Below are 57,671 nucleotides of genomic sequence, written 5' to 3'. Positions count from 1 at the left end.
GGCCGGTGCGCAAGCCTTGGCCGGACGACATCGAACGCGAGCGGGTCGTCATTGAGGCGCCAACGAGCTGCGCCTGCTGCGGCGGATCGCGCCTGGCGAAGCTGGGCGAGGATGTGACCGAGACGTTGGAGGAGATCCCGCGCCGGTTCAAGCTGATCGAGACGGTGCGGGAAAAGTTCACCTGCCGCGATTGTGAGAAGATCAGCCAGCCGCCCGCGCCGTTCCATGCCACACCGCGTGGCTTCATCGGTCCGCAACTGCTGGCGACAATCCTGTTCGACAAGTTCGGCATGCATATCCCGCTCAACCGTCAGAGCGTGCGCTTTAAGGCCGAGAGGATCGATCTGCCGCTGTCGACGCTGGCCGACCAGGTCGGCCACGGAACCTTCGCCGTTATGCCGCTGTTCCAGCTGATCGAGCACCATGTGCTCGCGGCCGAGCGCCTACATGGCGACGACACCACCATCCGCATCCTGGCGAAGGGCAAGTGCACGACTGGGCGGATCTGGACGTATGTGCGGGATGACCAGCCGTTCGCCGGGCCTGCGCCGCCGGCGGCGGTCTATTACGCCTCGAGCGACCGACGGGGCGAACATCCCCAGAAGCATCTGGCCGCCTTCGCCGGTATCTTGCAGGCGGATTGCTATAGCGGCTTCGAGCCGTTGTTCGATCCGAAAAGAAAAGCGATGCCGATCACGCCCGCATTTTGCCTGGCCCATGCGCGGCGGGGATTCTTCGAGCTGGCCGACATCGAGAAAACGGCCAGGGAAGGCCGCAAGGGCAAACCGGTCTCCCCGATCGCGCTGGAGGCGGTCAGGCGTCTTGACGCTCTGTTCGAGATCGAGCGCGCCATCAACGGCCGCAATGCCGACGAGCGGCGTGCCGTACGCCAGGAGAGGAGCAAGCCGCTTCTCGATGACTTGCACGACTGGCTGCTCCGCGAGCGAGAAGCCCTGTCGCGCTCCTCCGAGGTCCTGAAGCCCATGAACTACATGCTCAGGCGCTGGGACGACTTCTCCCGCTTCCTCGATGATGGCAGGATCTGCCTCAGCAATAATGCCGCTGAAAGAGCGTTGCGCGGCATCGCGTTGGGCAGGCGCAACTGGACCTTCGCCGGCAGCCTGCGCGGCGCCGACCGCGCTGCCATCATGCTGACGATGATCACGACCTGCCGCCTGAACAACGTCGATCCCAAAGCCTGGCTCGCCGACGTCCTCGCCCGGATCGCCGATCTTCCCACTTCGCGTCTGCGCGAACTGCTGCCCTGGGAATGGAAGCTCCTGCGGCAAGCCAACAACCCCACCGATCAGCAGAGCTGGCGCCGGTTGTTTGGACAGCGCCCCGCGGGATTTAAGTGGATTCCTGCCGGGTTATGCTGAACGCGGGGCCTTTCGATTTTGTCGTTGCGTCGGGAGGGCGTAGCCCGACCAGAGCGACGACAAAATCGTCGGCGACGGTCATGCGGCCATCACCATAGCTTGCGTGCCGAAGTAAGCCTCGTCGGGCGTGCGCCCGTCAAGGCTCGAGTGAGGGCGTCCCTGATTGTAGAAGGCCAGATACTTGGCAATTGACGCTCGCGCCTCGGACACGCTGTCGTAGGCGCGGAGATAAACTTCTTCGTATTTGACCGTGCGCCAGAGCCGCTCGACAAACACGTTGTCGCGCCAGGCGCCCTTGCCGTCCATGCTGATGGCGATCTTCGCGTCCAGCAGCACATCGGTGAACTCGAGGCTGGTGAACTGGCTGCCCTGGTCCGTGTTGAAAATCTCGGGCCTGCCGTGCTTCGCCAACGCCTCCTGGACCGCTTCGACGCAGAAGGCCGCCTCCATTGTGATCGAGACGCGATGGGCCAGGACCCGTCGGCTGAACACATCGACGACCGCCGCGAGATAGACGAAGCCACGCCGCATCGGAATGTAGGTGATGTCCATTGCCCACGCCTGGTCGGGCCGCTCGATCTTCAATCCGCGCAACAGGTACGGGTAGATCTTGTGACCCGGTGCCGGCTTACTCGTGTTCGGGCGACGATAGACCGCCTCGATCCCCATGCGCTTCATCAGCGTCGCGATGTGGCGGCGACCGGCGTATACGCCCTCCCGCCGCAGCAACGATCGCTGCATACGCGCTCCCGCGAAGGGATAATCGAGATGCAGCTCATCGAGCCGACGCATCAAGGCAAGGTCCTCGGCCGAAACTGGCCGAGGTTCATAGTAGACCGTGCTGCGAGCCAGCTTCAGGACCTTCGCCTGGCGCACGATAGAAAGATCATGACCGCGGTCGATCATCGCTTTGCGCTCAGCAGGCCCGCCTTGGTGAGCGCGCCGGACAAAAAATCGTTTTCCAACGCCAGCTCGCCGATCTTGGCATGTAACGCCTTCAAATCGACCGGCGTCTCGGCCGACGCCTTGTCATGCCCAAACACGCCGGCGGCGCCTTCCAGGAGCTGGTTTTTCCAGATCGTGATCTGGTTCGGATGAACATCAAACAGTTGCGCCAGCTCCGCCAGCGTCTTGTCGCCTTTGACCGCAGCCAAAGCAACCTTCGCCTTGAATGCCGGAGAATGCATCCGGCGGCTCTTCTTCGTCATCTTCGCTCCTGATTCGCGGCAAGAATCCTCGCCGCTGTCAGGCAGAAAATCCACTCAAGCTACTGTCCGAATTTGCGGAGCCAGCTCTCAGCAGGCCGCCTGACCTTCACCCAACGCTATCTTACAGATCGCCACGCCCACGCGCATGCGTCAATCAGGCGGCCTTCGTCGTATGCGTACCGAGGAAGTCGCCGTCCCAGTTGTCCATTTCGACGATGCGCCAACGGCCAGCAAAGGCCTTGGCGAAGCCGGGCACCTTGGCCATCAGCCGGCCTCCGCGATCAGCTTTGGCAGCCGCACCAGATTGTAGGCGGCGGCAGCGAAGGTAAAGGCCCATCCGACGCGTTCATGGCCACGGAAGCGGGTCTTCTCTTGCCCGGCGACCGTCTTGATCCAGCCGAATGCCTCCTCGATCCGCTTGCGGATGCGCTGGCTGGCGGCATAGCCGCCGTGCCGGGTCGTTCGCCCGTCGATCGCAGAGCTGCAGCCGCTGGTGTTCTGCGCAACATGCGGCGTCACGTTCATCGAGCGCAGCTCGTTGACGAAGTCTTCTGCGTCGTAGGCTTTGTCGGCGCCAAGCGTGATCGCTGTCGGCCGGTCGGCACGCGGTTCGATCAGGTGCAGCGCGGCCACCCGTTCGGCATGCCCGTCGGCCCGCGTCAGGCAGGCGTCGACCAGCAGGCCGTGGCGGTTCTCCATCAGCCCATGCCCGATGAAGCACAGCTTCGTTTCCTTGTCCTTTCCCTTGCGGTAAAGCCTGGCATCCCGATCGGTGGTCGAAGCATGGGTGTCGTTCGAGCGCTTCTGGCCATGGAAGTCCGCTTCGGCATTGCACCCGCCGCCTTGCGCCGGCGGCGCGCCAGAGCCTCTTCACGCTCTTCATCGAGGCCCAGGCCTCGATCAGCGTACCATCGACCGAGAAGTGATCGCTCGACAGCAGCTTCTTCACCTTGGGCTGCGCCAGCACCGCCGCGAGGAACTCGGCCGCGATGTCGCCTTCCAGCAACCGGTCGCGGTTTTTCGAGAACACCAAATGGTCCCAGGCTCCGTCGTCGACGCCAATTCCGACGAACCAGCGGAACAGCAGGTCGTATTCCAGCCGTTCGATCAAAAGCCGCTCCGAGCGGATCGAATAAACGCTTGCAACAGCATCGCCCGCAGCAGCTTCTCCGGCGGGATCGACGGCCGCCCAATCGGCGAATAGAGCGCGGCAAACTCGCGCTCCAGCGTCGACAGCGCCTCGTTCACGATCGTCCGGATCGCTCGCAGCGGATGGTCACGCCGCACCCGCGCCTCCAGATCGACGTAGCTGAACAGCTCGCCCGTTCGATTGTCGCCGCCGCGCACGCACCATCTCCGAATCTCGTCAGAGCCAATGAATCACGGTCGCTGGTCGGCGGCGAGCACCTTTTTCAACAGCCTGCTAGTCTGACTGAGTCACAAAACCGCCGGCCAGAATCAGCGATGGATGAAGCACGGACCATCAGTCGAGAGGCCGACATGAGCGGGCGTGGCACCAAGACGAGCGAGAAGCGATTTGCGACGTATTTGGAAGGGCTTGCCAGTGTCATCGGTCATGCTGATCGGAAGGCGCCGCTGCGCGACTATTGCGTCGGCCTGATGGCCTGTGGCGGTCGCAAGAGCGTGGAGTCGATGGCGGCGGTGACAGCTCCGGAACGGACGGCCGCCCAGCATCAATCGCTGCTGCATTTCGTCGGCAGCGGCGCCTGGTCGGATGAGAAGGTGCTGGGCAAGGTACGTGAGATGGTCCTGCCGGCGATTGAACGCCAGGGCCCCATCGAAGCCTGGATCATCGACGATACCGGATTTCCCAAGCAGGGCCGACATTCAGTTGGAGTTGCACGGCAATATTGCGGGCAGCTCGGCAAGCAGGATAATTGTCAGGTGGCGGTGTCACTGTCGATTGCCAACCACCACGCCAGCCTGCCTGTCGCTTATCGCCTTTATCTTCCGAAGGAATGGACTGAGGACTGCGATCGGCGGCGCAAGGTGGGCATTCCTGCCGAAGTTGGCTTCCGGACCAAGCCGGAGATCGCGCTGGAGCAGTTGCGGTGGGCCTGCGCGAGCGGCCTTCCACGCGGTGTCGTACTGATGGACGCGGGCTATGGCAATAACAGCGACCTGCGCACGGAGATCACGGCGCTGGGATTGACCTATGTGGCGGGTCTTCTGTCGAGCACAACGGTATGGGCGCCCGGTACGGTCCCTTGCCGCCGAAGCCATGGTCGGGCCGCGGCCGTCCACCGAAACTGATGCGCCGCAACCGTCAGCATCAGCCGGCCGCCGTCAAGGCGCTCGCGATCGGCCTGCCGGCCAAAGCTTGGCGCACCATCACGTGGCGGCAAGGAACGAACGAAAAGCTGACCTCGCGCTTTGCCCGCGTGCGGGTCCGTGCCGCGCATCGTGATTATTGGCAAACCACCCGGCGATTGGAGGAATGGTTGCTGATCGAATGGCCAAAAGGCGAGGACCAGCCTACCAAATACTGGCTCTCGACATTGCCGGAGGATGTGGCATTCCGGACTCTCGTTGAGACGGCTAAATTGCGCTGGCGCATCGAACGCGACTATCAGGAACTCAAGCAGGAGGTCGGGCTCGGCCACTTCGAGGGACGCGGCTGGCGCGGCTTTCATCATCACGCAACAATGTGCATCGCAGCCTACGGATTCCTGATCTCCGAGCGGGAGACGATTCCCCCCTCAGGCACTCGGCACGCCCGGCCGATCCTGCTCGATCGCATTCCCGCAGATTACAGACCCCGCGGATTTGCCGCTGCGGACCCAACGTCACATTCCAAATTCGATCGCGACGATGCGACGGCGCCTCGAACATGGGCTCGTCCGAACGCTGTCGAGATGTCCTTGTTGTGCGATCAAGTTCGACCACTAGACAGATCATCGTTTGTGACGCAGTAGGACTAGAGGCCTTGACCGCGAGGGCCGGCCGTCAAGCAGTCGACGCGAGTGATCCTTCCAGCGAAGCCATCACCGAACGCGTACAGAACGTCCGCGACATTTCATCAGGGGCTGGTGCGGCGGGAATGTGTCCATTACGGCCGCGAGCGAGCGGTAAGCGCAAGCTAAGGCCGTCAGCCAGCGTGGCTCATTGGCATAAGCGCAGCTCACCTTGCCGCCCGCACACGGATCTTCACTTCGAGGTCACAGACCAGTTGTTGAAATTGAAGTTCTTTCCCCCCGGGGACGAGGTAATCTCGACGCCGTATTGGACGCTACCGACGTTTATGTCGCCAAAGTACCCCTTCGACTTGATCCACTGCAGGATACTCTTGATGTCCACTGTCCCGCTGTTGGTCTTCGAAGTGCGCAGCAATGAGATGACCTTGTGACCATGGGGGCCTTCACCTTCAAACACGTTCCAAGTCGCTCCGCCTACATTGACATTGCTGTAGACCGGAATCGCCGCACCGGAAGGGGCATAATGATATGAAATGGGCTTAACGTTGCCGCTCCCGTCCGAGTTTCCGGTGTAGTTTGTCCAGAGCATTACCTCATGCTGGTTTGAGCTGTCCCAGATATCGTAGGCGACATCCCAGGCGCCGCCAGTAGGAACCTCCTGATTGAAGCTCGAGCTCAGAGTGTTGATTGAACTGAGCGGTTTCCCGATACTAAAAGCCTCGTGCGGATAGCTCTTGATGCCCGGCGTATTAGGCTGGTTCGACCATACGCTCCACCGGTTGACGCCACTCACCGAAATCGTCTGAGGCCCAGGGCGCGGACCCCATACGTCGTTGTTCCAAGAGTAGCCTTCGCGTGAAAAGCTTCCGTATGGAGCGCTCGAACTCCAAATCGGAGCCTGCGCCGTTACAAGCGCGGCAGATGATAATGACCCGGCTTCATTCGCGGCCTGCCTAAATAGATCATGATCCTCCTGTGTCCGGACGTACCCCGGTGGGGACCCTTGCGCGCCGCCACCGTTTATCCGATTGGAATCCATAAAGCTCTCCTTTCGATTATGATAACAAAGTCTCCTGCAGATTCGCCCAGCGGGTAGCCTAGTTCAGCATAGGCGGCATTGGCATCTAGAGACCGGGTTCGAATGCTAGGAAGGTTGGCTTTCGAGAAGCTGACGAGCTCGAGGAGAAAGGTGGAGCCGCGCCCGGGTTTGCCGTCTTTCGGATGACAACAGCCTGCTGAGACAGTGGCAACGATCCACTGGATGACTAGCCTAGTTCGAACATACTTAGAGCGAACGTCCAACAAAGAGTGTGGCGCTCTCGTTCGACTTACCGAAGTTCGCAAATTTATGGGTAATGCCGTGACTCCTTCTAAAGGTCGGATTCGTCTGGCTCGTTCATGGGGGGACTCTTATATCTCATAGCCAGACGGTCTAACCAGCGCTGGCGCGCAGTCAGTTGTTCGTCCGTGGTGGGCGACGGCTTTCGTCCACTGAGCTGCTGCCGGTTTGATGGACACCGAGATTAGGTGTTTCATGAAGCCGGAGGTGGCGATGAAAAGACGGAAGTTCAGCCGCGAGTTCAAGGTCGAGGCGGTCAAGCTGGTGCGGGAACGTGGGGTGTCGGTGGCGCAAGCTGGCCGTGACCTGGATGTTCATGAGAATGTTCTCCGCAAATGGGTGAAGGAGTTGGGCTCCGACCCGGCGCAAGCCTTTCCCGGCCACGGGCAGATGAAGCCGGAGCAGCAGGAGATCGAGCGGCTGCGCCGTGAGGTCGCCAAGCTGAAGGCCGAGCGGGATATCCTAAAAAAGGCCGCAGCCTACTTCGCGAAGGAAGCGACATGAAGTTCGCCTTCGTCGCGAAGCACCGGACGATCTGGCCGGTGGCATGGCTATGCGATGCGCTGGGAGTGTCGCGGTCGGGCTTCCATGCCTGGCTGAACCGCTCTCCCAGCGCCAGATCCCGCAGCGACGAGGAGCTCGGCGGCAAGGTCAAGGCCAGCTTCGCCGCCAGCGACCGCACCTATGGCGCACGCCGGGTGTGGCGTGACCTGCTCGCCGACGGGGCGGATTGCGGCCTGCACCGGATTGAGCGGCTGATGCGCCTGCAAGGCTTGCGGGCGCGGCCGCGACGTCGGCGCTTACCGAAGGACAGCGGCGATCGACAGCTCGAGACCGTACCGGCGAACCTCCTTGACCGGCAGTTCGCCGCCGAGCGGCCGAACCAGAAGTGGATCGCCGACTTCACCTATCTCTGGACGGCCGAAGGCTGGCTCTATGTCGCAGCGGTGATCGACCTGTTCTCACGCCGCGTGGTGGGCTGGTCGATGAGTGCCTCCATGACGGCACAGCTCGTGACGGACGCATTGTTGATGGCCGTCTGGCGGCGCGGCAAGCCGGATGCGCTGTTGCATCACTCCGACCAGGGCAGCCAGTACACCAGCGAGCAGTTCCAGCGCCTGATGGCCGACCACGGCATCGTTTGCAGCATGAGCCGCTCCGGCAACGTCTGGGACAACGCGGCGATGGAGAGCTTCTTCTCCTCGCTCAAGACCGAGCGTACGGCCAACAAGATTTATCAAACCAGAGATGAGGCACGCGCCGATGTGTTCGACTACATCGAACGATTTTACAACACGACCCGCAGGCACTCGACCATCGGCTATCTCAGCCCGGTTGAGTTCGAGCGCAAGGTGGGATTAGCTTAAGCGGGTGTCCATCAAACCGGCAGCAGCTCACACGCATGCCTCTACCCTCAATGCGAACTGACCGAAAGTAAGCGGCAAGGTGAGGCCGTAAGGCGGCCGCGTTCCATGGCATAAGCGCATCGATTTCGCTGCTCGGCCAGCCGTTGGCGAGCGCACGGTCGAACGGATCTGAGCCGGCATCGCGCACAAGCGCAACAAGGCCATGGATACCCTTGCGGAAGTCGACTGGATGGCTGGCGAGGAACACCTTCACACCAGAGGGGATCATGCCGAACGGGCCGCGCGGATCACCCGCTGCAAGTGCGCTTCGTCGATATCCACGCCGGCACGCACGACTACCTCGCCCTTGGCAATCTCGATCACTGCGCCTTCCACAGACGCCACCACAACCTCGCAACTCGAGTGCCGTGAGCGATAATGCCGCTCGGCCCGAGCATCAAGGCGCCAGGCGAACAGCTGCGGCGGGTGAATGCCAATCCGATGGGCGATCGCCGATACGCTCGCGCCGGGCTCCAGCGCTTCTGTCACAACTTGTGCCTCGAACTCGTCCGACCAGCGTCGGCGAAGCTGACGCGGCGCTCCCTCAAGACTGTCGGCGACCGCTTCGATCATATGGAAGGTTCTAGTTCCAGAATTAGGCGCAGACATAGAAGCCTTATCGGCTCACAAACTCAGCAGCCGATAGCCGATCGCTCACACCCTCCGCCAGATGGGGTCTCTTAGGCGCTTACGCGAGACGCTTGATGCGAACCATTCATGGATAAAGATGACCGAGGTTTAGCTCATGCGCGGTGACATCGTCATGGCGCGTACGCGTCACTCAAACAATCGCTCAACCTCGGCACGATGAGCGACCCGCATCACATGGAGCAACGTTTGCGTCATGCCGGGCCGTGTCCAATTGACCATCGCGATGTCGGAAATGCGACACCGCGCAACGCTGATTTGCGGAGTAGCCTGCTTGCTGCTCGCTTTTACGCCGGATCTGCTCAGGTAAACCCGTAAGTGGCACGTCGATTGCCGAGGCGAGGACTGGTGTAGCCAGAGCACTCGCAGCGGGTCTGGTGCTCGGGAGCTCCCATGAATTTCGTGCCTTGACTTGGTCAAAGCGGTGGCATCACGATTCCTTGGGAATGCACAGTCGTAAACATCACAAGCTGAAAGTTGTCGCAGAACTGAGGTACGGATTTAAGCTTCAGTGAAGGAAGGCAGGATGATTAAGAGGTTTCGTTACCTTGGCGGTCAAAGGAGGGGGCAACGTGGACCGTAGCTCTTATCTGCCGATGACCTCCGGCGAAAATAGCTGACTTGCCGATTGAGCCGATGCGACGGGGCGCCATTCTTATCCACGCATTGTTTGCCGTCAGGGCGTGTGAGACAAATTGAAGGATTTTGCGGAGGGAGGATTTCTGGTTCATCGTAGCCACCAGGAGCGAAGATGAAGCAGAAATCCGGACCGGGCAAAGCGCCGGCAGAACAGGTACTAAGGGACATTCGGCGCCAGACCCGCCGGCAGTATTCGGCGGAAGAGAAGATCCGCATCGTGCTGGAAGGACTGCGGGGCGAGGAGAACATCTCCGAGCTCTGCCGGCGTGAGGGCATTGCCGCCTCAATGTATTACGGCTGGTCGAAGGAGTTCCTCGAAGCCGGTAAGCGCCGCCTGGCGGGCGATACGGCGCGTGCGGCGACTTCCGGCGAGGTGACGGATCTCCGTCGTGAGACGGCCGCATTGAAGGAAGTCGTGGCCGACCTCACCCTTGAGAACCGCCTGCTCAAAAAAAGCATGAACGGGGATGGGGAGGACGAGGTATGAGATATCCTGCGTCCGAGAAGGCCGAGATCATCCAGTTGGTCGAGCAGTCGCACCTGCCGGCCAAGCGCACGCTGGACAAGCTCGGGATCCCACGCGCCACGTTTTATAGATGGTATGATCGCTATCGTGATGGCGGCGTCGAGGCGCTGGCTGACCACCGGTCTCGACCTGACCGGATATGGAATCGCATCCCCGACGATGTGCGGGGCCAGATCATCGACCTGGCGCTGGAGCTGCCCGAGCTGTCGCCGCGCGAGCTGGCCGTGCGGTTCACCGACGAACGGAAGTATTTTGTCTCCGAGGCATCGGTCTATCGGCTGCTGAAGGCGCATGACCTCATCACCAGCCCCGCCTATGTGGTGATCAAGGCGGCGAACGAGTTCAAGGACAAGACCACCGCCATCAACCAGCTCTGGCAGACCGACTTTACCTACCTCAAGATCACCGGCTGGGGCTGGTACTACCTGTCGACCGTGCTCGATGACTTCTCGCGTTACATCGTCGCCTGGAGGCTTGGTCCCACGATGTGTGCCTCCGACGTCACGGCCACACTCGACCAGGCACTCGCGGCCTCCGGCCTTGACCACATCACCGTCGCGCACCGGCCGAGGCTTCTCAGCGACAATGGTTCGAGTTACGTCGCGGACGATCTGGCCAGGTGGCTCGAACACAAGGGCATGCAGCACGTGCGCGGCGCTCCGTATCATCCCCAAACCCAGGGAAAGATCGAGCGCTGGCATCAGACCCTGAAGAACCGCATTCTGCTCGAGAACTATTATCTACCTCACCACCTCGAACGGCAGATCGGCGCCTTCGTCGAGCATTACAACCACGTCCGCTATCATGAGAGCATCAAAAACCTGACCCCGGCTGACGTCTACTTCGGCAGAGCCGAGACCATCCTAACCGAACGACAGCGCATCAAGCGTGAGACCATCGCAAACCGCCGCTTGCAGCACCAACTGCAGGCCGCTTAAACTCCAACAACAGATGAGCCAGAGCCTCCCTTCTCGAAAAGCCTGATTAGTCTCAAATTATCTGACGACGGACACCACGCATGTGATGCCAGAACATTGCAGTGTTCGCGAGAACAGCATCATATCGGAACATAATGCGGCACTTTTGGCGCCGGAGGTGAGTCCGATGACTGACTACAGGGAATGCAGTGGGCTTGGTGCTTTGCTGTGGCGTTCCATCGGCTTCCTGACAGGATCGGTATGGCCGGCGCGCTGGAGCGATTGGCACAAGTGGAAAGTCAATGCCGAGAAAATTGCATGTTGATTGCTCGCTGAATGGAAAGTCTGACAGCGAGCACAATATGGTAAATAACGCCGGGATGCTACGCGCCATGGCAAGGGACGTACAAGTATTCGCTGTGCGTTCTGAGCTCGAGGCGACAACGGCCAAGCCCCTCGGGCATTGCCGTTTCGCCTCGGATCGTCGAGCACTGGGTATATCGCGTCCGCATCGAAAGGCGCGAGCATCACAATCGCGAGTGCCATGATCGTTCGAGATAAGAAGCGAGCCGCCGTGATCAGCGTGGTGCTCCCGTTCGTGTTGGAGCATTGGGTAAGGCAGCCCCTCCGTGTCACGATTATCCTTGTCGGTTTTCTCGGCGCAACGGTGGCCGACCTGTTCATGCCCGTGTACTCCGGGCACCTAGAGCATTTTCCGATCACGTTGCGTCGTAACCAGCCGCGACGAGATAATTTTGGCATTCCTCGGGTGAGAAGCGCTTGAGAGCGTTGGCGATTGCTTGCCAGAGATCGGGCATGGTGCGCGCTGCGGCGGCCCGCAACAGGGCTTTCAGTTTAGAGAAGGCCATTTCGATCGGGTTGAAGTCTGGACTGTAGGGCGGAAGATAGAGCAGGCTTGCTCCGACCGCCCGGATGGCCTCTCGAACGCCATGGACCTTGTGAGCGGGCAAGTTGTCCATGATAACGGTATTGCCCGGCCGCAGCGATGGGGCGAGCAATTGCTCGACGTAGGCCAGGAAAGCGTCGCCATCCATTGGACCGTCCAGAACAAGCGGCGCGATCAGACCGTCGGAGCGCAATCCAGCGGTGAATGTCGTCGTCTTCCAATGTCCGTGTGGGATAGCTGCACGACATCGCTCGCCGCGTGGCGAGCGGCCGTAAAGCCGCGCCATTTTGGTGTTGGCGCTGGTTTCGTCGATGAAGACGAGACGCTCAGGGTCAAGATCGATTTGCCCTTCGAACCACTCCTCACGCGCGGCATTTATATCGCCGCGCCGTTGCTCGGCGGCGTGCGCTGTCTTTTTTTAAGTGTGATCTTTCTGCGCTGGAAAAAACGCCAGAGCGACGCGATGCCAGTCGATATTCCACGACGTTTCAACAGTTCTCGCAACTCGGCGAGCGTGATATCCGGCTTCGCTGTCACTGCCTCCAGAATCAATTGCGAATGCGCTTCGATGCGCTGCGATTTGCGGTCACCGCCCTGGCGTTTAGGAACGATGTCGCCAACTTCCTTGAGGCGACCGCGCCAGCGGATCGCACTGGCCGCGCTGACACCAAAGCGCTCAGCAGCCTGTCGACAGGACATGCCACCGTCAATCGCGGCTATCACCCTTTGACGAAGATCAACCGAAAGCGCCCTGGCCATACATGCTGGCCTCCCTCGCCAGCATGCAGCTTGAATCTGACTCGCGCCGTTTTGGGAATCCCCACCCGATTCATTCCGGTCGGAAAATGCTCTAGTCGATACGCTGACATTGGGCCCCTCCGACCCTGCGGCGCAACGCGCGGCGACGGTTTCGTTCGGCTGCATCGTCTTGCTCGGCCTGCTATCGGTTATACTGCGACTTGCAGGCTTGCAGGCGATCGTGCCGTTCACGCTTAAGACGATGTCAGATTTTGCGCGCGAGGGCTTCATGCGGACGCAGCGACTCTCGACTGACTGGCACGCCAACTCGTTCGCGGGTTCCACTGTGCGCAAGATCACGCGGGGCATGTGGGCGCTTGATCTGCTCAACAATACGGTGCTGGCCGCATTGTTGCCGTCGCTGGTGGTGCTCGTCGGCTCGATGATCCTGCTGGGGGTGCATTGGTCCGTGCTCGGCGGGGTTGTCGGCTTGGGGGCGTTATTCTATGTGGCTGTCACCATTGGCTTCACGATGATATGCATCGCGCCAGCCGCACGTCTCTCCAATGCGTGGGACACCAAGGTCGGCGGCACGCTGGCCGACGCCTTGGCCTGCAACGCGGTGGTGAAGTCGTTCGGCGCCGAGACGCGCGAGGACATCCGGCTCGACGGCGTCATCAGCCGCTGGCGCCGCCGGGTGCGGCGGACCTGGCTCCGCTACAACCACACCTCGATACGGCGCAGCTCCTGGTGCTGCTGTGCTTCCGCGCCTCGGTGATCGGCGGTGCCATCCTGCTGTGGGCGCATGGCGCCGCCACGCCGGGCGACGTCACCTATGTCTTGACCAGCTACTACATCATTCACGCCTACTTGCGGGATGTCGGCATGCACATCAACGACTTGCAGCGTTCGGTGAACGACATGGAGGAACTGGTGCAGATCCATGGCGAGCCGCTCGGCATTGTCGATGCCGATGATGCGAGGCCGATCGGCATCCAGGGCGGTCGCATCGTGCTCGACGACGTTACCTTCCACTCTGTCGGTCGACATAGATGCGAGCGAGCGTGTCGGCCTGGTCGGACGCTCCGGCTCCGGCAAGACGCCCTTCGTCAGTAAGCGGCAAAGAAACCCCGTCTGGCGGAGTGGTAAGCGATCGGCTATCGGCTGCTGAGTTTGTGAGCCGATGTGAGCTTCTATGTTTGCGCCTAGTTCTGGAACTAGAACCTTCCATATGATCGAAGCGGTCGCCGACCGTCTTGAGGGAGCGCCGCGGCAGCTTCGCCGACGCTGGTCGGACGAGTTCAAGGCGCAAATTGTGACAGAGGCGCTGGAGCCTGGCGCGAGCGTCTCGGCGATCGCCCGCCGGATCGGCATTCACCCGTCGCAGCTGTTCGCTTGGCGCCGTGATGCTCGGGCCGAGCGGCATTATCGCTCGCGGCACTCGAGTTGCGAGGGCGTGGTGGCGTCTGTGGCAGGCACAGTGATTGAGATTGCCATTGGCGAGGTCGTCGTGCGTGCCGGCGTGGACGTCGACGAGGCGCACTTGCAGCGAGTGATCCGGGCGGTGCGTTCGGCATGATTCCCTCGGGCGTGAAGGTGTTCCTCGCCAGCCATCCAGTCGACTTCCGCAAGGGTATCGATGGCCTGGTTGCGCTTGTGCGCGATGCGGGCTCAGATCCGTTCGACGGTGCGCTTTATGTCTTCCGGGCCAAAAGAGCCGACAGAATAAAGATCGTATGGTGGGATGGCTCCGGCGTGTGCCTCTATTTAAAACGTCTCGAAAAGGCGAAGTTCTGCTGGCCGCGGATCGGGCATCATCGGGTGCAGATGAATCCTGCGCAGTTGATGGCACTGGTGGATGGAATGGACTGGAAGCGGGTCCGGACCGTGGCGGTCAAGCCGCCGGAGATTGTTGGGTAAAAGCGCTGCGGCGAAGTGAATCAGTGAGCTGAAAAGGCAAGAGAACCGGGGCAAAATGTGCTCTGGTCGGGCCAATGACGCCGCCCGATCTCAACCTCCCGAATGACGTAGAGACGCTGAGAGCCATGGTGCTTGCCCTGGCCGAGAGGGCGGCCCGCGCCGATGCTCTGGAGAGCGAAGTCGCCGATCTCAGGGTGCGCAACGCCGATGCCGATGCGCGTATCGAGCGGCTGACGCAGATCCTGAAGGCCTTCGACCGCGCCCGGTTCGGCCGACGATCGGAAAAGCTCGGCTCTGCGAACGGCGACGATGAACAGCAGGCCTTTGTCTTCGAGGAAATTGAGACCGGCATCGCTGCAATCAAGGCCCAGGTCAGCAAGGGCCGTGAGCAAGCGGATGGCAAGCGTGCACCGCGTCGGCGCAAGGGCTTTGCGCCCCATCTGGAACGGATCGAAACCGTCATTGAGCCGGAAGACCTTGCTGAGCATGCCGGCAAGCAGAAGGTGGTGATCGGCGAGGACGTGTCGGAGCGTCTGGATGTGGTGCCAGCGAAGTTCCGTGTGATCGTCACGCGCCGTCCCAAGTATGCCTTCAAGAACGCGGACGGCGTAATCCAGGCGCCGGCTCCGGCCCATATCATTGAAGGAGGCATTCCGACGGAAGCGCTTCTGGCCAGATCGCGGTCGCCAAATACGCCGATGGCATGCCGCTCTACCGGCAGGAGGCGATCTACGCGCGCGATCATGTCGAGCTCGACCGCCAGCTGATGGCGCAATGGATGGGCAAGCTCGGCTTCGAGCTCGAGATCATGGCCGACTACATCTTCAGCGAGGTCAAGAAGGCCGAACGGGTCTTTGCCGACGAAACCACCCTGCCGACGCTCGCTCCCGGCTCCGGATCGACGAAAACGGCCTACTTATGGGCCTATGCCAGAGATGACCGCACCTTTGGCCGCAGCGGTCCCCCGATGGTGGCTTATCGCTTCGAAGACAGCCGCTCCGGCGAATGCGCGGTCCGCCATCTCAATGGTTATCGGGGCATCCTGCAAGTGGATGGCTATGCCGCCTATAACAAGTTGGCGCGCGCCGATCGCGGCAATGATGGCATCACATTGGCTGGCTGCTGGTCACACAGCAGACGCAAGTTCTACGAGCTGCATGTTGCAGGAAGCTCGAAAGTGGCAACGACGACGGTCGAGCGGATGGCAAAGCTCTGGCAGGTCGAGAAGACCGTGCGCGGTCAAAGTCCCCACGCACGCGTTGCCGCGCGTCAGCAAGCCTCCGCGGCGGTCGTCGCAGATCTCTTTGATCTCTGGCAGCAGACCTTGCGGCGGATCTCCGGCAAATCAAAACTGGCCGAGGCAATCCGCTATGCCGTCTCGCGCCGTGCCATCTTCGAGCGCTTCCTGACCGACGGCCGCATTGAGCTCGACTCCAACATCGTCGAACGCGCCATCAGGCCACAAACAATTACGAGAAAGAATAGCCTCTTCGCTGGCAGCGACGGCGGCGGACGAACCTGGGCGACCATCGCGACACTGCTGCAGACAGCGAAGATGAACAACGTCGATCCGTTCGCCTGGCTCACCCTCACGCTTCAGCGCATCGCCAACGGCTGGCCGAGCAGCCAGATCGAGGCGCTTATGCCATGGAACCACGCCGCGTGAACGGCCTCAGCTTGCCGCTTACCTTCGTCAAGCTGGTCCAGCGGCTCTACGACGTCTCCGGCGGCAAAATCCTGATCGATGGTCAGGACATCGCCAAGGCGACGCAGCAATCGCTGCGCAGCCAGATCGCGATCGTGCAGCAGGAGCCGATCCTGTTTCACCGCACGCTGGCGGAGAACATCGCCTATGGCCGGCCGGGCGCCGGCTTGGAGGCGATCGAGCAGGCGGCGCGGCTTGCCAATGCGCACGGCTTCATCATGCGGCTGCCGAAGGGGTACGGCACGCTGGTGGGCGAGCGCGGCGTCGAGCTGTCGGGCGGCGAGCGGCAGCGCGTGGCACTGGCGCGCGCCTTCCTGGCGGATGCGCCGATCCTGATTCTGGACGAGGCGACCTCCAGCCTCGATTCGGAGTCTGAGGCGATGATCCAGCCGGCGATGGAGCGGCTGATGAAGGGCCGCACCTCGATCGTGATCGCGCACCGGCTGTCGACCGTGCGCAGCATGGATCGCATCCTGGTGTTCGATCGCGGCGAGCTCGTCGAGCAGGGCACGCATGAGATGCTTACCGCGCGCCCGGGCGGCATCTACCGTGGCCTGTTCGAACGTCAGGCGCCCGAGTTCGTTCGGAGGCCCGCGCGCGCCAAGTCCCAATCCAAAGTTACGCAATCTGAAGAGGTCGGTCTAACGGGAGGGCGGGCCGGCTGATGGTTCGACATGCAGGCTGCCCTGTGAACGACAGTGAATGAAGTCAGACTGGCCGATCATTGGCTCACTGAGCTTGCGTTTCGAAGACGCGAGCATGGGTACTCGCGTAGGGACGTTTGGATGAAGCGATCGGCTTTGCCGATGTTGTTGATCTTTATGCGCAGCCTTGGATTCAGCGACGACGTCGCCGAGGAAGCCGATGGCGCTCTCTCCTTCTCGCCGGGTCGGATCTGAGAGAAGAAGGCCGGGCGCGATGCTTCGTTGATCAGGACGCGGACGAACTTGTGATCCGCGCTGCGGCTTCCAGCTTCCAGCGATCGCCGGTGATATGGTGGCCAGGCCCGGCGATTCTATTGCGTTTGTTGATATCGGGATCGCCCGGGTGCTCGCGAAGCAGGTCCAAATTAGGATGAATGGCTGGTTTAGGAGATGCCGTTGTAATCTCGATCAAACATCGTCAATAAGTGGTGCTGCAGATTGTGGACCGTGGGCCTATCGCGTGCAATCACGATGCATTCCACCGTGCCTGCCTCTTGATCGGCAGCGAGCGGGATCACGCCTTGTTTGCTTGTGCCGTCGAACAGAACTCCGTCCTTGAGAAACGATCACACGCCGCCTGGAGAGAACTTGATCGCACGTTTCTCACGGATAGAATGACGTAGCACTTCAAATACTCGGCGCCGAGCAACCGGACCGCAATGCTGTGTAACACCGAGCCTCCGCCCCAGCGGCCGTTCGTCTCATTGAACAGCAACCGCCCGCCACTCGCGAGAATGGCGTCGATATTGATCATCCCGCGGTACCCCAGAGTGCGCGCAAGATCCACAAATCGATAAGAGTGTGCTTGGGCGGCCAAACATTGCTCAGCTCAGGTCGCTTGGAAGCTCCAGCCCTGTCCAGATGAGAGCCCGCTCAGACGGATCTTTGCTTCGGCGTAGACGTATATTCCCGCTGTTGACGAAAACGATTGAACCATCCTCCGCGATCTCGTACTCGAGAAAGAACAGAGACTGAGCTGGGTGGTAAGATTCCACGACCAGAGTCTTACATGACGCTGTTGTGATCTCGGACCAGAGTGCGTCGGGATCAAACGACGCCAAGAAATCCGCTGCGTATCTCTTGCCCCAGGTAGTGGACTGCTCTCCTCGCCGGTCAAGATGACATTTCCAACCCCACCGGCTCCATTGTCCAACTTAACAATTACGCTGCCGGTCTCAGAGCTCAGGGAGGTGACCGCTCTGAATAGTTCGTCTGGGTTCGTCGTGACGCGTCCGTTAGGCAACAGAAGGCCAACACTCGTCGCCAATTGTCGGAAGTGACTCTTGCGATTCAATAGATCAGGACCGCGCTGCAGAGCGAAGTCATCTCCCGGTTGCGCGACACAGAGCACATCCGCCAAGCGTGCAACACCTTCACTGAAGTAGCAGGGATAGATTCTCCAAGACGATTTCTGACGAATATGGAGTTGCTGATTCGCTTTACGAGCGCTTCGGACAGCAGAGTGCAATCATCAAGGACCGGTGCTTTGCGAGCGCCTCCAGGCACAAGCTGCGACAGGCTCGAGGCGTCGATATTGAGCGTCGCGCCGATGAAGGATAGCAGATCGGCTGGGATAGCTACCGGGGAAACTATGAGGTCTCCCTCCTGAGCAAACCACGCTGAACGGCAAGCCGAGTTGGCGGCGAGCGAAAGTTGAGCTGCTGTCAGATCAGCGCCCGACATTTGAGCCGTACCGGCATTCATGATTAGGATCCGAGGCACCAACGTTCTTCCGGCCGGAGATGGTCAGTTCTTCTTGCGGTCATGGACTTAAAAACCATCTAATCTGCCTCGCGGCGTCTAATGTCACCGGTGCGATCAAACAACTGGATAGAGCCACGCACGTCGCTTGTTGATCGGCTCATTAATTTGCAGACGAGGTGCATCTCTGTGTGGTTCGGTCAGCGCATGCGCGTGTCCCGATGCAGTTCAGTGGGAGGTCGGAAACGTCTAACCCTCGATGACATGCTTCGCGTGGCCTTTGCGGGTATGATCATACGGACTCAGCAGGACAACGCTATTCTCGATGGTTGTCATGGAGTGGGAACAATGGATATTGCCTGAGAGATCTCAGGCACGCGATCACCTGCTCGGTTCTGCTCGACAGCGCTCGCGTGCATCTGGCGGTGGTGATAGGCGCACCACGATGACGGTTTCCTGCCCGGTCTTTGGTATACGGGCTCGCCGCACATAAAGGCCGCTCTAGGAGCTTGTCTGGATAGTCGCTGTTCAAATCTGGTCGGGTCTGATTCAACATTGGGCGATGAGCAAGTATTTTCGGCCTTGGAACATCGATCAGACGCTGCTTCTGCCGCCGAATGTGCAGGACTTCGTGCCGAAAGGCCATGTCTCGCGGTTTATGGTTGATCTGGTGCGGGAGAGCCTCGATCTCAGGGAGATCATGGGCAGCTATGTGAGCGGGCTTGGGCAGCCGCCGTTTGATCCGCGGATGATGGTGGCGCTGCTGCTGCATAGCTATGCGAGTGGGCTGTATTCGTCGCGTCGGATTGCCAAGGCCTGCCGGGAGCGGAACGATTTTGTGATGATCGTGGCGCTGGATGCGCCGGATTTTCGGACGATCAGCGACTTTCGCAAGCGACATTTGAAGGCGCTCGGCGCGCTATTCGTGCAGGTTCTGAAGTTGTGCGAGACGGCCGGGCTGGTCAAGCTCGGTCATGTCGCGCTGGATGGTACGAAGATCAAGGCGAACGCGTCGAAACACAAGGCGATGAGTTATGAGCGCATGAAGAAGCGCGAGGCGGAATTGAAGGCCGAGGTCGCTCGCATGCTGGCGGCCGCCGAGGCGGCGGATGCCTCGGAGGATGAGACTTTCGGCAACAGCGACGAACTGCCGGACTGGACCGTCGACAAGCAGAAACGGCTGGCGAAGATCCAGCAAGCGATGGCGGCGCTGGAAGCGGACGCCAAACTGGCGGCGGAGGAAGAGCGCCGCATCGAGGCCGAAAAGGAACAGCAGCGCCAGGCCGAAGGCCGCAAGAAGCCGGGCAAACCGGCGGCGCTGCCATCGGAGGAACCCAATCCCAAGGCGCAACGCAACTTCACCGATCCGGAAAGCCGCATCATGAAGTCGAAGGATGGCTTCGTTCAGGCCTATAATGCCCAGGCGGCCGTCGATGCACATGCCCAGATCATTGTCGCGCAAGAACTGACCCAGCACGGCAGCGATCAGGGCCAGTTGGTGCCCCTGATCGAGGCCATCGAGAGCAATCTTGGCCGCAAGCCGCGGCAGGCCTCAGCGGATTCCGGCTACTGCAGCGAAGCCAATCTCGAAGCGCTCGACACACGCAGCATCGATGGCTATGTCGCGCCCGGACGCGCCAAGCACCCGACAGTAGCGAACGGAAAAGTCGGCGGCCCGCTGACACAGGCCATGCGAAAGAAGATCGACGATGGCGGCTTCGAAACACCCTACCGATTGCGAAAGCAAGTGGTGGAGCCGGTGTTCGGGCAGATCAAACAGGCAAGAGGCTTCCGCCAGTTCCTGTTGCGGGGCATCGAGAAAGTGCGCGCCGAGTGGACAATGATCTGCACCGTCCATAACCTCCTCAAGCTGTTCAACCTCGCAAACGCAGCCTGAGCCTGCTACTCTACAACAAATGCCCGTCACGAAAACATATCTGGACGGGCTCCTAGGCCGTGTCATGTTCCGCTTGGACGCACTGGGGGGGATCGCGCGCGAGAAGGTCCAATCGCTCCGCACGGGCGACACCATCAACGACGTCGACGAAATCGAGGTCTACCTTGCCTATCAGGCCAAGCTGCGCGAGCGGCTGGGGCTGCAGCATATCGCCCCGGACATGAACTACTTCTACGACTCTTACCTCACCGAGGAAGACATTGACAGGGCTGAGACGTCTGTGCGGAGCAAGGAGGCGACGGGGTTCGCCGACTATTTGGCGACGGACTGGAAACCTTGGGACGATGTGGTGCTCCGCATTGAACCCGAACACCATGCCACGATGGAGAAACAGCTCGCCCATGCCTTGGAGGAGGAGTTCCAAGGCCGACTGAAGCAAAAGCTCGTTGAAGCCGGACTGATCGGCGCTGATGTCGTTGCGGATGCCGAGCGGGAGTTCGGACACCAGGTCAGCAAGGACATCGCTCGCGAGATCAAGGGGGCTCTGAGGGACACGGTGTTCAACAAACGCGGCCTCAGTCTGTGAAGCGGCGTCTGCTGCTTGACCACGCGGTCCTTTCCAGATCGAAGGATCAAGCAACTGCCTGAGCGAGGTATTGGTTCAACCGCAGCGCGCGGAAACTGAAAACTGCGACGGTTGATCAGCCATTATGCTGTGAAGCGTTAGTAGTGCTTTGCTTCCGATGGCGAATGGAAGGAGGGCACAGCTGACTGTGCTGCTCACTCTCGAAGCCAGCAGGCCCGGCGGTGCGAGTTACCGTCTCGGCTTTGGGTGCACTATGCCCCTGGCTTGGATTGTGGCCGTGCTCTCGCGACTGTTCTGACGAGAAGGGCACCTCGGGAAACCAGGGTGCTCTTTGTCGTTTAGGGGATTAGCTGGGCTTCGGTAACGATCGCGAGTTGCCGCCCGTGTTCGATGATTAGGTAGTCGCCCGTTAAGAAGCTTCCAGGCGACTGATCTGGAATCGTAATTTGGCTGGAATGACGTTCTGAGATTGCAAGGTTTTGGTGTTTTGTGCATCGGAAGCTTGCAATTTCGTTTTCGAGATTCCCTCGACGGGCGAAGCATGATTCCCTGTCCGCATCGGAGGGCACGATGCGGCCGAAGAAGCACAAAACGACGGGAGCGAACGATTTTTTCCGGGCGCGGCTCGACCAGATCATCAATCTGAAGCACGAGCTGGTCCGGCTCACCGGCAAGATCGATTGGGACTGGATCGACGGCGAGATCGCGCCGCTCTACAGCGAGAACGGCCGGCCGGGGATTGAGACCCGCTTCGTGATCGGGCTGTTGTTGCTCAAGCACATTTACGGGCTGTCCGATGAGGGGGTATGCGAACGCTGGGTCCACGACCCGTATTTCCAGTACTTCACTGGCGAAGAGTTCTTCCAGCACGCATTCCCGCACGAGCGCTCGGACCTGAGCCATTGGCGCAAGCGGCTCGGCGACAGACTGGAACTGCTATTGGCCGAGAGCCTGCGGGTGGCGCACGACGTCGGCGCGTTACGCGGCAAGGACCTTGAGCGGGTCACGGTCGACACCACGGTGCAGCCGAAGGCCATCACCTTTCCGACCGATGCCAAGCTGCTGCATGCGGCGATCCAGGGGCTCAACCGCCTAGCGAGGAAGCACGGAGTGCGGCTGCGGCAATCCTATTCTCGGATCGCCAAGGCCACCGCGATGATGGCGGGACGCTACGCCCATGCCAAACAGTTCAAGCGGCACCAGCGGCAGTTGCGCATCCTGCGCAGCCGCCTGGGCCGGATCATCCGCGACATCCGCCGCAAGATCGAAGGCCAGGATGCGCTCGAAGAGGCGTTCGCACTCCCGTTGAGCCGGGCCACGCAGATCCGCTCGCAGCAGCAGCGCCAGCGCGGCTGGAAGCTGTATTCCTTCCATGCCCCCGAGGTGGAGTGCATCGGCAAGGGCAAGGCCAGCGCGCCTTACGAGTTCGGCGTGAAGGCTTCCATCGTCACCAACAACCGGCCTGCTCCCGGCGGCCAGTTCGTGCTGCACGCCAAGGCGCTGCCCGATAACCCTTACGACGGTCACACCCTGCGGGACGTCATCGACCGAACCGAGACACTCACCGGCTGCGCGATCCAGTGCGCCTTTGTCGACAAGGGATACCGCGGCCATGACGCACAGAACCCGCGCCGCGTCTTCATCTCCGGCCAGAAGCGCGGCGTCTTCGGCACTATCAAGCGCCAGCTGCGGCGCCGCTCCGCTATCGAGCCCGTGATCGGCCATTTGAAGGCTGACGGACACCGCGGCCGCTGCTACCTCAAAGGCCGCGCCGGCGATGCCGCCAACGTCATCCTCTCCGCCGTCGGTTACAACTTCCGCCGCATCCTCGCCTGGCTAAGGGCTCTTTGGTACCTCTTCCTGGCTGCCTTCTTCTCAGTCACCAGCCACCGCACACCACTCAAATCGGCTTCTTAACCGACGACTAGGTAGTTAGCCCCTGGGCGTAACAACCGGGAGCGCGGATTTCGAATCCAATAGCATAGTCGTTGGGCCTATTTATCATCTCAAGGGGGACGTTGATCCCCAATGCTGGCATGAGTGTTGGCTGCTCTTTAAAAATTGGCATCGCTTTATTCGGGAGAAAGGCCAACCGGTACGGAACGACCCGAAAGCCGTTAATTCCAGAATGCCGGCGGGTTAACGTAGCCGTTAAGGGAACGTTGAGCGCGCGCGGCGTCCGCGAAGTGCTCGGCGCCGTCCATCGTCGGCGCGTGCGCGTGGGAACTGAAGCCGAAACCTTTCGGCCAAAACGAAACCGCGCCGGCCGGATCAGTGAAGCGGATAACGTGGGGCATTTGCGTTCCTTTCGCGTTGCGCACAATCGCGCGTGTTCAGAAATCGAGCGGCGACGAGCGAAAACGCCCAATTGCAACCCTTCTCCACTGTAGCAGGTGTTCTGACGCGTGATCGTTTATGATGGCGCAATCAACAGAGTTGTCGAACGAAACGTTCTGCCCATAAAAAACGTGCCAAGGTGCTCGTTGCGGAAAATTCGTGTGTTGTTATCACCCTGTTCAAGAGTGCTATGACAGCCTCTTGCGAAACCAAGCCGAAGTCGGCCAAGGCGCAAGAAGCAAGCTGTGATGAAATTATGTCCGCACGAGCCGCAATCGCCTTTGGCAGCACAAGCGCGAAAGTCTCCTTTGCGTAACCGCGTGGAAATACGTCAGAGCCCAAGCGCTCACGCAAGTAAGAACGGAGGAGCTCCTTGCCCGAGCGAAGTGCAAACGGAAGCTTCGCTCCAAAATTGATCAATCTCGGATCGCCGAATGGGCGGACGGGCCAAAGTCCTCGCGTCGCGAGTGGGCGAGCATGACAAAGACTTGCGAGCAGAGTTGTGGATAGAGTGGCGCTGATGGGGGCGCTAAAAAGGAAGGATGAACGAGCGGCGTCAAGCCCGCGTTTCGTCAATAGGTCTTCCGCAAGCCCAAGCGCGATATCCAGGTGGGGTGAAGACGGAGATCTGGGTTCATCCTCGTCGTTGGTGAAGCGAGCGCAAAGCTCGTCTCCTCCTATGCCGGTCCAGATTATTTCGCAGCCATCACCGCGGAACCGATCCCAGAGTGACCCGAACGCCTCAAGGTAATACTCTGAAATGAGTGGCAGACGTCCTTTCAGGTCAAGATCTAGATCAATCGCCGGCATGTGGGCGTGCATGTCAACTTTGTGATCGCGGCAATCCAGTGCGCTCAAAATGCTCGCTCGGCGGTCAATCTGCTTGGGGCTACTCCCGTCGCCCAATAGTATCCCGCCACATGCTAGCGATGCTACGCTCTCGCCAACAGCAATTGCGACGGAAGCGGAGTCCATTCCTCCGCTCAGCTCCACAGCGCTTGCGCAGAAGGCCGTCGGCCGCGAACGAACAACCGCCCGAAGAGTATCAGAAAACTCAAGGACATGATTGCTCTCCTCTCGTCCAGAGAGCTCAGGGGTTGATGAAGTTGTCGCGCCGTACACAAATGACGTTTCCGATCTGTCGACGTACAAGGTGGAGCAAGCAGTCAGCAGGTTAACGCCAACGCAGGCCTGTCGCGCAGAGTAGAACGTTCTCATAGATAGATGATGGGCTATGATTTCTGCATCAATCGTTCCCGAGTTATCCAGAAGATCGACGAAATCCCAGGAGAGCGTAACCGTACGAGTGCGCTCCTCCACGTGGAAGTAAATTGGGAGGCTACCTATATGGCCTGCTCGTACACGCAACCGAGGACCCCGGCGAGCGGCCTCGATCACGATAAAATCGAGCGGCCAGTACATGCATTTCTGGTAGTGCTGACGAAACTGATCCGTAGACGCATGGGCTATTACGACCGAATGAACGCCAGCCCCGTCCGCCGCTACTTGACGCTCACGTATGACGAAGAACCATTGCTCAGTGTTCTTCACTAACGAACTCTCAAGACTCTTATGTTGGAACGGCCGGATGCAGCTTTCACCAAACTGTATCGAACTGCCTTTGGCAACAGGGTCGTAGTTTTCCAAGTCGGCTATTTTCAGAGTGGCCTTGAGCATTTGTTCCTTAAACGTTACCGCCTCTCGTGGGAGAGACGGTAACGGAGTTAAGAATGATCTTAAAGGTAGCCGAAGTTACTGCTGTCGTTAGGGAAGGGGCCCTTCTCTCCCTGAATAGTGGGAGGTGGCAGCACCGGTAAGGGGAGGTCAGTTGTATCGGGCCGCGATGGCCGCTTAGACGTGTCTGCAGTTGCGCTCTTCATGTCTGTTCCTATTGATAGATCGAGCTTCTTGATAGCGTGATCGAGCTTCTCGTCGTGTGGCGCGGCAGCGTGTCGAGCCACACTATAACGTCTCTCATGTGAGAAGCCGGGCGACAACCTACCAAGATTTGGCGGGTTGGATGACGGTGCTGGACAAAACTGGGTTGGAGTCTAGTAACGGTAAACGGCAGCAAATTCCGCAGAGCCGCATCTTTACGTGAGATCGTATGGAATCCAGATCGCAAGGCCATGTCGGCTCTCTCAGTGTAAGCAAAGCCCCATTCCCTGGATCCACCGCAGATCAGGTCAACGACAGCGCATTGTCGCCGGTTTCCGAAATTCTGCATGCGTACTGGCGATCCGATCGGCGCTTGCTTCTCATCGTTGCCACAGTGGTGCTGATCTCCAGCGCGAGCAGCGTCGCAGCCCCCTATGTATTTTCGAGTCTCATTGATCGTCTCCCGCGGGAGGAAGGCATGTCGGCGCTTGCCTGGGGATTCGCCGGCTATGCGGTCCTGCTCGGCATAGCCTCCGCATTGCAGCGCATGCTGCAGTATCTTTCCTTCATGACAGCCGAGAACCTGGGCTTCATCGCTGCAACTCGCTTTTTCGATCGCATCCTGAGAAAAACCTCGGCCTTTTTTCTAGAGCACAATCCCGTGGAGATACAGAGTGCGGCCGCGCGCGGGTGCAGCGGGTTGACGACGTTGGTCCAGCTTGGAGCTATGATATTCATCCCGGCTGCAGCGCAGCTTCTGCTTACGCTCGCTACTCTCGGTGTGCTCGTCAATATCCAAATCGCTGCAATCGTCGTCGCTTATGGGGCGGTCGCGATTACATTGGGGTGGAGTTCCACGCGTCGGGCGCGCGTGTTTCTGGACCGGGCCATCGAAGCCGGACAGGAGAATGCGCGTTTCGTCGGCAACGTCATGAACTCCATGGACACGTTGCGCCATTTCGGCAGTCATTCCTGGATGAGCCAGCGCTTTACGATGAAGGCGCGGGAGGTGCGCGATAACTGGCGAGCCTACGTGTTTCAACGATTGGCCTACATAGCCGTGCTCGGCTTAGCCATCGCGCTACAATTTGCCGTCACACTTCTCCTTCTAATGCCTGAATACCGGGCCGGCGCGGTCACGATCGGCGATATTGTGCTATTCAACACGCTTCTACTCCAACTCAATATGCCCTTCGAGATGGTCGCGCGCGCGATCTCTGACGCGGCGCGGTCGCGAGCCGACCTCATTCCTCTCGCCAGACTGTGGGTCGCACCAGAAGAGCGGCGAACATCTCATGCTCATGATTTCACGCCCTCCGCTGGCCAGCTATCCTTCGAGGGCATTCGTTATGCCTACGACAACGGTCGTGGCGTTACGAATGTCTCGTTTATGGCTAGGCGCGGCGCCATTACCTTCCTTGTCGGCGAATCCGGATCGGGGAAGTCGACAATATTCAAGCTCGTCCTGAAATCGATTGAGCCAGACTGCGGCCGTATTCTGGTCGATGGAACCGATATAGCGACCATCGATCACACGGATTGGTATGCCGCAGTTGCTGTTGTGCCGCAGGACGTGATGTTGCTCAATGAGTCGGTAGCCGACAACATTCTGCTAGGACGGCGCCGCGACGAGGTGCGCCTTCGCGGTGCGTCGGAAAAAGCCGCAATTCTCCCCATTATCGAGGCTCTGCCGGAAGGATTTGAAACAACCGTTGGAGAACGCGGTTTGAATCTTTCAGGCGGGGAGCGCCAGCGTATTGCTATTGCCCGCGCGCTCTATGGCGAACCGGCGATCCTTCTTCTCGACGAGGCCAGCTCCGCGCTTGACGAACGAACCGAGCGGGACATTTTGGACCATATTCGCAGCCTGGCGGAAGATGTGACCGTGCTGGCAATCACTCATCGCAAAGGCGTCATTTCTACAACCGACGTCGTGGTCGAGCTGACCGACTGCGGTTTGTCCTTGACATAGGCGAAGGGGATGATCAGCCCGGCGCGTTGATTGTCTGCACTGCAGGCGCATTGCTGGACGAGATGCCTTCGCAATTGCAAGAAGTGGCCCACGCAATTAAGACGTGTCAATCGTGCATACGATGACGTAATTGCGGTCAGCGCCTGCGGCTCAAAAAGTCAGCTATCTTCAAGCCTTCCCGCAAGCTCGCGAATCGGAGGGGACTATGAAGCAACCGCCAGCCTGTTGAGCTCGTCGGATAGCAGGAGAAGGTATTTTTCGAAGCGTTCGGCTCTTTGGTTGGGGACGAGCGCTGTCACCACTTCCTGGAGGGCCTGTCCGACGACGGGTACGATTGACAGCACCGATCGCGCTACGGCGGTCGTGACATCGGCGCCGCTCGTTCCCAAGTCTGGTTTTTCTGAAACGCCCGGGTGTTCTGTCATGACGACGATACAACCCGAACGGGCGAGCGAACGCAATTCCCCGAAAGGGGATGGATTTTTAGGTGCAGGCTGTCCGCGGGTGTAGGAACCCGGACCGAAACAGGCTGGCGATCGATCGGCGTCGATTGCTGCCGAAAGCGCGGTGAGCCTTGGCGGGCTCGCTAGGCGCTACTGGAGCGCCTTGGCGGGCGCGCCGTTCTGGCTTTATGCCGGGGGCGCTGCGCCATGTCCAGAGGGGAAACCCTTAAAAGCGTTGCGACCTGTCTTTCGGCAGGTTCCTACCCCCGGCTGCCAGTCTGACACTGGGCGCCGTTGTAGGAAGCCAAACCGAAAGACTAACCACATGCAAACCCTCATAGAACAGCCAGCGGACTCCGCTGGTGCGATTTTATCCGGCCTCGCTATCCAAGCGGGAGCGGGAAACGACTCTCCAGCGCCTCCGCAGACTCAGGAAAGAGGCATCGGCCGAAATCGAGCGGAGCGGGACGATTGCGATCGCGAGGACTGCTTCGAAGACGACGAGCCCGACCTTGGAAGCCTCGATTGCCACCACAGCCCGTTTGCATTGGCACAACCCGATGCTGACACCTCGGTTCATCAGATGCACCGGGTCGCATGGCAATCATCGACCACGCCAGAGCGATCAAGATCCGCGAAGAGGCGAGGGTCGCGCTGCTCGAGCGTGACAGCAACATCGTTCGGCCCCAGCCGGCGAAGGCGGGGGTAACGAAATGCGCCTGATCGGCTTGCTGGTGATGCGATATCGGCTCAGGCTGGCGCGGAACGCGATCCTGCTGAGCCGCAAGCTGGCGACGATCGGCAGCGGCATACTGTTCTGACCGTCCCAAAAAAATACGCCGCCGGTCTCAAAAATACATGCCCGGCGACGTTTTCTTCCCGAACTGGGACGCTGAAATCCCCAGCCTTAAACGTACTGCACCGTGTGTGCCACAGGCTCATGACCGGCGGGCCGAAGGCCCTTGAGCGTCTGTGCTCGGCGCCGGCATGCTGTTCTAGCCACCTTTAGAATACGTCTTGACGGCGGTTCCTTATCGGAGCCGCCGTCTCAGCCGGTTAACCCCCGCCGTCTTGGCCGCCTTTAATATCTTTGCTGGTCAGGATCGTGGCTCGAAGCAATGCCACCGGTATTGGGCCAAAGTTGATATCCCTGCTTTGCAAATGCATCAGGTCAAAGCCAATAAGGCCCGGTGCAGTCACGTCCCTAATTTCCTTTGCAAACGCCCATGAGCCGACTTTTGGAGCGGGGAGATTGCTACCACTCTGCTCTTTGGTAATTGCCGATTGAGCACCGGCCTTAAAAACATATCCCTTCACTGAAGACTCCACATTGCCCTGCCTTGCGAGGTGGATATCCTAGATTCATTTTGCGGATGCGGCACCGCAATTCATGCGGCGGGGAAGATGGGACGTAGGAGGATCGGAATTGATGTCACATATCTCGCCATTCAAGTCATACAAGACCGCTTCAAGACTTGGCTTCCACAGGCGTATGTTCAAGCTGTTCGCGACAACTGTGCCTCACGAGCGCGAACCACAGCCCCTTGTAAAGCGTTTGCTGCTCGGCTCTTGGGACGGAGGCAGCAACGACGCTCGGAAGACCCTGGAGGGCCTTGAGAAGCGGAAGACGCCCCTCAGCGATCACCTTCACGATGTGCTGCCCGCCTGGTGCGCGATTTCATTTTCTTGAATGGTGAGTTCACTAGGTTGTTTGAAGAGTTCGAACTGCTGGCGGCACTGGCATATTTGACCCTGTCGAATTCGCTGGAGGATTTGCAGAACACCTTGAGCAAAACTGGCGGACGCGATTTCGCCTGGAGCCCAATCGGGCGTGCCGGCTGGGACGGACAAACCAGGCGGCAGATACTCAAAGGATGGAACACGCCCGAGGCAAATGCCGCAATCCTGAAAGCGGGATTCGCGAACAAATCTGCCGAATATTACAAGTTGGCGATCGACAGCCTGAGTCGTCTCGCAGAACACGTGGGTTGGCGATGGCCGGGGAATCGCGGCTTCGCTATTGGCCGGCCTCAATCGGACCTATCAGGTTCACCCTTGGTTTTCTTTCGAGCGAAATAGTCGATCATCGCGTTGAAGTTAAACCCGATGCCGGCGATGTTCGGCTTTAGCTCGAAGAAGCCGGCAACCGTTGCCAGCCCGCCTTTGGGCGTGCTGTCTGCCTTCGCCGCAGCGGATGCCGTGCTGCTGGCAAGAGTTTCCGTCACCCGGAGCAGCAGGTTCAAGCGGCGATCATTGAAGATTGGCTCGGCCGGAGCAAGAGCTTGAAGATGCGTTTTCGCCTCGGTCAGGCGATCGGCTTTGGCCGACCAAATCGCGATCGCAGCATAAGCGAACACGAAATCCTCGAACTCATGTCCCGGCAGGTTCTCTCGCTTTACGGATCGATCTCGGTGGCGGCAGCATCGATTTGCTTGCTATAGAGCAAACATCCTGCGACGTGGACCTTATCGAGGTCAGACCCGCCAAGCGCAATTGCCTGACGATAAGCCATTTCTGCCTGATTCCACTCGTCAGCATATCGGTAGCTATCGCCTAACTCGCGTTGAATGGCGGCCCTGCCGCTTTGTGGCCAGCGATCCTCAAGCAGCAGCGCGTGAAATTGCAATGCCGACTCCTTCAGCATCGACTTGTCCCGTTTCATGCTGCCGAGAAGTTGAAGGAGCCCGCCATAAAGGTGCTTCTCGTACCCATCCAGCCGCTCATCCGCTTCGGTCTGCCGCACAAAGCCAATGATTTCGCCCAACTGTTGCTCGGCGGTTTGCGTGTCAGCAATCATGAAGTATTGAACGGCTTTGGCTCCCCGATACTGCAGCTGGTTTTTGCGGTCGTCATCCAGTTCGAGGATGCGGTCTAATATTTCCATTCGAGCTGCAAATGGCAGATCATCAAATTCAAGATTTGCCGTTCGCCAGCAACCATCAAGATGCGCCGATGGTGCTGTCCCACATGGTCGCACGACGGTGGGAGAAGAACGCAAAGCTGAAGCGGCGCCTGTCGGCCGGTTACCGGCAAGAGCTGACGCTTCAGAACGGCATCGTTGTGCCGGCGATGACGCTCCCGTTTGACGGTGACCGGGTCGGCGAGCTGTTCAAGTTCACCACCCAGGGGCTGCTCTTCCATCATTTCGGGATTGTGCTCGATCGGCAGGAGCACGGGGTCTGGGCGAGCTGCTAAACCGGCCCGGGGAGGAGATCCACCGGAAGCTCCTGGCGCAGAATGCCCTCGTCCGGGCAAAGGGCGACATCGGCGGCGGTACCTTCGTCTACAAGGGGCGCAAGGCATGGATTTCCCGGAGATGTCGGTCTGGGCGTTTCAGCTGTTCGGGGGCCTTCGCGTCAGTGGCGACGCCCACGAGCCCGAAGCCATGACGCGGGTGGTCGGCGGGGTGACCGCCTCGCAACGGGTTCTCCGGCTGCTCGATGATGGTCAAGGCTCCGATGCTCCAACAGCGGCTTAGCTGCCATAAGAGAGACGAGCGAGAGCAGCAAAATGCCGATACGGAAGAAGTGGAAGCCGAAATGGAGCGAGCCATGCCCATGCGCCTCCGGAAAGAAGTGCAAGGATTGCTGCTTCAAAGCTGATGTCCGCTTCGAGTGATCTAGCGGACTTAGGGGAGGGTATTTCTGCTTGGGTGTTGTCTGCACGTCACGCGCGCGCATCAGCGGTTGCCGACATAGCGGTTGATGACGCGGAATAGTGCGCGGATGACTTTTTGGTTTGTGATCGAATCCATGTTGCACATCTTGAGATGATCATAACCGATCTATGGGGTCTGTCAGGCGAGGCAATCCTCAAATTCTAGTGGCATTGCCAATGCCCGCGCCCCATGACCACCAAATCGCGGGAGGTAATTTGGGCGCAGGATCATGGGCGCGAAGATGCGCGCCGAGACTGCCCGTAAGGCTGCCAAAGGAGGCAGCGCAGAAGGGGGACCGCGCGGAGGAGGAGTGGTCGATCCGCATATAAGGTACGGCGGGCCCCCGCGTCGCCGACGCGCGATGAAAAGCAGGGCCTGGTGCGGAAGTGATCGGCTTTGAGGGCGAGCGCCATAAACCTTAGTATAGTTTCCGTGGCCCCTTTGGATGCCGGACCTTTACCTACGTTCGATTGAGCCGCTGATCGCGATCATCTTAGCTAGGGTGTGCGGTAGCGCCCCGCTATCGCCGCCCTCCTTGGGCGTTTCCTCCCTAGACTTGGGCTGCTTGTGGCAACGCAGGCGGCCTATCTTTTTGATGCCGTCAAGGTTCGCATCAATTCCGCGCCTAGCGAACGACTCTGGATGTAGTCGATTGACCTCTGCGAGCATCTCGACTGACTATGCGTTTCGTCTTGAAGCGTGCACCCAGATGGCGCGAACGGCCAACTAAGTAAACGTCTCTGTGCGTACCTTCCCCTGAAGCGTCGCCTTCCACCGTCAACGTCATCAGGCCTTACAACCCCGCCCTTCGCGCGGCGAGCCGTGCCAGGCCGGACCAGTTGGCGTCGCCGTCGCCTTGCGCGACGCCCTCGATGAAATGATCCCGCACCAGGCTCGCGACCGGCATCGGGACCGCCAGCGCGTCGGCTGCGGCGAGCGCCAGCCGCATGTCCTTCGACCCGAGCGACATCTTGAAGCCATCAGCGGGTTGTTTCTCGTCGGCGATGATTGGTCCGTAAGTCCGATAGACCGGCGCTGAAAACAGCGTGCTAGTCAGAATATTGAGATAACGATGCGGGGCGATACCGGATTTACGCACCAGCGCGAATGCCTCGCCCAGCGACTCGAGCACCGACGCGATCAGGAAATTGCCGGAGAGTTTTACCAGATTACCTCGGAGGGGCGGTTGCTGATGACAAAAGTCTCCTGACCCATCGCATCAAACAGCTGATGGCAACGCTTGAGCATCGCGTCAGCGCCGGTCGCGATGATGAAAAGCTTGGCTGCCGCCGCGGGCCGCCCGAACACAGGCGCAGCGACGTAACCCTGGCCGGCTTTGCCATGCGCCTCCGTCAGGTGATCGGACAGCCCCACGCTGATCGTGCTCATGGAAATGTGGATGGCATCGCGGCGAAGCGCGGAAAGCGCGCCGCGGTCTCCGAACTCGACGCCCTCAACGGTCGCGTCGTCGGCGAGCATCGTGATGAGAATTTCGCCTTGGCAGGCATCGGCAACGCGCTCGGCGATTTTCGCGCCCTCGCGCGCCAGGGCTTCAATCGCCGTACGAACGGAGCTTATCCGTGATCATCACGCGCGGCGGCGTGCCGGCAGATTTCAAGAGCTTCTTCATGAGCCGCTGCGCAGCGCGCGAGTCTCTTCGGCGCTGGATCAAGACGTCGAGAACGAAGCCATTCTGACCGACAGCGCGCCAGAGCCAATGTTGTGCGCCCGCGATCGAGATAACGACTTCGTCCAGATGCCATTTGTCACCGCGAGCGGGTGCGCGCTGGCGGATCCGATCGGAGAACGGCTTGCCGAATTTCCGCCCCACTGGCGCACGGTGGCATAGGTCACGCCAATGCCACGCGCCGCCAGGATTTCCTCGACCATGCGCAAGCTTAAGGGAAACCGGAAATACAACAAAACGGCACAGCTGATCACTTCCGGTGGGAAGTGATGGCGGAGATAAAGAGGGTCCCGGGCGGTCGGCATGCCGGTTGTCTACCCCATCGGTCGCTCCAATTCGTTAACTTGACGGTGCCGGTTGGGGGGGAGCCTACAAGCGTTGGCAGGCGACGAACTCAACGAGTTAAGGTATTCTGGAGGAAACTCGGTCGCGCATCTCCGCGCAAAGCCGGGACACCGACCAGATCAAGGAGATCACGGATGGCCCACAAGAAACTGGTCAATCAGAGCGGGCTGTTGCTTGCAGTGTTGCTCATCACGCGTGTTGGCTCGGAGCCCAACCAGTCCGTGACGACGCGCGGCAGCAGCTGGGATAACGTGCTGAACACACATGACACGCTGCCCTCAGCGGAGCGGGCGGCCTGAACGTGGTGGGCTCGAATACGTAACCGCGGTCCACGGCGCTACGACCACCGACTCTCTACGGCCTAAACGCCGCCGGCAGTTTGATGGAAGCTCCCGTCGGCGACCAACGCCTCCCGGAAATCCGACGCTTTGTCGTGCTTGGACATCGTCCCCTCTCTGTGATCACTTCCAGACAGTGCGTCGCCGCCAGTTAAGCCTGTGGTCAGGCATAGGCACAAGCGAATCCCATTAAAGAGATCGTCAACCACGACTATCGCAAGGCCCAGAGAAGCCGGGAACGGACCGGCGCTTCCCCACATGATGCTCCGGTCCCTATCCAATTCTGAACCGATGATGTGACGCCGACCATGTTGCCCAGGCGATCATAATGAATGACTACATGTTCGAACCAATCGCGGACGAGAGCAATAAGGTTGGACTGCTGGCTCATGGCTTCACGGGCGGGGTCACCCGGTCGGAGCCGCCGTTGCGCTCGAAAACCTCAAACTCATCGAGGAGCGGGGTCTGATTGCGAACGTTGGCCGCATCGGGCCCTACATGCAGGGGCTGCGCACGCTCGTTGACCATCCACTCGTTGGGGAGGTCCGCGGCGTTGGCCTTATTGCGGCAATCGAGCTGGTGCTGGACAAGAAACGGAAAGTCGCCGCTACTACTCCGGGCGACGTTGGCAGCATCGCGAGCCGGTTGCTGCACGAGCGAGGGATCATCGTGCGGAATGTAGACGATGCATTGTCGATTTGCCCACCTCTGATCGTCAACAAGGATCAAATCGACGAGCTCGTCAACGGGATCACGGGCATGCTCCACGATCAAAGGCGACTGTAGTTAATTGTCGCGAGCCTCACTAGCGTTCACTCAACCCCGTTAGTGCGCCTCAAGTCCGATTGCCTGGACAGTTCCACCAATGATCGATACACGGCGCATAACGCGCATGCATTTGCCCGATCGAACCGGTGCTTCCGCAAATCTGCGGCGCAGTCGAAGTCGCGTAACAATTATAGGGCGAGATCGACGGCGCGAGATGCAGACGCCCGGAAGGCATGACCCTCATCGCGGCGAATCACGATGGCCTGCTTTTCGCAGCAGGAGGCGTTGACGATCGCTGGGCCTCGCTCTCGATCAAGGCAAACGGGATGGATTTATCTCGGTTGGCACAATGGCGACGACAGCATCTACGCCACAAGGTCGACCAGGGCTTGGACCACGCCTCAGCCGCCGACCTCGAAGCGGCTGATCCGGAAGACGCAGTCCCTGCTTTCAAGCGACCGCCCTAAAAGGAAGCTTGAGCCGAAGCTTCTCGCGAGAACGAGTACCGGGCCAAGTCGGCCGGGGGAAAGGTACGATACCATTCTTCAAGGACTTGCGAGAGTTCCCCGAGATCATGCCGCTTGCTCGCGGCCCAGGTAAAGAGGGTGACTTTTCTAGATTGGCCTCGGTCCCGGCAGCCATGTGGTATTGCACTTTCAGCGAAGCCTCTTGGCCGGCTCGGGCAGCTCATGCCAGCCGCCGGACAGAGCGCCAGCGGCAACTTGTAGGCGGTGGTCTCGAAGTGCCCGAATGAATGTTCTTGATGAACTCGTCACCCCGTCGAATGAACCATAGCCATCGCGTTTGCCACAATCAGGCGCAATGCCTTTCAAGCTCGAAGCCGTCTCGCTGCAGCTCCCCGATACTGCTATGCGTTTTCATTTGCTCTTCCTCTCTTTGAGGTGGGCGCCGTTCGCTTTGATACCCGGATCATTCTCCAACCGCTTACCGCATGAGTTCGCGCGCCTGCGGCTCAATTGCAGGCGGCTCTCAAGCGGAGAACGAATTGTATACAGAGTCGGCCGTGCCATTCCTTCCTCCACTTGGTTCGAGGTCTAAACCGCGATCTAACTCAGAACTTTGCCTGAAGAGGGCCGCGGTAACCCTGGCGGCCCTTTCTGGCTGCGGGTGGTGCTCGAAATGAGGAAGTGGCGATGTTCGAGCTCTCACAAATGTTGTCAGCTTTGACCTGACATCAACAAGCGACGCGATGCCCAACAGAGGACTGTAGTGCTTGCAGAAATCGCGCCTTTCAGTCCGGCACGTCGCTTGCTTTGTTCACACCACCATCACACCGTGACGAGAGGACGATGTGGAGAATGCTGTCTCGAGTTCACGAGGTGTTAATTTCGATGGTCGTGGCGCTGCGTCATTGCTGCGCTTTCTCGAATCGAGAGAGCGCTCGGCTACGATATCTATCTTACGATCGTGCGCGACTGCCGGCTGCTGCTTCCGGTCGCCGCACCGTTCTCCACCGCAGCGCTCTTCGCAGCCCACGTGCTCGCGAGCTTTCTGCTGCTCGTGCCGTTATTCGCCAGCGTGGTCTTCGCGGAAGCACTGTTGGCGCTCTATGGCACTGCGATGGCGGCGGTGCACGTCATCCGCGCGGACAACGATCCACGGCCGGGAGCTGCAGATCACCACTAAAGCGCTGGTCGCCATCTCGGCGGCAGCCTCTTTCTTATCGGCGGCGGCCCCATGGCTCGGCCAAACATTTGTCATGAGGCTGCTCGCGTCGTTCATCGTGAAGCTGTTGCGTGCCGTGTGCAAGAAGCTGTTGCAAATCCTCTCATCGGTCGGCATAGCGGAGAACGTTTGGCTCGATATTGTGGTGGCGAGGGGCGATCTTACCGAGCATCGCGTCTTCGTAGCCCAGTGCAGGCTGCAGAATTCTCCCAGAGAGCTGTCGAAAGAGCTCGGCATCGCATTCCGTGGCAGCCGCTTGCCGTACGGAGCACTGGTCGTCGGTGCCGGGGTGGTACGCGCCAAAAGGCTGATCAACAACCGTCAGCAGTTCGCAAGTCTGCTCGATGGCTGCGATCTCCGGGTTGCGCTGGTGCAATATTATCTCAGCGTGGTGCGCTCCACCCACTCGCGGCCGACCATTGTCGAGCTGGATGTCGAACATCCTCATCAACAAGCGATAGACGCCTGCGATCGCGGGAGCGAGGCGGCATTTCGCCGTTCCGCGCAGGCGGGTCGAGCGCCGCTCGCTCTCAGCCCTATGGTAAGGTCCCTGGTCGATGGCGCGGCGCTCCCTTTCGACCGCTGCGGCAGGGCGGCAAGCCCATAAGACTGAAAAGGCTGACAAGGCGAATTGCGAATACTGCGCGACTGCACCCTTCAGGGATTCTTGTGCTCCTGCTGCGGCTGCAGTGTGTCCACCAAGGGCGGGGCCCGCAAAAGTGCGGTGGCGCGGCAGATCAATCGCGCGTGCTAGACAGCGAAAGAGGGAGTGAGGGATGCGTGCTTGCGAAATCGCCGTCGTCGGCCTCGGCCTGATAGGGAGTTCTGCGTTCCATGCGCTGGTGCGTCGTGGGGCCGACGTGCTCGGATTCGACCCTCTTGTCTTGGGCGAGGCTCGCGGCTCGTCGCATGGCTCATGCCGAGTGTACCGACGCTTCAATTTCGAGAGCGCGGCTTACACGGAGCTTAGCGATGCTGCCCTCAAGGGATGGCGGATGTTGGAGGCCGCCAGCGGACGAACAATCCTCATGCCGACCCACGTACTCGAAGCAGGACCTCCCGGATCGAAGATGGTGGCCGACTCCCGCGCCGCCGCGCTCAAGGACGCCGTCCCCGGTCCGGTCACGGGAGCGGAAGCAAACGCCGCATTTCCCGCGTTCCGGCTTCCGGATAATTGGGATGTGGTCGTCCAGGAAAGCGGCGGGATCCTGTTGGCCGAAGCGGCGATCCGCGCGTTTCGCGAAGGCGCCGAACACCGCATCATTCTGGCTCCGGCCCGAATACGGCCGGTGGCCGCCGGCATCCGTATTTCAATGCCCCGAGAGGTAATCTTGGCCGAGAGGGCCATCATTGCTGCAGGACCGTGGATTGCCGGGCTAATCCCGGGACTCGCACGACACTTAAAGATCACCCGACAAACGGTCGGTTGGTTCAAGCCGGCCAAACCCGAATTGGTGCGTTACGGCGAGTTTCCGGCGTTTATTGTCGAAGGGGAGAAAGGAGTGGTCTACGGCTTTCCCGATTTCGAGGGACGAGGCGTGAAGGCTGCACAGCACGACCAAGGGCCAGTCGTGGGGGCAGACGCCTGGCACCCGCCGCCAACCGACGCAGAACTGGAGACTGTCGGATTGACACTCGCCGAATTGGTTCCCGGAGCGGCGGGGCCAATCGTCGAGCGCGACATCTGCCTCTACACGAACACGCTCCGAGCAGACCTGCAACCGGACGAGGGCAACGAATTCATCATCGATCGACTTCCGGCCGACCCCCGCATCGTCGTTGCGTCGCCTTGCTCCGGTCACGGTGCGAAGTTCGCCAGCGCGATCGGTACGATGCTCGCGGATCTGGCACTCGATGCGAAGCTGATAGCGCCGAACGCGTTTCGGCTCGACCGGTTCAGCGGCGTCGCGCCGCCAAGCTCCTGAGACGTCAATTGGCGTCCAATTCTGGTATTGCAGACAATGGCGTAATTGCGGTCGTGGGCTCGGGCACCAATGGAGCTCCCCCAAACAACCGATTCGCATCAACTGCCATGAAGCACTATGTTGGGTCGGAAGCCGCAGTGTGCGTGGTCGGCGAGACGGGGCAAGTGGGTCTTTGAAGACCGCCCGTAATCGGTCTGTGCCGGGAATTGCCCCAGCTGATCAAGTAGCTCGCAGTGTTTGTGGGTCGCGAGGGCTTCGCCCTGATCTAACGGCTGACGCTTGGCCGGCGTCGGGTTCCAGTTATTCGCCGATCGCGAACCGCGAACATACTGGGCGGAGCGGAAGGAGTTTCCGAAAGTGGCGATCAATCACACCAAATACCCTAATCAACATCATTGGTCTTTTCGAGGCTTTTCGGCCTTGTGCACGCGCTACCCCGCCCTGCAGTCCATTGCGGGTCTCACCTGCTTTCGAGAAGCTGACGAGGCCGCGGTCCCGTAGCTGAGCGGCATTCGCACCGCCCAGCCTGTTCGTTCGCTAACCCGTCCTATTCGTGAGAGTGCTTTTTTTAGTCCGATTGATGTGGCCGCACATCTGCTCTGACGAGGCGCGCGGGATTGCCTTCGGCTTTTCACCGCCTGACGACCCGTACTTTGCAACGCGCTTGAGGGATGGGTTGGGCGAACGGGGGGCGGACGCCCCGCCGGTCAAGGACCGAGCGGCAGCAGCGCGCCTGGCAAGCCGCGGATCAGGTCGGCTTCGGGACATGCCGCGGCAAACGCAAGGCGAATGCGGCTCGTGGTCTCGACGACACGGGCAGCGAGTTTCAAGAGACGAAGACGCAGCGTCGCGAACTCGGCTGTGGCCAATTCCCGGGCTTTGGGAATCGCGTCGCGCACGGTCAGCATCAGCCAATAAGCGGCGGTGTGGAGAACGAGGCGGACTTGATTGGCGAGCGCCGAACGGCAGCTGGTGCGATCGGAGGCGAGCTGTGTCTTATGCAGCTTGATCAGATTCTCGGCTTGGCCGCGCGCGCAATACAGGCTGTCGTAGATCCACTCGGCCGAGCCGACATCGAGGCTGGTGACGACGAAACGGATGTCGAGGCCGAGCATCGTCGCCTCAATACGGGCGACGGTACGCCGTTCGCGATCCCAGGACTTGGCCTTGTGGCGCGTCTCGGTATAGCCACGCAGAACCGGCAGGTTCTCGATGGCGCGTCGCGTGCGGATGTCGTCGGCGGCCTCGTCGAGTTTTCTGGCGAGCGGCTTGGTGCCGGACAGACCGAAGATGTAGTCGATGCCGTTGGTCTCGCACCACGCCATTGCCTCCGGCCGGGCATAGTGCCCGTCGCCACGGAACGTAATTCGCGTGTTGTGCCACCGCGTCCGGATATGCCGTATCAGGCGGCGCAGATGGGCACGCACCTCGACGCCGCCCGGCGTCTTGCCGGGCCGCAACACGACCGCCACGGGCCGGCTCTTCTCCGTGTCGTAGACGTGGATCGGCAGGAAGCAGCGTTCGTCATAATGAGCGTTGAACAGCGAGAGCTGCTGATGGCCGTGGACGACATCGCAGGTATCATCGATGTCGAGCGTGACGGATGCCGGCTCGCGCGGGTAGCTATCCATCCATGCGTCGACCAAAGTGTAGGTCAGTCGGATCACGTCGCGCAGGCGCGGAGCATTCTCCAGCCGCGACAGCGTCGGTTGGGAACACAGATCGCGACCCGTGTCCGGCAGCCGTCCGCAGGCCAGCTTGAATGCGGGATCGGACCGCAGATGATCGAGGTCGTCGGCGTCCTCGTAGCCGCAGCAGATCGCGAACATGCGCGCGCGGAACATATCGACAAGGCTGTGCACGACCCGCGTCGGATCGCGCCGATCCGGGAACACCCGGGCCAAATTGTCGGCCAAGCCGAGACGCCGCTCGGCCATCGCCAGAAGCATCACGCCCCCGTTCGAGGTCAGCCGACCGCCATCGAAGGCAGCTGTGACTTTCTTGGCGTGAACGGCTGGAAACGAGAAGGGCAGAATCGTATCATCGGTCATGGCGGGCCTGGCGTTCGCGGTTGAGGTGATGGGGTTGGCTTTGCAACCGAATCCTACGCCGCATCAGCGCTTTACACCACGCTCGCCAGCCTCTCAGGCGCACTCTGACGAATAAGACGGGCTAAACGTGGTCGGCCTGCCGCTATCGCAGACCGTGCCTTCGCCCCATCGTTCTCTTGTATGCCGAATCAGGCCCACGCCCGCATGACGCTGTAATTGGTAAGCGGAGTCGATCAGCTTCTCTTTATAGCTCGCACGGAGACCGCCCTCCGTGGTATTATCGGGAACTCCGGCTCTGCCAGCTTCAACATCGAGCGGGACATCCCCCAACTCGTTGGCTTCCGCGAGAAAATGCCAGCAACGCAAGAAGGCCGCACTTTGCCGGCGCGGCCTTCTCGAAAACCTTCTGATCCAGCTATTCAGCGGCGTCGGACATGGCGCCCATCGTCGTTGCGGATGCGACCACGCAAGCTCACCGCCTTGGGGTCCTTAGTGAAGATTAGGCGCGCGGACCATTCCAGCCGAAGGATACGCTTGTCAAGCGGGCACCTGGTGAGCACACGCTCAACGTGCGTCGCTCAGGCGAGACGCTGAGCCGTTTCGGCCTCGTCACCGCCCCAGCCGGCGTCCGCGATCGATGTGTCGATCAGCTCGCCGCGCAACAGCGCGAGCGGCGATTTGTAGTACAGCGCGACGTTGTGGAGGGGATCCGTCAGGACTTTGAAGACCCATACCAGCCCGGTCTGGCCGTCACGGGTGACGAAGAGCTGGATCATCCGAAAGAGGCCGCCGCCAATGCCTATAACGAGCCATACCGTGCCGACTTGCCGGATGAAGTCAAGCCGCCCGACAGGCGGATCGAACATGCCAAACAGCGGGAAGACGTAGAGTGCGAACGGCGCCAGGCCCCAGATTATCAAGAGCACAATCTTGCGCGTCTGGTTGTAGCCGACCTTGACCGTCTCCTTGTACTCGTTGCTGACTTTGTTCACGTTATCGTAGCCGCTCGGCTCGAAGAAGAAATGTCCGGTCTGCCGCGTCAGCATCGCAAGCCAGCCAACGAGGCCGGCCATTGCCGGGTCCTTGAACAAGAGCGCATAGCAACCGAGGAAGATGAAAGCGCTGATCAAATGCAGCATCTGATTAATTCTGCTCCGGTGATAGTAACGGTAGTCATCCCACCGCAGGTTTCGCAGCATGTCTGACAAAGGGCTCATGATCAATCCTCGGTCATTTGACGATGTTGAAGCCATAAGCCGAGTCCGTGACAGATGCGTGAATGCATTATGATGTCGCATTGCAGCTTAATGAGGTGGTAAAGCCGAGCGCCAGGCGCACGCGAAAAGTCGGATGTTCGCTTTTCGGCTTGATATTGGTGACCAGGGCAGCCCAGTCGACCACGATCTCCTTTAACCGAATCAGACCCCTTGCAGACGGGGCGGGGCCATACGTTTTTTGAGCAGACGGTTTTCCAGGGTCAGATCGGCTACGGCCTCCTTCAGGGCGGCGGCCTCCCGGCGGAGATCCTTCACCTCGCCGGAGGTCGCAGCTCGCGCCGTATCGCCCGCCAGGAGGCGCTTGCTGGCCTCGAGGAACTCCTTGGACCAGCCGTAATACATCGAGGCGGCAATGCCCTCGCGCCGGCAGAGCTCGGAGATATTCTCCTCGCCCCGCAGTCCTTCCAGCACGGATACGGATCTTCTCTTCCGTCGAATACTGCCGGCGCGTCTGGCGCCGAATGTCCTTTAGCACTTGTTCTGCCGGCGCTTTGCCCAGTCCGGATTTCTGCTCCATCTGCGCTCCTGTTGGCTACGATGAACCAGAAATCCTCCCTCCGCAAAATCCTTCAATTTGTCTCACATGCGCTGACGGCGAACAGTATGGTCGAGATTCTCGAAGACCGGCTGGTCCGTGCTGTCCTCATGCCACACGACTGGAAGCCAATCGCTGGGCGTGATCTGCTCCGGGCAGGCCAGCAAACCGGCGATAAAGCCGTCAGGATCTTCGAGCAGCATCGTTTCCTCGCCGAGGGCGAGCAATTCCTCGTCAAGCTGCTTGGGTCGGCGCGACAGACCGGACATGGGCACTCCAATTCCATGGAAGCACGGCCTTGCCAAAGCCCATTGCCTTCCAACGCCTCGCATGAGACTCGACAGATCGAAATTCCGCCCAGACCAACAAGGGTCGCCTTCTCATGCTTAGCGCAAAAGGCGGCTTTCTGCTGCGCAACGTACGGTCGTTGCTCATAGCGCGATTGTCAGCTTTGAGACCAACGTCCCCAAGTTAACGCTGACACAAAGTAGAAAGCGACTGGAGAACCTCCAATTTTCAAGCGGCACGCTGCTTGCTTCGTTCGGGGCACCGCGCGGTTCCCCACTCTTCGAGACCGAATGCACATATTCCGTCTGCTTCCGCCTACCTCGCAAGACGCGGCGAGCCCGGCCCGCCGACGCAGTCCAGGACAACTCCCATGAAAAAGTCGCTCCTCCTCGCCGCGTCGCTCTCCATGACCTGTTTGATGTCCGCGGCACTGCCCCAGAAGCTGCCGGCTGCGATGCAGGCGGACGATCCTTTCCTTTGGCTCGAGGAGATCGAAGGGCCGCGCGCATTGGCTTGGGCTCGCGCCGAGAACGACAAGACGCTCGGCGCGCTCCAATCGGATCCCCGCTATCAGCGCTTCTATCAAGAGGGGCTCACCATCCTCCAGGCCAAGGATCGGATTCCGTACGTTTCCTTCGGACGGCGCGGTCTCGACAATTTCTGGCAGGACGAGAATCACGTGCGCGGCGTCTGGCGACGTACCACGTTTGAGAGCTATCGCGCCCAGGACCCGCGATGGGACACCATCCTCGACTTGGAGACGCGCTGGCTGCCGCGGAGAAGAAGAACTGGGTCTTTGAAGGGGGTAGCTGCCTGCCGCCCGAAGAGCGCCTGTGCCTGCTCAAATTTTCCGAGGACGGCAAGGACGCCGTGTTCGTGCGCGAGTTCGACGCGGACGCCCAAGCCTTCGTCACGACCGGCTTCGACCTTCCGGAGGGAAAGCAGGGCGTCAGCTGGATCGACGGCGACACGATCCTGATTGCACGCGATTGGGGCGAAGGGACCACGACGCAGGCCGGCTACCCTTTCGTCGTGAAGGAGCTCAAGCGCGCTCAGCCGCTCGTTGAAGCGCGCGAGGTCTTTCGCGGCGAACCGACCGATGACGGGACGGTGCCATTCGCGCTGCGCGACAGTGCAGGCACGGTCCATGCGACCGGCGCGGTGCGCACTATCAGCACGTTCGAGTATGAGTATGTGCTCTTCGGGCCCAAGGGGCCGATCAAGCTCAACCTGCCAAAGAAGGCGACCATCGGTGGCATCGCCAGTGGCCGCCTGCTCGTGACGCTCGACGAGGAGTGGACGCCGTCCGGCGGCACCCGGTTCGCAGCCGGCTCGATCATCTCGTATGACCTGGCCGAATGGAAGCAGGATCCGCTGCGTGCCAGACCGTCGCTCGTCTTCCAGCCCGGGCCTCGGCAGGCGCTCAGCGGGTTCAGCGCCACCAGGAATTTGTTGATCCTGACGACCCGCGACAAGGTTCAGAGCAAGGCGTTCGTCTACAAGTATGATCAGGGCGCCTAGCGGGCCACGCCGATCCCGCTTCCGGAGAATGCGAGTGTCGGTCTACCTGCCGCATCGAATGAAAGGACGAGGTGATGTTCACCGTCTCCAGCTTTCTCAGGCCGACGTCGCTCTGGTACTTCGACGCCGCGACCGAACGCCTCGACATACTGAAGTCGATACCTCCTAGTACCTACTTTTCTTAAAGCGTGAGTCGTGATTCAAGGTCGGGATGATACCCGAAGCAAGAGAAGTCCACCTTTCGAGGAAAGATCGCAAGGTGCTTGAGGCGTGTTGCCGCTCCCCGGTGACGTTGCAGCGCGATTTGAAGCGGGCGCGGATAGTTCTGTTGGCGGCGGATGGACGCAGCACTCGGTCGATCGCCAAGGAAGTTGGGGTCCAGCCGCGGATTGTCAGCCTTTGGCGGCATCGCTATGCCGACCAAGGCCTTGAAGGGCTGCAAGACAAGCCGCGACCGGGCAAGCAGCCAATCTATACGAAGGCCACCGACAAGCGGATTCTGAAGCTGCTGGACAAGCCGCCGCCGGACGGGTTCGCACGCTGGACCGGGCCCCTGCTGGCCGGGGCGCTGGGCGATGTTGACGTCCAATATGTCTGGCGGTTCCTGCGCAGCCACAAGATTGACCTCGCGGCTCGTAAGTCCTGGTGTGAGAGCAACGACCCGAACTTTACGGCCAAAGCCGCCGATGTTGTCGGCCTCTATGTCGCCCCGCCCGCGAAGGCCATTGTGCTGTGCGTGGACGAGAAGCCCTCGATCCAGGCTTTGGAGCGAGCGCAGGGTTATCTGAAGTTGCCCAATGGCCGCGCCTTGACCGGCCAGAGCCACGATTACAAGCGGCATGGCACCACAACATTGTTTGCGGCGCTCGAAGTCGCCACCGGAAAGATCATCGCGGCGCATTCAAAACGCCGACGCCGCGTCGAGTTTCTCGACTTCATGAACAGCGTCACCGCGGCTTTTCCGAACCGGAAGCTTCACGTCATCCTCGACAACCTCAACACCCACAAGAAGAACGAGCATTGGCTCAAGGCCCACCCCAACGTGCAATTTCATTTCACGCCGACAAGTGCGTCTTGGCTCAATCAGGTCGAGGTATGGTTTTCGATCTTGCAGGGGCAGTCGCTCAGCGGCACCTCCTTCACAAGCCTCACGCAGCTTCAGGAGCACATCGATGCCTACGTCAACGCATACAACGACAGAGCCGAGCCCTTCGTCTGGACCAAGAAAAAGGTCCGTCAACGCCGTTTCAAAGGCCGCCGTATCACTCAGCTCTGATTCTGGGTACTAGGCCAGCCCTATTTTTACTATGAGAACCTCGACGGGGGACATAGTGCCGCCGCCAATCTCATTGAAGATGCACGCCGGGTGGCCCTCGAATATACCTATGCATTCCGGCGGCTTGTCGATGAGTGATGTCGAGAAAACAAAATCTCACTTCACATGATCGACCTTGGCGGCGCCGTCATCGGCAGCGGCGTCAGCAAGCCCGTGTTTACTATATTCAGACCGTGGTATCGCCCCGGATTAGAGCGGCAGGGCAGCGCTGTCGGTCATCATCACGGCAGGGACGTGGACGTTCTCGACCTGCCGCTATCTCGCGCGGGTCGTTCGATACACCAGACTATACGATCTGGGTAGCGGCCATCTGAACCAGCCTGAGCGCTTGAGATTGGCCACTGTCAGTTACCTCGGCAGATCGGCCGCAAGCCGTTCCGACGACGACATTGTTTGAGTCTGTTGAAGACCCGTTCGACCCGGTTGCGAGCGCGATAGAGATAAGGGCTGAAGCAGATCGGATCGTTACGATTAGTTTTCGGCGGGATGTTGGCCCACGCGCCCTTCTTCGTGGCAAGCTCTCCAATTCAGTCGGCGTCATAGCCACGATCGGCAAGCAGCATCGACCCCGATTTCAGACGAGACAGCAATTTCCCGGCAAGTCGAACGTCATGGGCCCCGCCGGGGCTCAATGCCAGCCGTACCGGCAGGCCATTGCTATCGACCAACGCATGAATTTTGCTCGTCAAGCCGCCGCGTGATCTTCCCATCAATTGGCCGATTCTTTGTGATGCAGGCGCCGTGCTGATACGGCCCCAGACACCAGCCCGCCGCCAGCGGACGAAGCGGGTTGTATCAAGTGGTGTACGGCCCAAACGCCTCGGGCAGATCGCGCCAAGGTGCTCCAGATCGCAAGCCCCCAAAATACCATTGAGGACGCGGCGGTCGTTCACTCGAGGAACGCCACGCGGCTTGTTCGGCAGCATCGGCCTTATGGCAGTCCATTCATAGTCGGCGAGTTCATAGCGCATGATTCGAGCCCCAAGTTTTAGGAGTTTGAGTCACAGGGGTCTCGCCAGGCGCAACATTTCTGGCGCGGCCCCGGCTCGGCACTTTCGGTCAGAAGCGAACATCAGCTTGCCGACGCCCCCGCTGAAACCGTTGAAAATGACCCAAACGACATTCGGTTGCTTGCCAGGCGTTTACGGATTGCCCTCAAAGTGCAGACTTCCGTTCAGAGACAACGAAGGACGACCCGCCGATGACCCATCGAATTCTTGTGCACGGGGTGCCTGACACGCCATTCATTTGGAGTGCCTTGATCGAGCAGCTTGGTGCGCACGCGCTGGCACCCAGTCCGCCCGGCTTTTGCGCCCCGCCGCCCGCGGGATTCGGCAGCACCAAGGACGAATACGCAAAATGGTTGGTTGATCTGCTGCAGGATCAATACGCCACCTACGGCCCGCTTGATATCTTCGGACATGATTGGGGTGCATTGTTGACGTTAAGGGCTGCTTCACTGCGCCCGGACTTGATCAACTCATGGGCGATATCGGGAGCGGCGATCGACCCGGATTATGGTGGCCACTTTGTTGCTCATATCTGGAATACACCGCTCCTAGGCGAAATTGCGATAGCCGCTTCACCAAGAAAGATGATAGAAATCATTTTACGTCAGAGCGCGCTTCCACCTGATATTGCGAGGCACGAAGCGGCTGCATGGAGCGCAAACATGCGCAGATCCATCCTCGCACTTTATAGGTCAGCCAACGCGCTCCGATTTGAGGGAGACTGGGTTAACCGGCTCGAAGCCCTACCCAAGCGGGGGCTGTTGATTTGGGGAGCGAAGGACCCTTATGTGCCGGTGTCGGTGGCCCGACGCTTTGCGACGAGGCATGGCGCGAATCTTCTTATAGAACGCAATGCGGGTCACTGGGCCATCGTCGAGCGCGCCAAGGAAATCTCGGGCGTACTCCTAGAGCATTTTCCGACCGGAATGAATCGGGTGGGGATTCCCAAAACGGCGCGAGTCAGATTCAAGCTGCATGCTGGCGAGGGAGGCCAGCATGTATGGCCAGGGCGCTTTCGGTTGATCTTCGTCAAAGGGTGATAGCCGCGATTGACGGTGGCATGTCCTGTCGACAGGCTGCTGAGCGCTTTGGTGTCAGCGCGGCCAGTGCGATCCGCTGGCGCGGTCGCCTCAAGGAAGTTGGCGACATCGTTCCTAAACGCCAGGGCGGTGACCGCAAATCGCAGCGCATCGAAGCGCATTCGCAATTGATTCTGGAGGCAGTGACAGCGAAGCCGGATATCACGCTCGCCGAGTTGCGAGAACTGTTGAAACGTCGTGGAATATCGACTGGCATCGCGTCGCTCTGGCGTTTTTTCCAGCGCAGAAAGATCACACTTAAAAAAAGACAGCGCACGCCGCCGAGCAACGGCGCGGCGATATAAATGCCGCGCGTGAGGAGTGGTTCGAAGGGCAAATCGATCTTGACCCTGAGCGTCTCGTCTTCATCGACGAAACCAGCGCCAACACCAAAATGGCGCGGCTTTACGGCCGCTCGCCACGCGGCGAGCGATGTCGTGCAGCTATCCCACACGGACATTGGAAGACGACGACATTCACCGCTGGATTGCGCTCCGACGGTCTGATCGCGCCGCTTGTTCTGGACGGTCCAATGGATGGCGACGCTTTCCTGGCCTACGTCGAGCAATTGCTCGCCCCATCGCTGCGGCCGGGCGATACCGTTATCATGGACAACTTGCCCGCTCACAAGGTCCATGGCGTTCGAGAGGCCATCCGGGCGGTCGGAGCAAGCCTGCTCTATCTTCCGCCCTACAGTCCAGACTTCAACCCGATCGAAATGGCCTTCTCTAAACTGAAAGCCCTGTTGCGGGCCGCCGCAGCGCGCACCATGCCCGATCTCTGGCAAGCAATCGCCAACGCTCTCAAGCGCTTCTCACCCGAGGAATGCCAAAATTATCTCGTCGCGGCTGGTTACGGCGCAACGTGATCGGAAAATGCTCTAGCTCACTGGCAGAAATAGCTCGGTTCGTGTCCGCCAGGAATCGACGTTTGCCCCTGTAGGACCAACGAGGGCCTTGATAACCTCTTCTGGTTCCGGACCATCACGACCTGGCTGCGCTGCCGCACGAACCTGGTCACCATAGGGTCAAAGCAGACGTAACCTTCGTCGCATGACGCCGCCGGTTTTATGGGGTACACGGCCTTCTGTAATGGGCCCGACGATGTAGCCTCCCGAGTGAACGTCACGCCGCCGAGCTCATGCTTCTGTCCGTGGTCAACGCCTGGCCGCCACATCATGCTGTCAGAGGGAGCGGTGAGCCTATCTAGATACGCGTGGTTCGTCAGGCGACGACCACTGGCCGTGTAACGGCTTCACCGGATCCACCGTCCCGGCGACGGGACTTCGGGCACAGGGCTTCAGTTCAGCCCGGTTGCGTTCTTGATCTCCTCCACGTCTTCTATGTTGCGGATCGGATCCGCTCCTGCTCATCGATAAGTTGTGCCGTCGACCCAGATGCGATGCAGGATCACTGCGAGCTTGCGTGCCAGGGCAACTTTTGCGCGCTTCGAGCCTCGCCGCTTGGCGACGTCCATCCCCAGCGCTTGAGTTTTGAGAACCGCGTGATGCGCGATAGCAGAACGTTGGCGGCTTCATACAACACCCTGTGCACCATCTCATCGCCAGCCAGCGTGAGCCCGCCTGTGACGTCTTCTTCTCCCGATTGGTACTTCTTTGGCGTGAGCCCGAACAGCAGCGCCTGCTGCCTTCGATTTTACGATGCGATGAGGGTCATCAATCGCTGATTTGTAGGTAACAGCCACTAGGGGGACCAACGCCCGGCACTGTCATAAGCCGGCGACAGACTGCATCGTCACGCACAATTGCCAGCACAGCCTTGTGCAGCCTTCCGTATTCTGCCTTCAAAGCCGATCGTGCCGAAAGCATCGCGCTGGCAATACGCTCCAATGTCGACTGACCTGCAATCAACCCTCGGATCCGCGCTTCGAAATTCTTCCGCGTCACCGGACCACCCTTCAGCCCAAAGCCACGCAAAATCCCGCGGATACTCAACTCCACGTCGATCAGCCGCCCGAGAAGCTGTTTGCGCGCGATCAGGAGGGCCCGGATCTCCTGCGCATCGACTGACTTTGCGTGTACCGGCCGAAACCATCCCGTCCGGTTCAACTGGGCGATTCCGCGCGCATCCTTACGATCAGTCTTCACCGTCATCGCAGACAATGCCGCCTTTACGTGCCGCGTTCCCAACAGAACCGTTTCAAATCCTGCGTCTTTCAGTCTCGCATGCAACCACTGCGACAGGGGCCCGGCCTCTAGCCCGATCCGCTTCACCGCAAAGCCAAGCGCCTCAAAAAAGTTAACTAAGACGTCGGGTTCTCTCGCGACCTTTGCCTCCTTCAGGATTTTAACCTGGGGCATCCACAACGCACACGCTCGACAGTTCCAATGACACGTCGATTCCGGCATAGTTCTCCACGGCTGTCCTCCGTCTCCAGATGCTTGGGGCCGACTCAAGTCGTGACCCCGTTTGATCATCTATCGGGGACAGCCACCATCATGACCCCTTGCTCTGAGCAGGGCCCATTACCGCATCTAGCATTACTTTGGCAGATTGTTGGATTTAGGCTTTTTATTAGGATTCCCGAATCGATTTTTCAATGATTCATGGGTGGTCGGCTCTTGGAGGGCTGACCATGGCAGAATGGGAAGACGAACTCGAACGCTGGCTGAAGCCTTTCCTGGATCGGTTGGGTCATAAGACCCGACAACGGATGTGTCCGCTGTTCGTTGCGGGATTAATCGGTCCCGGCGATCGCAAAAGCGTTCAGCCGATGGCGGAACGCGTTGCATCGGGCAACTACGATCAGCTGCACCATTTCATCGCCGATGGTGTCTGGGACGCGACACCGCTGGAATCGGAACTGCTCAACCAGGCGGATCGACTTGTCGGCGGCAAGGATGCCGTGCTGGTTATTGACGACACGGCAATGCCGAAGAAGGGCGACCGCTCGGTTGGTGTCGCGGCCCAAAATGCGTCGGCTCTTGGCAAAACGGCAAATTGCCAGACGCTGGTGTCGCTGACACTTGCGCGCGGCGAAGTGCCGGTGATGGTCGCGTTGCGTCTCTTTCTGCCTGAGAGTTGGACAAGCAACGTGCTTCGATTGAAGCGCGCGCGCGTACCGGTCGAATATCGAACGCCACGATCCAAGCCGGAAATTGCTTTGGCTGAGATTGACCGCGCGATCGGAGCCAACGTGCGCTTTGGATGTGTGTTGGCGGATGCAGGATACGGGCTCAGCGCGCCGTTTCGACAGGGACTAACGGCACGCGGATTGGCCTGGACGGTCGGCATCCCTCGACATCTCAAGGTTTATCCGGTTGATGTGCAGCTCATCTGGCCGGTTACCAAAGTTCGAGGTCGACTTCGAAAGCACCACGTGCCAGATATTTTATCGATCGCGACCGAAGACATGCTGGCCAGCGCCAAGTGGAAATCCGTGAGTTGGCGCAGCGGGCCGAAGGGTCGGCTGAAAGCCCGATTTGCTGCTGTCCGTGTGCGCATCGCCGACGGGCCTCCGCAGCGAATATGGGATAAGGATCAGCAGCATCTCCCGGGCGACGAGGCGTGGCTCATTGGCGAGCAGCGCGCCTCGGGGAGAAGAAATACTATCTTGCTAACCTGTTCGGGGCGGCAGATCTGCGCATACTGGCCGCCACCATCAAGGCGCGATGGATTTGCGAGCAGGCCCATCAGCAGCAGAAAGAAGAGCTTGGCCTCGATCACTTCGAAGGGCGTTCGTGGCAAGGTCTTCATCGTCACGCCCTAATGACTATGATTGCCTACGCCTTCTAGCAGCACCGTCGCCTCGCACACGCGGGGCGGAAAAAAAGAATCAACGGGCCTCCGCCTCAACCAACCATGCCCGCCGTACCGTCACGCTATCGTTGATCTCATCCTTCGGCCAGCGTCTCAGCGGTGTCCCTACTGCAGAAAACAAATCCATGAAAAACCTTGGCGCAAACAGATTCTGCCAAAGTAGTGCTAAGTTGCCCTTACCTTGGCTGGGACGGCGCATCAGCACCTCGTCAATTCCCTTCAGCCGTTCAGGCGACAAGACTGAGCTGCTGCCGGTTTGATGGACACCGAGATTAGGTGTTTCATGAAGCCGGAGGTGGCGATGAAAAGACGGAAGTTCAGCCGCGAGTTCAAGGTCGAGGCGGTCAAGCTGGTGCGGGAACGTGGGGTGTCGGTGGCGCAAGCTGGCCGTGACCTGGATGTTCATGAGAATGTTCTCCGCAAATGGGTGAAGGAGTTGGGCTCCGACCCGGCGCAAGCCTTTCCCGGCCACGGGCAGATGAAGCCGGAGCAGCAGGAGATCGAGCGGCTGCGCCGTGAGGTCGCCAAGCTGAAGGCCGAGCGGGATATCCTAAAAAAGGCCGCAGCCTACTTCGCGAAGGAAGCGACATGAAGTTCGCCTTCGTCGCGAAGCACCGGACGATCTGGCCGGTGGCATGGCTATGCGATGCGCTGGGAGTGTCGCGGTCGGGCTTCCATGCCTGGCTGAACCGCTCTCCCAGCGCCAGATCCCGCAGCGACGAGGAGCTCGGCGGCAAGGTCAAGGCCAGCTTCGCCGCCAGCGACCGCACCTATGGCGCACGCCGGGTGTGGCGTGACCTGCTCGCCGACGGGGCGGATTGCGGCCTGCACCGGATTGAGCGGCTGATGCGCCTGCAAGGCTTGCGGGCGCGGCCGCGACGTCGGCGCTTACCGAAGGACAGCGGCGATCGACAGCTCGAGACCGTACCGGCGAACCTCCTTGACCGGCAGTTCGCCGCCGAGCGGCCGAACCAGAAGTGGATCGCCGACTTCACCTATCTCTGGACGGCCGAAGGCTGGCTCTATGTCGCAGCGGTGATCGACCTGTTCTCACGCCGCGTGGTGGGCTGGTCGATGAGTGCCTCCATGACGGCACAGCTCGTGACGGACGCATTGTTGATGGCCGTCTGGCGGCGCGGCAAGCCGGATGCGCTGTTGCATCACTCCGACCAGGGCAGCCAGTACACCAGCGAGCAGTTCCAGCGCCTGATGGCCGACCACGGCATCGTTTGCAGCATGAGCCGCTCCGGCAACGTCTGGGACAACGCGGCGATGGAGAGCTTCTTCTCCTCGCTCAAGACCGAGCGTACGGCCAACAAGATTTATCAAACCAGAGATGAGGCACGCGCCGATGTGTTCGACTACATCGAACGATTTTACAACACGACCCGCAGGCACTCGACCATCGGCTATCTCAGCCCGGTTGAGTTCGAGCGCAAGGTGGGATTAGCTTAAGCGGGTGTCCATCAAACCGGCAGCAGCTCAGACAGAGCTGGCTCCGCAAATTCGGACAGTAGCTTGAGTGGATTTTCTGCCTGACAGCGGCGAGGATTCTTGCCGCGAATCAGGAGCGAAGATGACGAAGAAGAGCCGCCGGATGCATTCTCCGGCATTCAAGGCGAAGGTTGCTTTGGCTGCGGTCAAAGGCGAGAAGACGCTGGCGGAGCTGGCGCAACTGTTTGATGTTCATCCGAACCAGATCACGATCTGGAAAAACCAGCTCCTGGAAGGCGCCGCCGGCGTGTTTGGGCATGACAAGGCGTCGGCCGAGACGCCGGTCGATTTGAAGGCGTTACATGCCAAGATCGGCGAGCTGGCGTTGGAAAACGATTTTTTGTCCGGCGCGCTCACCAAGGCGGGCCTGCTGAGCGCAAAGCGATGATCGACCGCGGTCATGATCTTTCTATCGTGCGCCAGGCGAAGGTCCTGAAGCTGGCTCGCAGCACGGTCTACTATGAACCTCGGCCAGTTTCGGCCGAGGACCTTGCCTTGATGCGTCGGCTCGATGAGCTGCATCTCGATTATCCCTTCGCGGGAGCGCGTATGCAGCGATCGTTGCTGCGGCGGGAGGGCGTATACGCCGGTCGCCGCCACATCGCGACGCTGATGAAGCGCATGGGGATCGAGGCGGTCTATCGTCGCCCGAACACGAGTAAGCCGGCACCGGGTCACAAGATCTACCCGTACCTGTTGCGCGGATTGAAGATCGAGCGGCCCGACCAGGCGTGGGCAATGGACATCACCTACATTCCGATGCGGCGTGGCTTCGTCTATCTCGCGGCGGTCGTCGATGTGTTCAGCCGACGGGTCCTGGCCCATCGCGTCTCGATCACAATGGAGGCGGCCTTCTGCGTCGAAGCGGTCCAGGAGGCGTTGGCGAAGCACGGCAGGCCCGAGATTTTCAACACGGACCAGGGCAGCCAGTTCACCAGCCTCGAGTTCACCGATGTGCTGCTGGACGCGAAGATCGCCATCAGCATGGACGGCAAGGGCGCCTGGCGCGACAACGTGTTTGTCGAGCGGCTCTGGCGCACGGTCAAATACGAAGAAGTTTATCTCCGCGCCTACGACAGCGTGTCCGAGGCGCGAGCGTCAATTGCCAAGTATCTGGCCTTCTACAATCAGGGACGCCCTCACTCGAGCCTTGACGGGCGCACGCCCGACGAGGCTTACTTCGGCACGCAAGCTATGGTGATGGCCGCATGACCGTCGCCGACGATTTTGTCGTCGCTCTGGTCGGGCTACGCCCTCCCGACGCAACGACAAAATCGAAAGGCCCCGCGTTCAGCATAACCCGGCAGGAATCCACTTAAATCCCGCGGGGCGCTGTCCAAACAACCGGCGCCAGCTCTGTACACATTCACGCCGGCAAGCTTAGACGCACGCCATTCACCCACCTTGTGCGTGGTGGCAGTGGTAGTCGAATCGACCTGGTTCGTGGATTGCGCCGACGCCGCGCCGGTCATCGACGCAGTAGCCAGGAATGCGATTGCAATGCATTTCGAAATCATGATGTTCCTCCATTGCTTAGGGGAACAACAGGGCGCGGAAAGTTTGGTTCCAGAGACGGAACAAGAAACAATATCCGTGCTGCCGAGGTCTCTGAGACCTGATGCTGTTCCGTGATGGCAGAATTCCGTCCCTATGTTTTCAGACTTTCGAGAGGCACCCCACGAACTCGAGCGAAGATTTGCTTGTGGTTGCCGTTCAGCCCGTTGGGCCGTTTCCAACGCGATGACCGCTTTCACGAGGACCAGACGTGAGCCAACTTCACCGCCAGCCACTTCGCTAATGCAGCGTTCACGGCTACCGGACATTCATGTGCCATCCAGTGGCCAGACCGGATCATGACCTCGGTCAAGTCGTCGCAGTATTGACGCATCGGCTCTGGGAACCGGGAGCCTCCAGTCGTCAAGGGGATGTCCCGGGTTCTGTTGAATTTCTGAAGAGGTTGGCGTTGCCCACCTTGAGCCGGTAGGCTCTGGGTGCTGATGCCACAATGGAGAGCAACGCCATGAAGAGAGATACCACACCGGCTGGGTGTCTGAACGATCAGCCCAGTCTCGATAATCGGGCAGGAGCCTTGCCGGCCCGAACTTGATGCGTTCATGCGACGACTGGAGACACCAGCTTGACCGGCGCGGCCTCGACCTCCTGTCAATCGCCGTGGCCGCTGCGATAGCGGTAGGAGGCGATTCCCGATTGCCAGTTCGGGACCAGGTCATGCGCAGATCGACGTTGGGCAGAATCACCGGTCCCAGCCCGGCATGGTGCGGCCAGTGGATCGGCGGGTAGCCAGTAAGGAGTACTAGAAGTAGTGCCGGCGCCGGCAAGAGCGTAGGCAGCTGGCTGTAATTGCCTTACAGGGAGGCGGCGACATCGAGCGGCGGATTAACAGCTTGGGTGATGCTGCCGCAGCCCTGGATCCGCCTGTTCGGCGTGTCGACGACCAGATCCAGCTTGAAGATTATGTCTCCTGGGCGGCTTTCGCCAATCTGATAGCAGGCGTGAAACAATCCGACGTGGTCTTTGGTTGTCGTATCTGGCATAGAGCTATCCTTTCCTGTTTAAGAGGATTGAGCGGGTGATCCGCCGTGGTCATCCGGCCAACTCCCGCACGTAGTTGTCAGATTCTTCCGCCGAGATCGCCTTCACCGGAATGCGCGTGCCATTGCTACCGGACACGACGATTTGCGGCACATAATGGCCGGGGAAGCTGCCCTTGACCGCGTAGGGCGTGGACCCATCACCGTGCGGTCCCGTCCAGCCCATCACGTCGATCTTCGGGCCGCCGACCCAATGCGGATCGCGCACTAGGGTAATTCCTGTCGTGAAGTTCGGCGCATCACCCTCAACTTCGACCAGAAATAGCCCGAATCCATCGGATCCGTGATGAAGGTGACTTTTGTCGTTTTAGACGGCTCCGTCTGATAGAAACCCATGATTGTCCTCGTGAGCTGACGATGCTTGGGCGACGCTGCGCAGCATCCCCGCACGCCTGATGACCCGTGCGGCGCTGGGTGGTGTCCGCCAGCGGCGCAGAGAATTTGCGCGGTGAGTGCTTCAATGGCCATAGAAAGGTGCGCCTCGCCGGTGCGAGCCCCGCGGCTCAGCGTCGAGTTGCGGACATTGTGGCATCGGCCTGACACGAATGAATACGACGAGACCGGCGTCAACTTTCTGCGCGACCAGTCTAAGACAACCCGGTTATATGCGAACTCATCGGGTCGAGCACTTTCAACTGCAGCACACGGCGCTCGCATCATGCCGTTCCAGGACCTACCGCCCCGCCGTGTGCTGCCTTCGAGTAATCCCAATGATTGAGCTAGCCTGAGAATGTTGGCAGTCGCACGCGGTTGTCAGCTTTGCGTCCATTGTCGTCGACTCAATGCTTACCATCCCTGTAGGATCAGCATTTTCGGTCCGGCACGCCAGTTGCTCTGTTCGCGGCGCCATTACCCACCAGCGTACGGATTGGGCGCAACGGCAAAGGAAGTGATCGTATGGCAACAGGTACTGTGAAGTGGTTTAATGATCAAAAGGGGTACGGATTTTTCGCTCCAGATGACGGCGGAAACGACATTTTTGTCCACATTAGCGCCGTAGAACGCGCTGGACTCTCTGGTTTGACAGAAGGCAAAAGATTTCTTACGAAGTCAAGTCGCCCCCAAGCGTGGCAAAAGCAGCGCAGAAAACCTGCGGGTCTGATCACGTCCGCGGGTGTTAGATCTCCGGCAACAATTGCTAAGACGAACAGGCTGCGTTCTTTTCAGAGAGGACGCAGCGAATTAGGAGTGCGGCACGTCTTTGGACTGACCGTGTTCGCCGTCTTTTGCGTCTATATCCGCGTCGGGCTTTCGATCGTAAGTGCAGTAGGCCACGGCAGCACGGCTTGCAGGTTCGTTGTCCGCGCTTTCGGCAGGAGCTTGAGCAATTCGGGTTTGATAAAGCCGAGCGGCCGAGCGCAGCCGTGTGTACGAAAAACCAAGGGAGAGCGCGCGGTTTCGTCGCGCCCTGAGTAGAAAATGACTGTTGCAAACGTCTAGGTTGTATGCAGCCGTAGGCTTGGGCATCAGAAACCCGAGATAGCATCAGTGGCCATCAATGGGCCAGCGTATAACAGCCCCGTTCGGTGGGACGGTGCGCCCATGTCGAAGGGGGGCACCCCAAAAGCACATTGGCCGTTCAGGATTTCTGAACCCCCGGCAGCCAGTCCGCTACCGGCATCAGAGCTAAAAGCAAAATCCATGAACCATCAGCGAATCTCGCGCCGCGCCGTGGCGATCGCTCGCGTCTGCAGTCTCGAAGTGTTGCACGACAACGAAACATCTCAGCAGAGAGCCGACCGGTTGCTGGTGCCGCACAAGCGGCGTAACGGCATCGTCAACTTAATCGACCGCCGAGCTGAAGGAGGCGCTTCTCAAAGATTCGAGATTCGGCCATTGTGCTTGTCGTCTCGCACCAAGTCGCAAAGGCTCGCTCGCGCGAAGCCACGGCAGTGACGGCTCCCCATGCGAGCCAACAGATAAGCCCGCTAGCCTCTCCGGATTTGTTAGCGATCTGTGGACGCTCACATTGCTGTCGGCCGCCAACGACGATCTTGGCGGGGTTTCCTCGGCAAGGCGGTTGATACCTTGGTCCGGCGAGTGTCGCCCACGTGTGGATTCAGGATCACTCGCCGAGGAGCTTCGACAATACAACGCCGCTCGCTTGAAATGATTCGAGCGGCGTTGGCTCCTAGCCCCGCGAAGGTGATGCAAAATCCCGACAAGGATGGGTCAGCACAAAGCGTGCCAAGGTTCATGTCTCAAACTGGAACTTTGTAGAACTGCGGGAGTCGATTCCTGGCTCTCGACCCCTTCACCACGCTCAATCGATGGAAAGCCCAACCAACTGAGCTGACGCCATTTAGTGTTCTTCGCGCTGGGACCCTTTGACTCTCGCGGAGCAGGGATTTCCTGTCTCTGGGGCTTCGGGTTCTGTCGCGTCCTTCCAGCAGTTGATGTCGCAATATGGTGCAGGCCCGGAACGTGTTGGAAGTTCAAACCAACACGCCGGGGAGGGCGGCTGCGCTTCGGTGACAACATCAACCGCCTGTCGAC

General features: G+C 59.9%; 42 protein-coding genes and 13 pseudogenes (1 of these 55 cut by a window edge). 30 read left to right on the top strand and 25 right to left on the bottom strand.

The features are described from left to right. Positions 1 to 1,280 (top strand): annotated as a pseudogene (gene tnpC / locus HAP54_RS02160) (IS66 family transposase); its annotated part reaches 343 nt to the left of the window's first position; the annotation flags it as partial. Between the two features lie 177 nt (positions 1,281 to 1,457). Here the strand turns inward: tnpC (HAP54_RS02160) and HAP54_RS02155 are convergent. Together HAP54_RS02155 and HAP54_RS02150 are read right to left on the bottom strand one after the other, a co-directional pair. Continuing rightward, positions 1,458 to 2,587, bottom strand: a protein-coding gene (locus HAP54_RS02155) for an IS3-like element ISRj2 family transposase (RefSeq protein ID WP_166204126.1) whose coding sequence is annotated in 2 segments (ribosomal slippage) — positions 1,458 to 2,335 and positions 2,335 to 2,587 — 1,131 coding nt in all. Because the reading frame shifts where the segments join, the coding sequence is not laid out codon by codon here. 264 nt (positions 2,588 to 2,851) lie between these two features. Beyond that, positions 2,852 to 3,934: pseudogene (locus tag HAP54_RS02150) on the bottom strand (IS5 family transposase). A gap of 153 nt (positions 3,935 to 4,087) precedes the next feature. On the opposite strand from HAP54_RS02150, the pseudogene HAP54_RS02145 reads away from it, so the two are divergent. Further along, positions 4,088 to 5,523 (top strand): annotated as a pseudogene (locus HAP54_RS02145) (IS701 family transposase). Positions 5,524 to 5,755: 232 nt separating this feature from the next. Here the strand turns inward: HAP54_RS02145 and HAP54_RS02140 are convergent. Further along, positions 5,756 to 6,562 carry a glycoside hydrolase family 12 protein gene (locus tag HAP54_RS02140; RefSeq protein WP_166214462.1) on the bottom strand — a complete coding sequence of 269 codons (807 nt, stop codon included), beginning with the start codon at positions 6,560 to 6,562 and terminating at the stop codon, positions 5,756 to 5,758. 513 nt (positions 6,563 to 7,075) lie between these two features. Here HAP54_RS02140 and HAP54_RS02135 point away from each other — a divergent pair. Further along, positions 7,076 to 8,229 (top strand): IS3 family transposase gene (locus tag HAP54_RS02135; protein WP_166295259.1). Its coding sequence is split into 2 segments (ribosomal slippage): positions 7,076 to 7,325 and positions 7,325 to 8,229, totalling 1,155 coding nucleotides; the frame shifts between segments, so codons are not numbered across the junction. 264 nt (positions 8,230 to 8,493) lie between these two features. On the opposite strand, the gene HAP54_RS02130 is transcribed toward HAP54_RS02135, so the two are convergent. After that, positions 8,494 to 8,841 carry a transposase gene (locus HAP54_RS02130; RefSeq protein ID WP_224496933.1) on the bottom strand — a complete coding sequence of 116 codons (348 nt, stop codon included), beginning with the start codon at positions 8,839 to 8,841 and terminating at the stop codon, positions 8,494 to 8,496. A gap of 826 nt (positions 8,842 to 9,667) precedes the next feature. On the opposite strand from HAP54_RS02130, the gene HAP54_RS02125 reads away from it, so the two are divergent. Beyond that, positions 9,668 to 11,019, top strand: a protein-coding gene (locus HAP54_RS02125) for an IS3 family transposase (RefSeq protein ID WP_166208706.1) whose coding sequence is annotated in 2 segments (ribosomal slippage) — positions 9,668 to 10,004 and positions 10,004 to 11,019 — 1,353 coding nt in all. Because the reading frame shifts where the segments join, the coding sequence is not laid out codon by codon here. Positions 11,020 to 11,717: 698 nt separating this feature from the next. On the opposite strand, the gene HAP54_RS02120 is transcribed toward HAP54_RS02125, so the two are convergent. Next, positions 11,718 to 12,664, bottom strand: a protein-coding gene (locus HAP54_RS02120) for an IS630 family transposase (protein ID WP_166294672.1) whose coding sequence is annotated in 2 segments (ribosomal slippage) — positions 11,718 to 12,325 and positions 12,325 to 12,664 — 948 coding nt in all. Because the reading frame shifts where the segments join, the coding sequence is not laid out codon by codon here. A 36-nt stretch (positions 12,665 to 12,700) separates the two neighbouring features. Between HAP54_RS02120 and HAP54_RS02115 the strand changes: the two are divergent. The 5 genes and pseudogenes from HAP54_RS02115 to HAP54_RS02095 all read left to right on the top strand — a co-directional run. Further along, positions 12,701 to 13,769, top strand: a pseudogene (locus tag HAP54_RS02115) (ABC transporter transmembrane domain-containing protein); the annotation flags it as partial. Positions 13,770 to 13,874: 105 nt separating this feature from the next. After that, entirely contained in the window at positions 13,875 to 14,222 is a 348-nt protein-coding gene (locus tag HAP54_RS02110) for a transposase (protein WP_029085231.1), read from the top strand. After that, complete coding sequence (gene tnpB, locus HAP54_RS02105) at positions 14,219 to 14,563, top strand: IS66 family insertion sequence element accessory protein TnpB (RefSeq protein WP_165125830.1); 345 nt, start codon at positions 14,219 to 14,221, stop codon at positions 14,561 to 14,563. The genes HAP54_RS02110 and tnpB overlap by 4 nt, the downstream gene beginning before the upstream one ends. A 74-nt stretch (positions 14,564 to 14,637) precedes the next feature. Then, positions 14,638 to 16,229: pseudogene (tnpC, locus tag HAP54_RS02100) on the top strand (IS66 family transposase). Between the two features lie 20 nt (positions 16,230 to 16,249). Beyond that, positions 16,250 to 16,933: pseudogene (locus tag HAP54_RS02095) on the top strand (ABC transporter ATP-binding protein); the annotation flags it as partial. 553 nt (positions 16,934 to 17,486) lie between these two features. Here HAP54_RS02095 and HAP54_RS02085 read toward each other — a convergent pair. Continuing rightward, the gene (locus HAP54_RS02085) at positions 17,487 to 17,726 is read right to left on the bottom strand and encodes a hypothetical protein (RefSeq protein WP_029085024.1); all 240 of its coding nucleotides are present in this window, start codon (positions 17,724 to 17,726) and stop codon (positions 17,487 to 17,489) included. Positions 17,727 to 18,262: 536 nt separating this feature from the next. Next, positions 18,263 to 18,676, bottom strand: coding sequence for a hypothetical protein (locus HAP54_RS02080; RefSeq protein ID WP_029085026.1), 414 nt, complete (start codon positions 18,674 to 18,676; stop codon positions 18,263 to 18,265). Positions 18,677 to 19,235: 559 nt separating this feature from the next. Here HAP54_RS02080 and HAP54_RS02075 point away from each other — a divergent pair. From HAP54_RS02075 to HAP54_RS02065, 3 genes are all read left to right on the top strand, one after another. Further along, on the top strand, positions 19,236 to 20,570 hold the full coding sequence (locus HAP54_RS02075; protein ID WP_166202952.1) for an IS1182 family transposase: 1,335 nt from the start codon (positions 19,236 to 19,238) through the stop codon (positions 20,568 to 20,570). Positions 20,571 to 20,634: 64 nt separating this feature from the next. Next, entirely contained in the window at positions 20,635 to 21,156 is a 522-nt protein-coding gene (locus HAP54_RS02070) for an NEL domain-containing protein (RefSeq protein WP_224741407.1), read from the top strand. 570 nt (positions 21,157 to 21,726) lie between these two features. Further along, positions 21,727 to 23,073, top strand: a complete 1,347-nt coding sequence (locus HAP54_RS02065) for an IS5 family transposase (protein WP_166298615.1) — start codon at positions 21,727 to 21,729, stop codon at positions 23,071 to 23,073. Positions 23,074 to 23,273: 200 nt separating this feature from the next. Here HAP54_RS02065 and HAP54_RS02060 read toward each other — a convergent pair whose 3' ends face one another. Beyond that, complete coding sequence (locus HAP54_RS02060; protein ID WP_029084532.1) at positions 23,274 to 23,453, bottom strand: hypothetical protein; 180 nt, start codon at positions 23,451 to 23,453, stop codon at positions 23,274 to 23,276. 130 nt (positions 23,454 to 23,583) lie between these two features. Beyond that, positions 23,584 to 25,170: a hypothetical protein gene (locus tag HAP54_RS02055; protein WP_224741408.1), complete on the bottom strand. Its 1,587-nt coding sequence runs from the start codon at positions 25,168 to 25,170 to the stop codon at positions 23,584 to 23,586. 430 nt (positions 25,171 to 25,600) lie between these two features. On the opposite strand from HAP54_RS02055, the gene HAP54_RS02050 reads away from it, so the two are divergent. Together HAP54_RS02050 and HAP54_RS02045 are read left to right on the top strand one after the other, a co-directional pair. Then, positions 25,601 to 27,343 (top strand): ATP-binding cassette domain-containing protein, encoded by a 1,743-nt coding sequence (locus HAP54_RS02050; RefSeq protein ID WP_166298614.1) that lies wholly within the window; start codon positions 25,601 to 25,603, stop codon positions 27,341 to 27,343. Positions 27,344 to 28,383: 1,040 nt separating this feature from the next. Then, positions 28,384 to 28,509 (top strand): hypothetical protein, encoded by a 126-nt coding sequence (locus HAP54_RS02045; protein WP_256375208.1) that lies wholly within the window; start codon positions 28,384 to 28,386, stop codon positions 28,507 to 28,509. Positions 28,510 to 28,842: 333 nt separating this feature from the next. Here the strand turns inward: HAP54_RS02045 and HAP54_RS02040 are convergent, their stop codons facing one another. Then, on the bottom strand, positions 28,843 to 29,103 hold the full coding sequence (locus HAP54_RS02040) for a hypothetical protein (protein ID WP_166298613.1): 261 nt from the start codon (positions 29,101 to 29,103) through the stop codon (positions 28,843 to 28,845). A 351-nt stretch (positions 29,104 to 29,454) separates the two neighbouring features. On the opposite strand from HAP54_RS02040, the gene HAP54_RS02035 reads away from it, so the two are divergent. Next, entirely contained in the window at positions 29,455 to 29,865 is a 411-nt protein-coding gene (locus tag HAP54_RS02035; protein WP_166298612.1) for a hypothetical protein, read from the top strand. Here HAP54_RS02035 and HAP54_RS02030 read toward each other — a convergent pair. Both HAP54_RS02030 and HAP54_RS02025 read right to left on the bottom strand, forming a co-directional pair. Continuing rightward, a complete protein-coding gene (locus HAP54_RS02030; protein WP_166298611.1) occupies positions 29,817 to 30,143 on the bottom strand; it encodes a hypothetical protein in 327 nt (108 codons plus the stop codon). The genes HAP54_RS02035 and HAP54_RS02030 overlap by 49 nt on opposite strands. A gap of 38 nt (positions 30,144 to 30,181) precedes the next feature. Beyond that, the gene (locus HAP54_RS02025; protein WP_166298610.1) at positions 30,182 to 30,670 is read right to left on the bottom strand and encodes a hypothetical protein; all 489 of its coding nucleotides are present in this window, start codon (positions 30,668 to 30,670) and stop codon (positions 30,182 to 30,184) included. A gap of 11 nt (positions 30,671 to 30,681) precedes the next feature. Between HAP54_RS02025 and HAP54_RS02020 the strand changes: the two genes are divergently transcribed. Next, positions 30,682 to 30,981, top strand: coding sequence for a hypothetical protein (locus tag HAP54_RS02020; protein WP_176422307.1), 300 nt, complete (start codon positions 30,682 to 30,684; stop codon positions 30,979 to 30,981). A gap of 88 nt (positions 30,982 to 31,069) precedes the next feature. Here HAP54_RS02020 and HAP54_RS02015 read toward each other — a convergent pair whose 3' ends face one another. The 4 genes and pseudogenes from HAP54_RS02015 to HAP54_RS02000 all read right to left on the bottom strand — a co-directional run. Beyond that, positions 31,070 to 31,237 carry a hypothetical protein gene (locus HAP54_RS02015; protein ID WP_339156825.1) on the bottom strand — a complete coding sequence of 56 codons (168 nt, stop codon included), beginning with the start codon at positions 31,235 to 31,237 and terminating at the stop codon, positions 31,070 to 31,072. Positions 31,238 to 32,237: 1,000 nt separating this feature from the next. Then, positions 32,238 to 32,576, bottom strand: a complete 339-nt coding sequence (locus HAP54_RS02010) for an NAD-binding protein (RefSeq protein WP_248114283.1) — start codon at positions 32,574 to 32,576, stop codon at positions 32,238 to 32,240. 29 nt (positions 32,577 to 32,605) lie between these two features. Beyond that, the gene (locus HAP54_RS02005) at positions 32,606 to 32,971 is read right to left on the bottom strand and encodes an NAD(P)-binding domain-containing protein (protein WP_246709849.1); all 366 of its coding nucleotides are present in this window, start codon (positions 32,969 to 32,971) and stop codon (positions 32,606 to 32,608) included. Positions 32,972 to 33,002: 31 nt separating this feature from the next. After that, positions 33,003 to 33,436, bottom strand: a pseudogene (locus tag HAP54_RS02000) (IS6 family transposase); the annotation flags it as partial. A 174-nt stretch (positions 33,437 to 33,610) separates the two neighbouring features. Here HAP54_RS02000 and HAP54_RS01995 point away from each other — a divergent pair. The 5 genes from HAP54_RS01995 (at position 33,611) to solA (ending at position 38,193) form a co-directional block, all read left to right on the top strand. Further along, positions 33,611 to 33,775, top strand: a complete 165-nt coding sequence (locus HAP54_RS01995) for a hypothetical protein (protein ID WP_224741409.1) — start codon at positions 33,611 to 33,613, stop codon at positions 33,773 to 33,775. A 489-nt stretch (positions 33,776 to 34,264) separates the two neighbouring features. Continuing rightward, a complete protein-coding gene (locus tag HAP54_RS01990) occupies positions 34,265 to 34,600 on the top strand; it encodes an aminotransferase class III-fold pyridoxal phosphate-dependent enzyme (protein ID WP_339156859.1) in 336 nt (111 codons plus the stop codon). A 1,410-nt stretch (positions 34,601 to 36,010) separates the two neighbouring features. Further along, a complete protein-coding gene (locus HAP54_RS01985) occupies positions 36,011 to 36,229 on the top strand; it encodes a hypothetical protein (RefSeq protein WP_029085031.1) in 219 nt (72 codons plus the stop codon). A 73-nt stretch (positions 36,230 to 36,302) separates the two neighbouring features. Then, positions 36,303 to 36,875: a hypothetical protein gene (locus tag HAP54_RS01980; protein WP_166298607.1), complete on the top strand. Its 573-nt coding sequence runs from the start codon at positions 36,303 to 36,305 to the stop codon at positions 36,873 to 36,875. A gap of 169 nt (positions 36,876 to 37,044) precedes the next feature. Continuing rightward, the gene (gene solA / locus HAP54_RS01975) at positions 37,045 to 38,193 is read left to right on the top strand and encodes an N-methyl-L-tryptophan oxidase (protein ID WP_166298606.1); all 1,149 of its coding nucleotides are present in this window, start codon (positions 37,045 to 37,047) and stop codon (positions 38,191 to 38,193) included. A gap of 707 nt (positions 38,194 to 38,900) precedes the next feature. Here solA and HAP54_RS01970 read toward each other — a convergent pair. The 4 genes and pseudogenes from HAP54_RS01970 to HAP54_RS01955 all read right to left on the bottom strand — a co-directional run bounded on the left by HAP54_RS01970 (position 38,901) and on the right by HAP54_RS01955 (position 42,325). Beyond that, positions 38,901 to 40,244 carry an IS1380-like element ISBdi2 family transposase gene (locus HAP54_RS01970; protein WP_166204320.1) on the bottom strand — a complete coding sequence of 448 codons (1,344 nt, stop codon included), beginning with the start codon at positions 40,242 to 40,244 and terminating at the stop codon, positions 38,901 to 38,903. 578 nt (positions 40,245 to 40,822) lie between these two features. After that, a complete protein-coding gene (locus tag HAP54_RS01965) occupies positions 40,823 to 41,461 on the bottom strand; it encodes a hypothetical protein (RefSeq protein WP_166298605.1) in 639 nt (212 codons plus the stop codon). A 231-nt stretch (positions 41,462 to 41,692) separates the two neighbouring features. Continuing rightward, positions 41,693 to 42,038, bottom strand: a pseudogene (locus HAP54_RS01960) (transposase); the annotation flags it as partial. Between the two features lie 62 nt (positions 42,039 to 42,100). After that, entirely contained in the window at positions 42,101 to 42,325 is a 225-nt protein-coding gene (locus tag HAP54_RS01955; RefSeq protein ID WP_029084244.1) for a UPF0149 family protein, read from the bottom strand. Between the two features lie 389 nt (positions 42,326 to 42,714). On the opposite strand from HAP54_RS01955, the pseudogene HAP54_RS01950 reads away from it, so the two are divergent. The 3 genes and pseudogenes from HAP54_RS01950 to HAP54_RS01940 form a co-directional block, all read left to right on the top strand. Next, positions 42,715 to 43,047: pseudogene (locus HAP54_RS01950) on the top strand (S9 family peptidase); the annotation flags it as partial. A 32-nt stretch (positions 43,048 to 43,079) separates the two neighbouring features. Beyond that, positions 43,080 to 43,865: a hypothetical protein gene (locus HAP54_RS01945; protein WP_224742080.1), complete on the top strand. Its 786-nt coding sequence runs from the start codon at positions 43,080 to 43,082 to the stop codon at positions 43,863 to 43,865. Positions 43,866 to 44,076: 211 nt separating this feature from the next. Further along, positions 44,077 to 45,141 (top strand): IS630 family transposase, encoded by a 1,065-nt coding sequence (locus tag HAP54_RS01940; RefSeq protein WP_166204319.1) that lies wholly within the window; start codon positions 44,077 to 44,079, stop codon positions 45,139 to 45,141. A 440-nt stretch (positions 45,142 to 45,581) separates the two neighbouring features. Here the strand turns inward: HAP54_RS01940 and HAP54_RS52410 are convergent. Both HAP54_RS52410 and HAP54_RS52405 read right to left on the bottom strand, forming a co-directional pair. Beyond that, positions 45,582 to 45,951, bottom strand: a pseudogene (locus HAP54_RS52410) (IS5 family transposase); the annotation flags it as partial. 56 nt (positions 45,952 to 46,007) lie between these two features. Beyond that, positions 46,008 to 46,127: pseudogene (locus tag HAP54_RS52405) on the bottom strand (IS5/IS1182 family transposase); the annotation flags it as partial. 275 nt (positions 46,128 to 46,402) lie between these two features. Between HAP54_RS52405 and HAP54_RS01930 the strand changes: the two are divergent. Next, entirely contained in the window at positions 46,403 to 47,251 is an 849-nt protein-coding gene (locus HAP54_RS01930; RefSeq protein ID WP_166298604.1) for an alpha/beta fold hydrolase, read from the top strand. Continuing rightward, a protein-coding gene (locus HAP54_RS01925; RefSeq protein WP_166298603.1) for an IS630 family transposase occupies positions 47,212 to 48,158 on the top strand; the annotation gives its coding sequence in 2 pieces (ribosomal slippage) (positions 47,212 to 47,551 and positions 47,551 to 48,158; 948 coding nt in all). The genes HAP54_RS01930 and HAP54_RS01925 overlap by 40 nt, the downstream gene beginning before the upstream one ends. 500 nt (positions 48,159 to 48,658) lie before the next feature. Here HAP54_RS01925 and HAP54_RS01920 read toward each other — a convergent pair. Then, positions 48,659 to 49,668 (bottom strand): annotated as a pseudogene (locus tag HAP54_RS01920) (IS110 family transposase). Between the two features lie 181 nt (positions 49,669 to 49,849). On the opposite strand from HAP54_RS01920, the pseudogene HAP54_RS01915 reads away from it, so the two are divergent. The 3 genes and pseudogenes from HAP54_RS01915 (at position 49,850) to HAP54_RS01900 (ending at position 53,775) form a co-directional block, all read left to right on the top strand. Then, positions 49,850 to 51,198: pseudogene (locus tag HAP54_RS01915) on the top strand (IS701 family transposase). A gap of 172 nt (positions 51,199 to 51,370) precedes the next feature. Further along, a protein-coding gene (locus tag HAP54_RS01905; RefSeq protein WP_166295259.1) for an IS3 family transposase occupies positions 51,371 to 52,524 on the top strand; the annotation gives its coding sequence in 2 pieces (ribosomal slippage) (positions 51,371 to 51,620 and positions 51,620 to 52,524; 1,155 coding nt in all). 121 nt (positions 52,525 to 52,645) lie between these two features. After that, a protein-coding gene (locus tag HAP54_RS01900; RefSeq protein ID WP_166296389.1) for an IS3-like element ISRj2 family transposase occupies positions 52,646 to 53,775 on the top strand; the annotation gives its coding sequence in 2 pieces (ribosomal slippage) (positions 52,646 to 52,898 and positions 52,898 to 53,775; 1,131 coding nt in all). 1,154 nt (positions 53,776 to 54,929) lie between these two features. Here HAP54_RS01900 and HAP54_RS01895 read toward each other — a convergent pair. Together HAP54_RS01895 and HAP54_RS01890 are read right to left on the bottom strand one after the other, a co-directional pair. Further along, positions 54,930 to 55,118, bottom strand: coding sequence for a DUF1842 domain-containing protein (locus HAP54_RS01895; RefSeq protein ID WP_166298602.1), 189 nt, complete (start codon positions 55,116 to 55,118; stop codon positions 54,930 to 54,932). A 49-nt stretch (positions 55,119 to 55,167) separates the two neighbouring features. Next, positions 55,168 to 55,383, bottom strand: coding sequence for a hypothetical protein (locus HAP54_RS01890; RefSeq protein ID WP_210297574.1), 216 nt, complete (start codon positions 55,381 to 55,383; stop codon positions 55,168 to 55,170). Between the two features lie 689 nt (positions 55,384 to 56,072). On the opposite strand from HAP54_RS01890, the gene HAP54_RS52400 reads away from it, so the two are divergent. Continuing rightward, positions 56,073 to 56,591, top strand: a complete 519-nt coding sequence (locus HAP54_RS52400; RefSeq protein WP_414646180.1) for a cold-shock protein — start codon at positions 56,073 to 56,075, stop codon at positions 56,589 to 56,591. Positions 56,592 to 57,671: the final 1,080 nt, after the last annotated feature.

It is taken from the genome of Bradyrhizobium sp. 2S1, from assembly GCF_011516625.5.
In the GTDB taxonomy this organism is placed as follows: Bacteria; Pseudomonadota; Alphaproteobacteria; order Rhizobiales; family Xanthobacteraceae; genus Bradyrhizobium; species Bradyrhizobium septentrionale.
Note: the sequence above shows the minus strand (reverse complement) of the source record. Positions and strands in the feature narration are given on the sequence as shown.

What these genes read in the sequence shown, in the direction of transcription:
- HAP54_RS02140 (WP_166214462.1), bottom strand. Translation starts at nt 6,562, where the DNA reads ATGGATTCCAATCGGATAAACGGTGGCGGCGCGCAAGGGTCCCCACCG.
- HAP54_RS02130 (WP_224496933.1), bottom strand. Translation starts at nt 8,841, where the DNA reads ATGATCGAAGCGGTCGCCGACAGTCTTGAGGGAGCGCCGCGTCAGCTT.
- HAP54_RS02110 (WP_029085231.1), top strand. Translation starts at nt 13,875, where the DNA reads ATGATCGAAGCGGTCGCCGACCGTCTTGAGGGAGCGCCGCGGCAGCTT.
- tnpB (WP_165125830.1), top strand. Translation starts at nt 14,219, where the DNA reads ATGATTCCCTCGGGCGTGAAGGTGTTCCTCGCCAGCCATCCAGTCGAC.
- HAP54_RS02085 (WP_029085024.1), bottom strand. Translation starts at nt 17,726, where the DNA reads ATGATCAATATCGACGCCATTCTCGCGAGTGGCGGGCGGTTGCTGTTC.
- HAP54_RS02080 (WP_029085026.1), bottom strand. Translation starts at nt 18,676, where the DNA reads ATGAATGCCGGTACGGCTCAAATGTCGGGCGCTGATCTGACAGCAGCT.
- HAP54_RS02075 (WP_166202952.1), top strand. Translation starts at nt 19,236, where the DNA reads ATGAGCAAGTATTTTCGGCCTTGGAACATCGATCAGACGCTGCTTCTG.
- HAP54_RS02070 (WP_224741407.1), top strand. Translation starts at nt 20,635, where the DNA reads ATGTTCCGCTTGGACGCACTGGGGGGGATCGCGCGCGAGAAGGTCCAA.
- HAP54_RS02065 (WP_166298615.1), top strand. Translation starts at nt 21,727, where the DNA reads ATGCGGCCGAAGAAGCACAAAACGACGGGAGCGAACGATTTTTTCCGG.
- HAP54_RS02060 (WP_029084532.1), bottom strand. Translation starts at nt 23,453, where the DNA reads ATGCCCCACGTTATCCGCTTCACTGATCCGGCCGGCGCGGTTTCGTTT.
- HAP54_RS02055 (WP_224741408.1), bottom strand. Translation starts at nt 25,170, where the DNA reads ATGCTCAAGGCCACTCTGAAAATAGCCGACTTGGAAAACTACGACCCT.
- HAP54_RS02050 (WP_166298614.1), top strand. Translation starts at nt 25,601, where the DNA reads ATGGAATCCAGATCGCAAGGCCATGTCGGCTCTCTCAGTGTAAGCAAA.
- HAP54_RS02045 (WP_256375208.1), top strand. Translation starts at nt 28,384, where the DNA reads ATGGCAATCATCGACCACGCCAGAGCGATCAAGATCCGCGAAGAGGCG.
- HAP54_RS02025 (WP_166298610.1), bottom strand. Translation starts at nt 30,670, where the DNA reads ATGGAAATATTAGACCGCATCCTCGAACTGGATGACGACCGCAAAAAC.
- HAP54_RS02020 (WP_176422307.1), top strand. Translation starts at nt 30,682, where the DNA reads ATGGCAGATCATCAAATTCAAGATTTGCCGTTCGCCAGCAACCATCAA.
- HAP54_RS01995 (WP_224741409.1), top strand. Translation starts at nt 33,611, where the DNA reads ATGGCCCACAAGAAACTGGTCAATCAGAGCGGGCTGTTGCTTGCAGTG.
- HAP54_RS01980 (WP_166298607.1), top strand. Translation starts at nt 36,303, where the DNA reads ATGAGGCTGCTCGCGTCGTTCATCGTGAAGCTGTTGCGTGCCGTGTGC.
- solA (WP_166298606.1), top strand. Translation starts at nt 37,045, where the DNA reads ATGCGTGCTTGCGAAATCGCCGTCGTCGGCCTCGGCCTGATAGGGAGT.
- HAP54_RS01970 (WP_166204320.1), bottom strand. Translation starts at nt 40,244, where the DNA reads ATGACCGATGATACGATTCTGCCCTTCTCGTTTCCAGCCGTTCACGCC.
- HAP54_RS01965 (WP_166298605.1), bottom strand. Translation starts at nt 41,461, where the DNA reads ATGAGCCCTTTGTCAGACATGCTGCGAAACCTGCGGTGGGATGACTAC.
- HAP54_RS01955 (WP_029084244.1), bottom strand. Translation starts at nt 42,325, where the DNA reads ATGTCCGGTCTGTCGCGCCGACCCAAGCAGCTTGACGAGGAATTGCTC.
- HAP54_RS01945 (WP_224742080.1), top strand. Translation starts at nt 43,080, where the DNA reads ATGGGACACCATCCTCGACTTGGAGACGCGCTGGCTGCCGCGGAGAAG.
- HAP54_RS01940 (WP_166204319.1), top strand. Translation starts at nt 44,077, where the DNA reads ATGATACCCGAAGCAAGAGAAGTCCACCTTTCGAGGAAAGATCGCAAG.
- HAP54_RS01930 (WP_166298604.1), top strand. Translation starts at nt 46,403, where the DNA reads ATGACCCATCGAATTCTTGTGCACGGGGTGCCTGACACGCCATTCATT.
- HAP54_RS01895 (WP_166298602.1), bottom strand. Translation starts at nt 55,118, where the DNA reads ATGCCAGATACGACAACCAAAGACCACGTCGGATTGTTTCACGCCTGC.
- HAP54_RS52400 (WP_414646180.1), top strand. Translation starts at nt 56,073, where the DNA reads ATGGCAACAGGTACTGTGAAGTGGTTTAATGATCAAAAGGGGTACGGA.